52 protein-coding genes (1 of these 52 running past the window's edge) are annotated in these 57,671 nt (G+C 36.6%); 7 read left to right on the top strand and 45 right to left on the bottom strand.

The genetic code is table 11. From position 1 onward, the window contains the following. Window positions 1–804: the 3' end of a hypothetical protein gene (locus P6936_RS04420; protein WP_276880958.1), read on the top strand. The gene continues 930 nt to the left of window position 1, outside the view; 804 of the gene's 1,734 nt are visible here — the last part of the coding sequence; its start codon lies beyond the left edge, outside the window; the stop codon is at window positions 802–804. A gap of 609 nt (window positions 805–1,413) precedes the next feature. Here P6936_RS04420 and murJ read toward each other — a convergent pair. The 14 genes from murJ to P6936_RS04350 all read right to left on the bottom strand — a co-directional run bounded on the left by murJ (window position 1,414) and on the right by P6936_RS04350 (window position 16,479). Then, window positions 1,414–2,937, bottom strand: coding sequence for a murein biosynthesis integral membrane protein MurJ (gene murJ, locus P6936_RS04415; RefSeq protein WP_276880957.1), 1,524 nt, complete (start codon window positions 2,935–2,937; stop codon window positions 1,414–1,416). A 67-nt stretch (window positions 2,938–3,004) separates the two neighbouring features. Beyond that, entirely contained in the window at window positions 3,005–4,660 is a 1,656-nt protein-coding gene (locus tag P6936_RS04410; RefSeq protein WP_276880956.1) for an amino acid ABC transporter ATP-binding/permease protein, read from the bottom strand. Further along, window positions 4,650–6,386 (bottom strand): ABC transporter ATP-binding protein/permease, encoded by a 1,737-nt coding sequence (locus P6936_RS04405; RefSeq protein ID WP_276880955.1) that lies wholly within the window; start codon window positions 6,384–6,386, stop codon window positions 4,650–4,652. Before P6936_RS04405 ends, P6936_RS04410 begins: the two co-directional genes overlap by 11 nt. Before the next feature lie 289 nt (window positions 6,387–6,675). Next, complete coding sequence (locus P6936_RS04400) at window positions 6,676–8,202, bottom strand: 4Fe-4S dicluster domain-containing protein (RefSeq protein WP_004836902.1); 1,527 nt, start codon at window positions 8,200–8,202, stop codon at window positions 6,676–6,678. 17 nt (window positions 8,203–8,219) lie between these two features. Beyond that, window positions 8,220–8,501, bottom strand: a complete 282-nt coding sequence (locus P6936_RS04395; protein WP_004836901.1) for a hypothetical protein — start codon at window positions 8,499–8,501, stop codon at window positions 8,220–8,222. A gap of 72 nt (window positions 8,502–8,573) precedes the next feature. Beyond that, window positions 8,574–10,199: a sensor histidine kinase gene (locus P6936_RS04390; protein WP_276880954.1), complete on the bottom strand. Its 1,626-nt coding sequence runs from the start codon at window positions 10,197–10,199 to the stop codon at window positions 8,574–8,576. Continuing rightward, entirely contained in the window at window positions 10,196–10,855 is a 660-nt protein-coding gene (locus P6936_RS04385) for a response regulator transcription factor (protein ID WP_004836899.1), read from the bottom strand. Before P6936_RS04385 ends, P6936_RS04390 begins: the two co-directional genes overlap by 4 nt. Then, entirely contained in the window at window positions 10,856–11,473 is a 618-nt protein-coding gene (locus P6936_RS04380; protein ID WP_276880953.1) for a phosphate signaling complex PhoU family protein, read from the bottom strand. It lies immediately after the preceding gene. 1 nt (window position 11,474) lies between these two features. After that, window positions 11,475–12,266, bottom strand: coding sequence for a phosphate ABC transporter ATP-binding protein PstB (gene pstB, locus P6936_RS04375; RefSeq protein ID WP_276880952.1), 792 nt, complete (start codon window positions 12,264–12,266; stop codon window positions 11,475–11,477). Between the two features lie 20 nt (window positions 12,267–12,286). Continuing rightward, window positions 12,287–13,099, bottom strand: coding sequence for a phosphate ABC transporter permease PstA (pstA, locus tag P6936_RS04370; protein WP_276880951.1), 813 nt, complete (start codon window positions 13,097–13,099; stop codon window positions 12,287–12,289). Window positions 13,100–13,108: 9 nt separating this feature from the next. After that, the gene (gene pstC / locus P6936_RS04365; RefSeq protein WP_276880950.1) at window positions 13,109–13,972 is read right to left on the bottom strand and encodes a phosphate ABC transporter permease subunit PstC; all 864 of its coding nucleotides are present in this window, start codon (window positions 13,970–13,972) and stop codon (window positions 13,109–13,111) included. A 1-nt stretch (window position 13,973) separates the two neighbouring features. Next, on the bottom strand, window positions 13,974–14,900 hold the full coding sequence (locus P6936_RS04360; protein WP_276880949.1) for a substrate-binding domain-containing protein: 927 nt from the start codon (window positions 14,898–14,900) through the stop codon (window positions 13,974–13,976). A 186-nt stretch (window positions 14,901–15,086) separates the two neighbouring features. Beyond that, the gene (locus P6936_RS04355; protein ID WP_276880948.1) at window positions 15,087–15,329 is read right to left on the bottom strand and encodes a DUF3343 domain-containing protein; all 243 of its coding nucleotides are present in this window, start codon (window positions 15,327–15,329) and stop codon (window positions 15,087–15,089) included. 1 nt (window position 15,330) lies between these two features. After that, on the bottom strand, window positions 15,331–16,479 hold the full coding sequence (locus P6936_RS04350) for an aminotransferase class V-fold PLP-dependent enzyme (RefSeq protein ID WP_060929446.1): 1,149 nt from the start codon (window positions 16,477–16,479) through the stop codon (window positions 15,331–15,333). Between the two features lie 184 nt (window positions 16,480–16,663). Here P6936_RS04350 and selD point away from each other — a divergent pair, with 184 nt between their 5' ends. Genes selD through P6936_RS04330 form a run of 4 tightly spaced genes read left to right on the top strand, consistent with a single transcriptional unit; the run spans window position 16,664 to window position 19,673 of the window. Beyond that, window positions 16,664–17,677: a selenide, water dikinase SelD gene (gene selD / locus P6936_RS04345; RefSeq protein WP_004836886.1), complete on the top strand. Its 1,014-nt coding sequence runs from the start codon at window positions 16,664–16,666 to the stop codon at window positions 17,675–17,677. A 10-nt stretch (window positions 17,678–17,687) separates the two neighbouring features. Next, entirely contained in the window at window positions 17,688–18,287 is a 600-nt protein-coding gene (yedF, locus tag P6936_RS04340; RefSeq protein ID WP_276880947.1) for a sulfurtransferase-like selenium metabolism protein YedF, read from the top strand. After that, window positions 18,281–18,544, top strand: a complete 264-nt coding sequence (locus P6936_RS04335; protein ID WP_060929443.1) for a putative Se/S carrier-like protein — start codon at window positions 18,281–18,283, stop codon at window positions 18,542–18,544. Before yedF ends, P6936_RS04335 begins: the two co-directional genes overlap by 7 nt. Next, window positions 18,534–19,673: an aminotransferase class V-fold PLP-dependent enzyme gene (locus P6936_RS04330; protein WP_276880946.1), complete on the top strand. Its 1,140-nt coding sequence runs from the start codon at window positions 18,534–18,536 to the stop codon at window positions 19,671–19,673. Before P6936_RS04335 ends, P6936_RS04330 begins: the two co-directional genes overlap by 11 nt. A 116-nt stretch (window positions 19,674–19,789) precedes the next feature. Here the strand turns inward: P6936_RS04330 and P6936_RS04325 are convergent, their stop codons facing one another. The 23 genes from P6936_RS04325 to dpaL form a co-directional block, all read right to left on the bottom strand. Next, window positions 19,790–20,596 (bottom strand): XdhC family protein, encoded by an 807-nt coding sequence (locus tag P6936_RS04325; protein ID WP_004836882.1) that lies wholly within the window; start codon window positions 20,594–20,596, stop codon window positions 19,790–19,792. Next, on the bottom strand, window positions 20,593–21,396 hold the full coding sequence (gene yqeB / locus P6936_RS04320) for a selenium-dependent molybdenum cofactor biosynthesis protein YqeB (protein WP_004836881.1): 804 nt from the start codon (window positions 21,394–21,396) through the stop codon (window positions 20,593–20,595). The genes P6936_RS04325 and yqeB overlap by 4 nt, the downstream gene beginning before the upstream one ends. After that, entirely contained in the window at window positions 21,389–21,961 is a 573-nt protein-coding gene (locus P6936_RS04315; RefSeq protein ID WP_276880945.1) for a nucleotidyltransferase family protein, read from the bottom strand. Before P6936_RS04315 ends, yqeB begins: the two co-directional genes overlap by 8 nt. Beyond that, window positions 21,951–22,652: a selenium cofactor biosynthesis protein YqeC gene (yqeC, locus tag P6936_RS04310; RefSeq protein ID WP_276880944.1), complete on the bottom strand. Its 702-nt coding sequence runs from the start codon at window positions 22,650–22,652 to the stop codon at window positions 21,951–21,953. The genes P6936_RS04315 and yqeC overlap by 11 nt, the downstream gene beginning before the upstream one ends. Beyond that, on the bottom strand, window positions 22,639–25,278 hold the full coding sequence (gene xdh / locus P6936_RS04305; protein WP_276880943.1) for a selenium-dependent xanthine dehydrogenase: 2,640 nt from the start codon (window positions 25,276–25,278) through the stop codon (window positions 22,639–22,641). The genes yqeC and xdh overlap by 14 nt, the downstream gene beginning before the upstream one ends. Window positions 25,279–25,286: 8 nt before the next feature. After that, window positions 25,287–26,660 carry a dihydropyrimidinase gene (gene hydA / locus P6936_RS04300; protein WP_276864128.1) on the bottom strand — a complete coding sequence of 458 codons (1,374 nt, stop codon included), beginning with the start codon at window positions 26,658–26,660 and terminating at the stop codon, window positions 25,287–25,289. Between the two features lie 360 nt (window positions 26,661–27,020). Beyond that, window positions 27,021–27,575 carry a xanthine dehydrogenase subunit XdhC gene (gene xdhC, locus P6936_RS04295; protein ID WP_004836876.1) on the bottom strand — a complete coding sequence of 185 codons (555 nt, stop codon included), beginning with the start codon at window positions 27,573–27,575 and terminating at the stop codon, window positions 27,021–27,023. Then, window positions 27,565–28,452: a xanthine dehydrogenase subunit XdhB gene (gene xdhB / locus P6936_RS04290; protein WP_276880942.1), complete on the bottom strand. Its 888-nt coding sequence runs from the start codon at window positions 28,450–28,452 to the stop codon at window positions 27,565–27,567. The genes xdhC and xdhB overlap by 11 nt, the downstream gene beginning before the upstream one ends. Window positions 28,453–28,465: 13 nt before the next feature. Beyond that, complete coding sequence (gene xdhA / locus P6936_RS04285) at window positions 28,466–30,760, bottom strand: xanthine dehydrogenase subunit XdhA (RefSeq protein WP_276880941.1); 2,295 nt, start codon at window positions 30,758–30,760, stop codon at window positions 28,466–28,468. Between the two features lie 237 nt (window positions 30,761–30,997). Next, window positions 30,998–32,368: a uracil-xanthine permease family protein gene (locus P6936_RS04280; protein ID WP_276880940.1), complete on the bottom strand. Its 1,371-nt coding sequence runs from the start codon at window positions 32,366–32,368 to the stop codon at window positions 30,998–31,000. Between the two features lie 316 nt (window positions 32,369–32,684). Next, entirely contained in the window at window positions 32,685–34,058 is a 1,374-nt protein-coding gene (locus tag P6936_RS04275; protein ID WP_276880939.1) for a uracil-xanthine permease family protein, read from the bottom strand. A 77-nt stretch (window positions 34,059–34,135) separates the two neighbouring features. Continuing rightward, window positions 34,136–35,512 carry a uracil-xanthine permease family protein gene (locus P6936_RS04270; protein WP_276880938.1) on the bottom strand — a complete coding sequence of 459 codons (1,377 nt, stop codon included), beginning with the start codon at window positions 35,510–35,512 and terminating at the stop codon, window positions 34,136–34,138. A gap of 13 nt (window positions 35,513–35,525) precedes the next feature. Continuing rightward, window positions 35,526–36,005, bottom strand: coding sequence for a nucleoside deaminase (locus P6936_RS04265; protein WP_276880937.1), 480 nt, complete (start codon window positions 36,003–36,005; stop codon window positions 35,526–35,528). After that, a complete protein-coding gene (locus tag P6936_RS04260; protein ID WP_276880936.1) occupies window positions 36,005–36,181 on the bottom strand; it encodes a hypothetical protein in 177 nt (58 codons plus the stop codon). Before P6936_RS04260 ends, P6936_RS04265 begins: the two co-directional genes overlap by 1 nt. A gap of 9 nt (window positions 36,182–36,190) precedes the next feature. Next, window positions 36,191–37,498 (bottom strand): cytosine permease, encoded by a 1,308-nt coding sequence (locus tag P6936_RS04255; RefSeq protein ID WP_276880935.1) that lies wholly within the window; start codon window positions 37,496–37,498, stop codon window positions 36,191–36,193. A gap of 29 nt (window positions 37,499–37,527) precedes the next feature. Further along, window positions 37,528–38,847 carry a putative aminohydrolase SsnA gene (ssnA, locus tag P6936_RS04250; protein WP_276880934.1) on the bottom strand — a complete coding sequence of 440 codons (1,320 nt, stop codon included), beginning with the start codon at window positions 38,845–38,847 and terminating at the stop codon, window positions 37,528–37,530. 14 nt (window positions 38,848–38,861) lie between these two features. Next, complete coding sequence (gene ygfK, locus P6936_RS04245; RefSeq protein WP_276880933.1) at window positions 38,862–41,900, bottom strand: putative selenate reductase subunit YgfK; 3,039 nt, start codon at window positions 41,898–41,900, stop codon at window positions 38,862–38,864. Between the two features lie 121 nt (window positions 41,901–42,021). Then, complete coding sequence (arcC, locus tag P6936_RS04240; protein WP_276880932.1) at window positions 42,022–42,960, bottom strand: carbamate kinase; 939 nt, start codon at window positions 42,958–42,960, stop codon at window positions 42,022–42,024. Continuing rightward, window positions 42,953–44,323: a dihydropyrimidinase gene (gene hydA, locus P6936_RS04235; protein ID WP_276861959.1), complete on the bottom strand. Its 1,371-nt coding sequence runs from the start codon at window positions 44,321–44,323 to the stop codon at window positions 42,953–42,955. Before hydA (P6936_RS04235) ends, arcC begins: the two co-directional genes overlap by 8 nt. A gap of 18 nt (window positions 44,324–44,341) precedes the next feature. Beyond that, window positions 44,342–45,802, bottom strand: a complete 1,461-nt coding sequence (locus tag P6936_RS04230) for an NCS1 family nucleobase:cation symporter-1 (RefSeq protein WP_276861958.1) — start codon at window positions 45,800–45,802, stop codon at window positions 44,342–44,344. Window positions 45,803–45,824: 22 nt separating this feature from the next. Next, the gene (locus P6936_RS04225) at window positions 45,825–47,162 is read right to left on the bottom strand and encodes a YgeY family selenium metabolism-linked hydrolase (RefSeq protein ID WP_276880931.1); all 1,338 of its coding nucleotides are present in this window, start codon (window positions 47,160–47,162) and stop codon (window positions 45,825–45,827) included. A gap of 10 nt (window positions 47,163–47,172) precedes the next feature. Then, complete coding sequence (gene ygeW, locus P6936_RS04220) at window positions 47,173–48,369, bottom strand: knotted carbamoyltransferase YgeW (RefSeq protein ID WP_004836866.1); 1,197 nt, start codon at window positions 48,367–48,369, stop codon at window positions 47,173–47,175. Between the two features lie 18 nt (window positions 48,370–48,387). Further along, window positions 48,388–49,629 carry a diaminopropionate ammonia-lyase gene (gene dpaL / locus P6936_RS04215; protein WP_276880930.1) on the bottom strand — a complete coding sequence of 414 codons (1,242 nt, stop codon included), beginning with the start codon at window positions 49,627–49,629 and terminating at the stop codon, window positions 48,388–48,390. 216 nt (window positions 49,630–49,845) lie between these two features. Between dpaL and P6936_RS04210 the strand changes: the two genes are divergently transcribed. Continuing rightward, entirely contained in the window at window positions 49,846–50,538 is a 693-nt protein-coding gene (locus P6936_RS04210) for a GntR family transcriptional regulator (protein WP_276861955.1), read from the top strand. 59 nt (window positions 50,539–50,597) lie between these two features. Here P6936_RS04210 and P6936_RS04205 read toward each other — a convergent pair whose 3' ends face one another. From P6936_RS04205 to modA, 8 genes are read right to left on the bottom strand one after another with little or no spacing between them, the layout of a single operon-like run. Further along, window positions 50,598–51,083 carry a MogA/MoaB family molybdenum cofactor biosynthesis protein gene (locus P6936_RS04205; protein WP_276880929.1) on the bottom strand — a complete coding sequence of 162 codons (486 nt, stop codon included), beginning with the start codon at window positions 51,081–51,083 and terminating at the stop codon, window positions 50,598–50,600. Continuing rightward, window positions 51,080–52,054, bottom strand: a complete 975-nt coding sequence (locus P6936_RS04200; protein WP_276864122.1) for a molybdopterin-binding protein — start codon at window positions 52,052–52,054, stop codon at window positions 51,080–51,082. The genes P6936_RS04205 and P6936_RS04200 overlap by 4 nt, the downstream gene beginning before the upstream one ends. Further along, window positions 52,047–52,481 (bottom strand): MOSC domain-containing protein, encoded by a 435-nt coding sequence (locus tag P6936_RS04195; protein WP_276864121.1) that lies wholly within the window; start codon window positions 52,479–52,481, stop codon window positions 52,047–52,049. The genes P6936_RS04200 and P6936_RS04195 overlap by 8 nt, the downstream gene beginning before the upstream one ends. Then, window positions 52,462–52,950, bottom strand: coding sequence for a cyclic pyranopterin monophosphate synthase MoaC (gene moaC, locus P6936_RS04190; protein ID WP_004836860.1), 489 nt, complete (start codon window positions 52,948–52,950; stop codon window positions 52,462–52,464). The genes P6936_RS04195 and moaC overlap by 20 nt, the downstream gene beginning before the upstream one ends. Continuing rightward, window positions 52,951–53,889, bottom strand: a complete 939-nt coding sequence (gene moaA, locus P6936_RS04185; protein WP_276880928.1) for a GTP 3',8-cyclase MoaA — start codon at window positions 53,887–53,889, stop codon at window positions 52,951–52,953. It lies immediately after the preceding gene. A gap of 1 nt (window position 53,890) precedes the next feature. After that, window positions 53,891–54,904 (bottom strand): sulfate/molybdate ABC transporter ATP-binding protein, encoded by a 1,014-nt coding sequence (locus P6936_RS04180; RefSeq protein WP_276880927.1) that lies wholly within the window; start codon window positions 54,902–54,904, stop codon window positions 53,891–53,893. After that, the gene (modB, locus tag P6936_RS04175; protein WP_004836857.1) at window positions 54,891–55,559 is read right to left on the bottom strand and encodes a molybdate ABC transporter permease subunit; all 669 of its coding nucleotides are present in this window, start codon (window positions 55,557–55,559) and stop codon (window positions 54,891–54,893) included. The genes P6936_RS04180 and modB overlap by 14 nt, the downstream gene beginning before the upstream one ends. A 7-nt stretch (window positions 55,560–55,566) precedes the next feature. Continuing rightward, window positions 55,567–56,454, bottom strand: coding sequence for a molybdate ABC transporter substrate-binding protein (gene modA, locus P6936_RS04170; protein WP_276864118.1), 888 nt, complete (start codon window positions 56,452–56,454; stop codon window positions 55,567–55,569). A gap of 152 nt (window positions 56,455–56,606) precedes the next feature. On the opposite strand from modA, the gene asnA reads away from it, so the two are divergent. After that, the gene (asnA, locus tag P6936_RS04165; protein ID WP_060928853.1) at window positions 56,607–57,617 is read left to right on the top strand and encodes an aspartate--ammonia ligase; all 1,011 of its coding nucleotides are present in this window, start codon (window positions 56,607–56,609) and stop codon (window positions 57,615–57,617) included. Window positions 57,618–57,671 lie beyond the last annotated feature (54 nt).

Below are 57,671 nucleotides of genomic sequence, written 5' to 3'. Positions count from 1 at the left end.
AAAAACGAAAAATATATCAAAGAAAATATGGCTATCAACAACCGCTCCATCAACGAGCTAACCCTTTCTATCAAAAACTCCATAGCGAATTTTCTAGACTATAACGAGGTCTACAAGAACTTTGGGGCTATTGATTCGACCAAGGCTTGGAGGGCAAGTGTACTTCACGATTATGACGTTTTTATAAATGAAGAAAGTGACGATGTAAGTAAATTTAAGGTAGACCTCCTCCTTGATGGCTCTGCCAGTCAGATAAGCCGCCAAGCCATGGTCGCCAATGAAGCCTATATCATAGAAAAGGCAATGGATGCCCTAAATATCCCAATAAGGGTGATGAGTTTTTCGACCCTCAAAGATTTTACGGTCTTTAATATCTTTAGGGACTATGACGAAAGGGAAAATAACGAGAAAATCTTTAACTATTTTGCTTCCGGCTCTAACAGGGATGGCCTTGCCTTTAAGACCCTCCACGACTTGTTAGAAAAAGATAAGGATACTTGCAAAAACATTATAATAATCCTATCCGATGGCAAACCCCACGATGAAAAAAGTAATATCAACACAGTAAAATTACTAGACAAGGACCAATATGTCGATGACAATGCTGTCAAAGATACTGCTAAGGAAGTTAGAAATATAAAGGAAAATGACGTTTCGATTTTAGGAGTCTTTACTGGAGAAGAAGAAGACGTAGAAAACGCCAAGCTAATCTACAACACAGACTTTTGTAGGATAACAAACCTAGAAAACTTCTCCAAGATAGTATCAATATTTATGAAAAATCAAATACTACAAGCAAATTAAAATATGAGATTTTCACTAAATTTCTAAGAACCCAGAAAAAGATCCTCACGTCAGAAGCAAAGCTTCTTCCTCGACGGTAGTTTTCGGATTCGCCTTATAAGCAGAATGCTCATCTCGAAAAGCCTCGATTAAGGAATTTCATCAGCACGCTTTGCTTACTGTGACAATTCCATTAAGGATGACAGGGTTGTAGATTCTCACGTCGCTTTTTTGCTATAACAATTCCATTAAGGATGTCAAAAAATGGACATAGAATGAAGACCCACTGTCATTCCTACGAACGCAACCCACTGTCATTCCGACAAAGAAATCGCAGATTTCGCCGAGGAATCTCACTAGTAAGTCCAAGAGTCGTCTAACACTAGGACGACAAAGAAAGAGATCCTCACGTCGCTATCGCTCCTCGACGGTAGTTTGCGGGCTTAGCACTGCTTCGCCTCGCAAAGCCTCGATTAAGGAATTTCATCAGTTCGCTATGCTTACTGTGACAATTCCATTAAGGATGACAGGGGTGGTCGTGGGAGTTTTTTATTATTTTAGTAAAAAAAACGAGCCGGTAGGCTTAAAGCTTCCTTTATTGGATTGCTTTATGCCACTTGGCTCGGTTTTTTATTTTCTTTTTATCTTGTGATATATTTTGTTGCTTGCTATCATTACTTCTGGGATTCTTGCAATTAAGATTAGGATAGCATAGATTAGCATAGCTAGTATTATTGCTCCAAACAAGGCTAGTAGCCTAGATGTATGAGCCGCTAGGAAGTTGTTTGATTTTACAGCTACAAGGGACATTATGGCTGTGATTATGCATATCTTGATTATGGATATGATGGAAGTTTTGAAGTTAAAGCTTCCAAATTTTTTCCTAAATTGATATGCCATAAGGATAGTTCCTACTGCTGTTGATAGGACAGTAGCATAAGCAAGACCCCTGATGCCGAAGAATTTAATTAGGATTAGGTTAAAGATTACATTTAGCCCTTGTTGGATCAGTACGACTATTACTGGTGTTTTGGAATCTCCAACTGCATAAAAGCCCCTATCTATTACATCTATCATGGATTGGAAGATGTTGTTTGGTGCATAGGCTGCTACAAGGATTGCTACGGCTATGGTATCTTCCCTGGTGAAGGCATTTCTTTCGAATATTACTCCTATTACTGGCTCTGCCAAGACAGCCATGCCTATACTTGCAGGTATTACCAAAAGCATGGTGGATACGACAGATGAGCTGATGGATTTTTTCATCTTTTCTATCTGACCACTTGCTCCAAGCTCGGCTATGGTTGGAAATAGGGCTGTAGTTATTGAGATTGTTATAATTCCTGTTATCATTGTTAGCATGGTCTTTGAGTAAAAGAGCTTTGATATGGAAGCCTTACCAAAGAAAGCTGATGCCATGGAATTATCTATTATTATAGAAATTTCTCCGGCAGCTGATGATAGGATGATAGGAACTGCAACAAGCATAAGACTTCTTACATATTTGTTGTGGATGTCTAAGATTTTCTTGTGCTTATAGCCTTTCTTTCTTGCTGCTCGTGGGAATAGGATATACTGGAGAGTGTTTCCCAAAAGGGCTCCTATAATTAGCATGTAAGGATTTTTGGTAAGTCCTGTAAGGATTGTGAAGGCAATTATTATTATATTCATGATGATGCCTGTTATGGCAGGATCAAAGAAATTGCCCTTTAAGTTTAGATATCCTCTAAATACTGCTGAGTATAGGTAGGCAAAGACTGCAAACATCATTATTCTTGTGTAGTTAGTCGCAAGATCTAGGGACTGGCCCGATAGGTCTGGCGAAAGGATTTTAGAAAATGGTCTTGCAAGTATTATGCCGAATACGACTGCGAATACTCCAAAGACCATCAAGATGTTTAGGATATTTGATGTAAAGTCCTCTGCTGCTTTTTCTCCTTCTTCCTTCTTGGCCTTATTATAAATTGGTATAAAGCCTGAAATAATCCCAACTGCCACAAAGTTTGCTATTACAACTGGAAGGGTGTTGGCAGTGGTGTATATACTTTTTAAATCACTTGCTCCAATGTAGGAAGCCATTACAGCTTCTCTCAGAAAACCGAATATCTTAGATACAACGGTTACAATCATGAGCATGATAGTAGTTTGACCCATAGTTACCTCTCTTTTTTTCTTATCTCCTTAATTATATCATTAAGATTGATAAAGACAAATAAGGCTTCTAGGATTTCCTTCTATCTCCTACTTTTATTTTTTGATCAGCTATGGATAAGCTTGATAGGCTGTGGGATACTAGTAGGATGGTCTTGTCCTTGGAGGATTCTTTGATTGATTTTAGAATTATTATCTCATTTAGGATATCAAGATTGCTGGTTGGTTCATCAAAGAGCATAAGCTCTGAATCGTGGAGGAAGGCACGAGCGACTCCAATCCTTTGTCTTTCTCCAGCAGAAAGTCCACTGCCCACTTCTCCTGCAAGGCTTTTGTAAGAGTTTGGTAGGGAAACTATAAAGTCGTGGATGGATGCTTTCTTTGAAGCTTCGATTATTTCTTCTTTTGTTGCATCAAGCTTGGCAAGTCTTATGTTATCTTCTATACTTATATTGAAAATATATGTGTCTTGGGCCAAAAGACTTTGCATTTTTCTTAGATTTTTGCTAGGGATATTTTTTATGTTCTCATCATTTATGCTTATTTCTCCCTTATCGACATCCCAAAATCTCATCAAAAGCCTTAGGATAGTCGATTTACCGCAACCGCTTTTCCCATAAAGTCCTAGAATCTTGCCTTTTTCTATAGGAAGAGAAAAGTCTTTTATGATTTCTTCATTCTTGTAGGCAAAGGAAATGTTTTTTATATTAGCCTTAATGAAATCTTCCCCTTGTCTATCTTCTAGATTTTCTTCTACTATTGGGCTTTCTTCAAGGAGGTCTAGAAGTCTATCGGCACTAGCAAGGCTAAAGGCTAAGAAGTTCCCAAGATTGGCTAGGGCTATGAAGGGGCCAAAACTTGATAGGATAGAAAGACTTGCAAGGATTATTGCATAAAGTCCTATGATTTGTTTCTTGTATAGGTAGATGGATAGGATAAGCATGGCAAGGCTTGATAAAAGGACAAGTCCAGTCGTTAGGGCTTCTTGGAGGGATTTTATTTTATTTATTTTATAATCTACCTCCTTCAAAGCTCTAGATTTTTCTATTAATTTTTCCTTAGTTTCTTCTTTTAACTTAAATTGCTTTACTTCATAAAGATTTCTAATTCTTTCTAGAACAAAGGAGTTAAGCTCTCCAGTCTTATTTCTACTAAGAAGGCCTAGGTCTTTGTTTAATTTTCCTATATAGAGAGGAATTATACATCCTATGGATAGATAGGCTAGGAAGGCTAGACCTGCTTGGTAGATACTAAGGCGACTGATAAAGATTAGCATAAAAATCATGTAGCAGATGGCTATGGCTATAGGCGAAATCGTGTGGGCATAAAAGACTTCTAGTAGCTCGACATCTGATGTGATAAGGCTTATTAGTTTGCCCCTTTCCTTTGTACATAGCTTGGCTGGTGCAAGCTTTCTCATTTTTTTAAAAACTAGATGTCTAATCTTTGCCAAGATTTTGAAGGCTAGGTAGTGGTTTAGGTATTGCTCTATATAGTGAAAGATTCCCCTAAAGACAGCAATACTTAGAATCACTTTTATAAAAAAGTAAAAATTTGCTCCTTTAATTATGGCAAGAAGACCAAAGCCTGCAAATATTGTAACGAAGCTTGCACACAAGTGGCCAAGACTTCCTATAAAAACTGCTAGAATCATAAGGGGATACAAATCACCCACAAGACTTAGCATATTTTTCATTATCAGAAAACCGCTCCTTCTATTTTTCATAGTCTACCCCCTTTATATAATTAACAAGTTCTTCTTGCTTATCAAAAATTTCCCTATAAGACTTAGAATTTCTATAAAGTTCTTCGTGGCTTCCGAAGGATTTTATTTGACCCTTCTCCATAAAGTAAATCCTCTTGGAAGCTGTAAGATTTATTAGCTTATGCGAAATCATTAAGACCGCCTTATCCTCGCTTAGTTTTTTGATGATTTTCATAATTTTTTCTTCGTTTACACAGTCGATATTGCTTGTAGCTTCGTCAAAGATATAGAGGAGTCCATCAGCCAAAAATGCCCTAGCAAGGACTAGCCTCTGCCTTTGACCTCCCGATAGATTAGAAGAATTTTCCAAAATTTGAGTATCAAGGCCTGCTTCTTGGTCAAAAAATTCGTAAAGATTGACCTCCTTTAGGACCTTGATTAGATCTTGGTCTTTTAGTTTTGGATTAGCGATAAGGAGATTTTCCCTGAGGCTTCCCTTAAAGAGTTTTTGGTCAAAGTCAACTCTTATGATTTTCTCATGCAAATCTTTTGGGTCAAGCTTACTTTTCTCCTTACCATTTACGAGGATTGCCCCCTCATATTTTAAGGTCATGTCTGTAAGAAGTCTTGCTATGGTTGATTTGCCAGACCCACTTAGACCGACTAGACTTATAAATTCTCCACTTTTAAGGTCGATATTTATGGCATCCAAGATTTTTCTATCATTATTATAAGAAAAACTTACATTTTTTAGGCTAATAGCTATATTATCATCCTTTATTTTTTCGCCACCCTCTTTAGGACTTTCACAATCGATAAGGGCCATAAGTTTATTTGAAGCTGCGATTCCATTCATTGCTATATGGAAAAATGAACCCAAAAGCCTTAGAGGAAGGAAGAACTCGCTTGCCAAAAGACTAATAAAAATTAGAGCAAAAATCGTAATATTTCCCTGGGCAAATTCTATTAAGGCTATCGAAATACCAAGGCCTGCTCCACCATAGGCTATTATGTCCATGATTGAAGTTGAGTTTAATTGCATTACAAGAACCCTCATGGTCGCCTTCCTAAACTTTTCTGCAAAATCATCCATCAAATCTTGCCTATAAGCATCTGACCCATAGACTTTAAGCTCTGTTAGGCCTTCGAGATTTTCTAAGAAGATATCAGAAAGGGTCGTATAGGAAGTCCAGTAGTTACCCAAAAGTTTCTTGGCGATTTTTTGGACAAGAACTATGGATATCGGTATTAGAGGAACGCAAATCAAAAGGATAAGTGATGCCTTTAGGCTTATAAAAGAAATTAGTGCAAAAACTACAAGAGCTGATGACAAGCTGTAATAAAGCTGAGGTAAGTAGGAAGTAAAATATATTTCCAATTGATCGACACCCTCGACAGCTAATTGCAAGAGTGAGGATGTGGAAAGGGATCTTTTGTAATCAAGACCATCGTCCATTAGCTTATCAAAAATCATAAGCCTCATCTTCTCCTTTAGCTTCATTGTAGAGATAAAAGAAATATCTGACACCTTGTACTGACTATAAACCCTTAGACCTATAAAAACTAGGCCTAGGGCTAGGTATTTGGGATAATCAATTGGCCTATCTTCAAAAATCCTCCCTATACAATCACTAATAAGATAAAAAATTCCTATCTGCATTAAGAGAGACAGATATCTAAAAAACAAATTTGCAAAAAGATATTTTTTGTCAGTAGCTAAAAGTTTAGCAAGCTTTTTGTTAATCATAAGAACTCCTTTAAAATATTGAACTTTGTTCATGTATAGCAGACTTGGCCTTAGTAAAATATTCAAATGGTTAATTATACTTACTGACCTTAAATACTGAACATTGTTCGTTTACTTAATTCTATCATATTAACTAAAGGATTGCAATTGATTTTCACTCTCGAGTTTAAACTAGACCCTCCACCGAATCAGGGCTAGGATAAGTTATTTTTCTGTAATGGCCCTTTTAGCAAAGAAAAACTCAACCCAAAAGTAAGTCTTCCTAGCTTCTTTCGAGTTGAGTTATTAATTATTTTTGTAATTTGCTATCGTCTGGTCTATCTTCTTGAGGTATGTGTTCGTTTTCTGCTGGTGATTTGTAGATTGACTTACTAGCGAAAGCCTTGACAGCCTTGCCTGTTTTATTTTCTGCAACTACAGTACCAGGACCACCAACGCAACCACCCAAGCATGCCATTCCTTCGATTAGCTTGCCATTCATCTTGCCAAGCTTAGCCATTCTTGCAAGCTTAACGCAATTGTCAAGCCCTTCTGCTGCTTCTACATTTACTGCTATGTCTGGATTGATTTCGTTTATTCTTCTTTTTACAGCTTCAGCAACTCCACCGCTTACGGCGTAAAATCTTCCTGTTTCTGATGCATCCATCATTGGTTCATCAACTTCTATTTCTGATGGCTCGATACCCTTAGCAAGGAACATTCCTAAAAGTTCTTCGTAGGTTATAACGAAGTCAATTACTTCTGCTACTTCTTCTTCTAGGGCTTCAAGCTTCTTTGATATACATGGTCCTATGAAAACTACTTCGCAGTTTGGGTCACGTTTTTTCATTTGCTTGCCAGAATAAATCATTGGTGTTGATGATTCTGAAATCTTGTCATTTATGTCAGGGAATTGCTTTCTAACCATGGACTTCCATGAGAAACAACAACTTGTACCCATAAAAGGAATCTCTCCTGTTGGAACTTGTTCTAGGAATTCGTGAGCTTCGTTCATGGTTGTAAGGTCAGCCCCAAGGCCTACTTCTATTACATCATCAAAGCCTAGTTGTTTAATGGCTTCTCTGATTTGTTCAGGACTTACATGGGCACCAAATTGACCTACAAAGGAAGGAGCTACTATGGCATAGACTTTCCTTTCAGATTGTAGGGATTTGATAAGTTGGTAGATCTCGCTCTTATCAGAAATTGCTCCAAATGGGCAGGATATTATACATCTACCACAGGCTACACACTTATCTTCGTTAATATCAGCTCTGCCTAGATCATCTGAGCTTATAGCTTTAACTCCACAAGACTCTGCGCATGGTCTTTTTTGGTGGTTTATGGCATGATATGGACAAGCATCAACACACTTGCCACATTTTATACATTTGTCTTGATCTATATAAGCACCCTTAGCTGAGTAGCTAACAGCATTTTTTGGGCAGACATTAACACAAGGATGGCCTATACAAGCGTGACATTGGTCAGTTACAGTTACCTTGTTTTCTGGGCAGGCTTCGCAGGCAATCTTGATAACAGAAACTAGAGGTGGATTGTAGATTCTCCTATCATAATCCATTGAGTCTAGACCATCTGTTACAGCGTCTGTATTTGCAGCAGTTCTAGCATCAAGACCTATACACATTCTAAGTCTTTCTCCCATTACTGCTCTTTCTCTAAAAATATTTTCTCTGTACTTTGCCTCTTCACCAGGAAGAATATCGTATATTTCAAGAGCTATGTCAGTGATTGGTCTATCTTCATAGGCAATCTTTGCTACTGCTTCGAAGGCCATTCTTCTGATGTTGAGTATATCTATGTATGATTCTTTCATTATTTATCCTCTTTTTGCTACTTATGTGGTTTTAATTTATCAAACATCATCTCCATCATTACTTCAGGCTTAGCCTTCTTAATATATGTATCGTCAATTTTTACTAATGGAGCATTTTTTGATGGGTTGTCAATTTCATTCATTATATTTTCATAAACTATCTCTATTTCAGGAACATCGCTAAGACCTTCCAGCTTGTAAGCATAGGCTATATCAGTCTTAACTATATTTGCTGAATCATAAAGAAAATCATTTCCATGGGCAGTGCATCTTGCACAAGAACATATAGTTACTTTCATAATTTCCCTCCAATATTATCGTTAGTTAGATTGTATCAAATTTAACAGGATAAAGCAATTAATTTTCATATCTTATAAATTTATGATGATTTTAAAAGTTGTACCCAGACCTAGCTTGCTTGTAAGTGCAAGCTTTATACCTAGATGATCTGCTATGTGCTTAGCAATTGAAAGGCCAAGTCCTGTCGATTCTTGATCCCTCTTTCTTGCCTTATCAACTACATAGAACCTCTCAAAAATTCTAGGTATATCTTTTTGACTTATTCCTACCCCAGTGTCTTTGATAAATATAGTTAGTTTTTTATCTAATAAGATAGATGAAATTTCTATTTTTCCTCCCTCCAAAGTATATTTTATAGCATTTTCGTAAATATTTGAGATTAGGTCGGTAAAAAGAGATAGTGATGTCTTTATCTTAAAGGATGTAAGCTTGTTTGTAACTTCCAAATTTTTATCATCAGACTTTTTTCTATAATTTTCTATTATGGAGTCTACTATATCTTTTATATCAAGCTTGACATAGTCATTTTCTTTGTCATCTTCATCAAGTCTAGATAATTTTAGGATATCATCGATTATATGTAGGAGTCTGTTACCTTCTTTGTAGATGATTTTGCCAAAGCTTCTTATATCTTCCTTTTTGGCTATGCCAGTTGCTATCAATTCTGCATAGCCATTTATGCTTGTTAGTGGACTTTTTAGTTCGTGGCTTACATTGGCAGAAAATTCCCTTCTCATTAGCTCAGCCTTCCTTGTTTCTGAGTTATCAAGAATTATTAGGACAAAACCCCTAGGCTTGGTGTCAATAATTGGGTCGATGAAAATTTTTAGGTTGAAGTTATTTACATCAAGGACTAGGGATCTGCTTTTTTGACTTTTGAGGGTTTCATCTATGGCCTTTTTGTATTGTTCATCATCTATAAGGTCCATAAAGGAAAGGTAACTTTCCTTATCAAGGTATTTTTTGGCAGCTGTATTCATGATTTCAATTTTGCCATCTTCATCACAGATAACTAGGCCCTCTTGCATATTTTCTGTTATATTAATAATTTCCTTGAAGTTTCTGGCATAGAGGTCTACTTCTTTCCTTAATTCTTTTTTGGATGAGATTAGATTTTTAAAATATGGCCTAAGTTCCTCATAAGCTGGATCAAGGCTTGAAAAATCATAATTTTCATCAAGGCGACTAAGGCCTTTGATGTAAGTGTCAACCATAGTTGAAGAGATGAATTTTATAAGGCCAAAAATTAAGATGTAAAGCAAGAGATAAAGAGAAATAATTCTACCGTCAAAGAAATCGAGGATAGTATTGTTTGACTTAATCATAAGGTTATTATTCCCTCCGATATAGTAGGCAGTGTTTAGGGAATCGTCTAGCTTGTAGTCGATTTTTTGAGTTTTTTCCCTATTGTTTATCTTGACCTTATCAATTTTTAGTTCGTTTTTTGACCTAAAGATGATATTTTTATCATCGTCAAAATAAATCAATTTATAGGAAGGATAGGCTTTCTCAAAATCACTCAAGATTCCTATATCCCTTGTTTTTAACTCATAGAAAAGAAAGCCCAAAGAATTCCTCATGAATTCATTTTGAGCTTTTATCTTTTCCCTAAAGGATATGCTGATATTTATAAAGAATGTCAAAAGCAAGATTAAGCTAAATATTTTAACCATGCTTTTCTCTAGTAAATTTTTCATATTTCTCCAAACCTATAGCCTAAGTTTCTAACTGTTTCTATGTACTTGCCACTTTCTTTAAGCTTAGCCCTAAGGCTTGCTATATGAACATCGACAGTCCTTGTTTCTCCTTCATAATCATAGCCCCAAATCTTTAGGAGGAAGTCATCTCGGCTTATGACATTTCCTATATTTGATAAAAATAAAAGTAACATCTCAAATTCCTTGTAGGTGAGATCGACCTTTTCTCCCTTGACCTTAACTGAGCGTTTTTTGGTATTTAATCTTACTTCCTTGTAGCTTATATGGTCAGTATCTTTTTTATTGCTACGCCTTAATACTGCCTTGACCCTGCTTAAAAATTCAAGGATAGAAAAAGGCTTGGTTATATAATCATCAGCTCCAAGGTCTAGACCCATGACTTTGTCAAATTCATCGCTTTTTGCTGTTAGCATTATTATTGGCAGATTGGAAAACTGTCTAATCTCTTTGAGGATACTAATTCCGTCTTTTTCAGGAAGCATAATATCAAGAATCAAAAGATCGCAAGGCTTATCTTTTACTTCCCTAACAATTTCACTTCCATCTTCGAAAGATTTCATTTCATAGCCCTTTTCCCTTAGGGCATATTCTAGCAAGTTTCTAATAGACTTATCATCTTCTACTACATAAATCATCTACAACCTCGTTGCCAAATCACCAACTCTAGCGAGCCTATCTCCTAACCTTTCAAAATATTTGTAAAGAAGAACTTTTTCTGCAAGTTCTACAGGACTTATCAAGTCATTCTTATTTTCCCTAGCAATAAATTCTACTGCATCTTTGAACAAATCATTGTTAATCTTATCAGCTTCTATGGTTTTTCTAGCAAGCTTTTTATCAATTTCTATGAAAGAATCAATAGAGTCAATAGCCATCTTTTTTTCATTTTCTATTAGCTTATTGACATAGTCTTTTTCACTCTCATTTAGTGAGTAGTCCATCAAAATCAAAGAAATTTGCTCGAAGTGGCCCCCTATCCTCTTGTAGGAAGAAGCAAGCTTCATTGCCATCTGCAAAAGCTTTAAGTCCTTGGCAACTGGCTGTTGGAGGGCCATAAGCTCATAGCTTAATCTTTCCAAACTAGTAGCCTTCCTTCTGATATCTTCTTTGATATCAAGTATATCTTTTAGGATAGCTTCATCGGATTTTTCTATATATTGGCTAAGCTTATCATAGGAGGAACTTACATAAGCCATGATTTCTTTTGAGATGGACTTTACTTGCTCTAAGTCTTCCTTAAATCTTTCTCTCATATCAACCAAACCTTCCTGTTATATAATCTTCTGTTCTCTTATCTTTTGGATTTTCAAAAATGTCTATAGTATCCGCCATCTCAACGACCTCTCCAGTTAAGAAAAAGGCCGTTTGATCTGAGATTCTAGCTGCTTGTTGCATATTATGGGTTACTATAACTATAGTGTATTCGTTCTTTAATCCATCCATCAAATCTTCGATAGCTGATGTTGATATAGGATCTAGGGCACTTGTTGGCTCATCCATCAAAATTATCTTAGGATTTACCGAAAGGGTCCTAGCTATGCAGATTCTTTGTTGTTGACCACCAGAAAATGCTAGGGCATTTTGATTTAGCTTATCTTTAACTTCATCCCAAATTGCCGCAGCTTTCAGTGATTTTTCAACTATATAATCTAGCTCATCCTTATTTTTGATTCCAGAAATCTTTGGTCCATAGCTTATATTATCATAAATAGACTTAGAAAAAGGGTTTGGTGCTTGAAAAACCATTCCCACCTTTCTTCTTAATTGTACTACATCCACATCTTTTTTGTAGATATCTTCACCATCTATAGTAATAAGTCCGTCAATTTTGCAAGCATCTACCAAATCATTCATCCTATTAAAACAACGAAGCATAGTAGACTTTCCACAACCAGATGGGCCTATGAAGGCAGTAACCCTTCCCTTTTTTATATCCATATTTATATTTTTTAGAGCCTTAAAATCTCCATAGTAAAGGTCTAAATCTTTAACCCCTATGGATGTATCTCCTATATTTTTTGTGATTGTATCTTTCTTATTTTCCATTAATTCTATCCTTTCATCTCCTAGCCTAGGAGTTTTTTGCTGATTTTTACAGATAGGAAGTTAATCCCCATAACAAATACCAAAAGAATAACTGCTGTTGCATAAGCTTCCTTTACATGAAAGCCCTCTGATGCTAGGACATACATGTGAACAGCCATTGTTCTTGCAGAATTAAATAGGCTTTTTGGAATTTGTGCGTCAGTTCCCATGGTATAGATTAAAGCAGCCGATTCTCCTACTATTCTTCCTGTTGATAAAAATATTCCACCCAAGATTCCATCCATGGCTTCAGGCAAAACTACCTTAAAGATAGTTTGAATCTTAGTAGCTCCAAGGGCAAGGGAGGCGTGGGCTTGGAATGGGTTTACAGTTAAAATAGCTTCTTCTGTAGTTCTAATAATAGTTGGTAGAACCATGATAGCTACAGTAAAGCAACCTGCAATAAGGGAAAAACCCATACCAAGCCCTAGACCTGTACTAGTTACAAAGAACAAATATCCAAACAAAGCATAAACTATGGAAGGAATAGAAGAAAGAATTTCTGTGGAAAATCTCACCGCCCTTATAAAAACTTTGTTTTTTGCGTATTGGGATAGGTAGATAGCTGTAAATATTCCTATGGGAAGAGCTATCAATAGGCTAAGAACAATAGTAAAAAAGGTCGAAATCAAGGCTGGTATTATCGAAACATTTTCACTTGTATATTTTAACTTAAAAAGATCTGAACTAATATTAGCTACGCCCTTAAAAAGTATATAGGCAATAATTATTCCGCTCATAGCAAGGGCTAGGGAGGTAAAAATCATTATTAAGGCCTTGTAAGTTTTACTCATAAATAACTCCTAAAATTTCTTCTCATTTTTGTATCTGATTATATTAAATATAATATTGATAAGGAGGATGAAGAAGAAAAGAACCATAGCTGTAGCAATCAAGGCTTGTCTATGTAAGCCAGAAGCATAGCCCATCTCCAAAACTATATTTGTTGTAAGAGTCCTTGCCCCAGTTAGGATGGATCCTGGAAGTCTTGGTTGATTTCCTACTACAAGGTAGACTGCCATAGTCTCTCCTATAGCCCTACCTATGGCAAGAATTATGGAAGAGAAAATCCCACTTTTTGCATAAGGGAGCATTACTTTTTGGATAGTTTCTTCCTTACTTGCACCCAGGGCAAGGGATCCTTGGTAAAAAGTAATCGGTACTTTTCTTAAAGAATTTTCTGAAATATTGACCATAGTTGGAAGAATCATAATAGCAAGAAGGATTGATGCAGTAAGCATGGTCATACCACTTCTTAGACCAAAAAGACTCTTTATTATTGGAACTAAAACCATCATAGCGAAAAAACCATATACAACTGAGGGTATAGCCGCCATGAGATTGATTAATGCTTTAAGTGACGAATAGCTTTTTTTAGCATAATAGGCCATAAATATTGATGTGCCTAAACCAAAAGGAAGAGCTATTAGGGTCGATAAAAAAGTAACAATGATCGATGCTATTATCATTGGGAAAATGCCAAAGTAAGGATTGCTTGCAGTTGGCTTCCACTTAGTACCCGTCAAAAACGGAAGAAGTCCGTAGTCCCTAACAAACTTAATTCCCTCACTGAAAATGAAGAATATAATAAGAAAGATAAGCAATACGGACAAGACTGCTGATAATAGGAAAATTATCTCTCCGATTCTTTCCCTTGTTTTATTCATATTACTTTCCTAACTCACTGGTATTTTTGATAGTACCCTTGAAAATATCTTTTAATTGATCAACACTAACATCATCAAGTTTACTTTCCTTATTGACAACTATGGCTATACCATCTGTTGCAATAACAGAAACTTTAAGCTTGGCCTTTTCTTCATCCTTTAGTTCACGAGAAGCCATAGCTATTTGAGCTGCTCCATCAATACAAGCCTCAATACCTGATGATGAGCCATTGGATTGGATTTCGATTTTAGCATCTGGATTTAGCTTTTGATAAGCCTCTGCCATTTTTTCCATTAGGGGAGTAACTGAAGTAGAACCTGCCACAGTAATAGTTCCCTTAACTCCACTTGCCTCATACTTTTCAGTTTCTTTGATTGGAACGTAGCCTTTTTCCTTAACTATTTTTTGCCCTTGGTCTGATTTAACATATTTTAGGAAGTCCTTAGACAAATCATCAAGTCCAGCTTCCTTGTAAGCTAGGTTAAAGGGCCTAGAAATCTTGTAAGACTTATCTGCTACACTTTCTTCTGTAGCTTCAACACCATCAACCTTTAGGGCCTTAACAGTATCATTCAAAGAACCTAGAGATATATAGCCTATTGCATTAGCATCTTGGCTTACAGTTTGCATAACGCCATTAGTAGAGTTTTGGACCACAGCATCATCAGTAGTCATATCTTCTTTTTTGCCATCTTTTTCTTCCTCAAGACCTACAATTTCAACAAAGGCTCCACGAGTACCAGACCCATCCTCCCTAGAAACTACAGTAAAATCATAATCTGCCTTATCCTTACTAGCTTCATTATTAGCTACTTCCTCTTTAGTATCTTTAGGAGTATCAACTGCCTTATTATCATTTGAGCAAGCAGTAAATAACAAACCAAAAGAAAGAACTCCCACAAGAATCTTTGCATTATTAATTTTCATAAAATCTCCTTATTAAAATCATTTATTTTGTAAGTATATAATACAAGACAATTGTTTAACTTATCTAAAACTCATGTAAAGTTTATGTAAAATATCTTTGCAAAGAAAAGTCTGCCATTAAAAATAAGCATTAAAAAACAAGTAATTTCTTACTTGTCTATTTTTCTAAGAACTAGCTAATTTCCTTTATTTTTTTGCCTTTGGAATCTTTTTTTCTTCTTCAATTTTATATATTTTGGCGTAGTTTATTTGTTTATCAGATAGCCTTGTTTTTGCTTGGTCTTCTTCTAGAGTGGATTTAAAGGCGAGACCGCAGGAGGCTGATAGAAAGTTGGGGATGGGTATTAATTGGCCGGGAAAGTCATTAGCCTTTGCGAAAAGTTCCATCATCATGGCATCTGTTGTTGTGTCGAAGGTTATTACTATCATCTTAATCTCCTAGTATTTCTTTTAGGGCGGCTATTGTTTGATCTATTTCTTCTTTTTCATTGAAGTAGGAGAAGGAAAATCTCACTATGCCGTCTTTTTCTGTACCCAAGGCCTTGTGGGCTAGGGGTGCACAGTGGGCCCCTGCTCTTGTTGATATGTCGTATTTTTCAGCTAGTATTTTAGAGATTTCATCAGATGAAAGTTTCTTTGAGCTGATTGATACTATGCCAGCCCTATTTTCTAAATTGTCATCTCCATAGATTATTATTTGAGGCACTTCTTTTAGTCTTTTTGTAAAGTAGCTTAGGAGATCTTTTTCCTTATCTCTTATTTTGTTAAGGCCTATATCATTTATAAAGTCAAGGCCTGCATTAAGGGAGAGTATGCCATAAGCATTGATTGTTCCTGCTTCAAGGGCTTCGGGCATCTTGGTAGGATGGCTTTTGTCGAAGGAATTTATGCCTGAGCCACCAACTTTGATAGGTCTTGGATTTAGACCCTCCCTAACATATATGCCCCCTATGCCTTGGATGGCGAAAAGGGATTTATGACCTGTAAAGCACAAGACGTCGATTCCATATTTTTCTACATCTATGTCCAAAAGTCCTGCACTTTGGGCAGAATCTACAATTAGGATGAGGCCATGGGCTTTGGCAAAGGTAGAAATTCTTCTAAGGTCGGTGATGTTGCCACTTAGGTTTGAGACATGACTTATTACTATGGCCCTGGTATTTTCTTTTAGCAAGTCTTCTAGGCTATCAAGGTCTAATATAGCCCTAATCCTTTTGTCTTTTTTTATATCTATGTAAGAGATGGTAGTTCCCTTAGCCTCCTTTAGATAGAGGGGTCTTAGGACTGAGTTATGTTCCATCACGCTTGTTATGACATGACTTTCCCCATCTATGAAAGAAGAAATTGCAATGTTTAAGGCTTCTGTTGCGTTGTTGGTGAAGGAAATTCTTCTCGGGTCTTTGATATTAAAAAACTTGGCAAGCTTAATCCTTGTTTCAAGAACCATCCTTGAAGTTTCTAGGCTGATTTTATTGAAACCCCTAGAAGGATTGCCAATTTTGTTAAAATTTTCCATAAGCCTATCCCTAACTAGGTCTGGCTTAATAAGACTTGTCGCTGCATTATCTAAGTAAATCATGATAACTCCCTTCTAATAAAGCTTTTCCAAGACTATTATCTAATATATACTAGGCTTTGTCAATCGTTATCTTTAAGCCATCTAGCTGTATTTCCCTCTACTTAGAAAAGTTTATAAGTTTTTGTGAAAACATTTTTCTGTTTGTTTTTAAAAAATATTCGGTAAAATATTAATAGGAGGTTTTATGAAAAACTTAGAAGTGTGCGGTGGATGTAATGCAAAAATCTCCGCCGGCAATTTGGATAAATTGCTTTTTGATATTAAACCCTACAAGAGAGCTGACATCCTTGTCGGCTTTGACAAGAAGGATGATGCAGCAGTTATTGATATTGATGGAGAAACTTGCGTGATTCAGACCTTGGATTTTTTTCCAACTATGGTAGAAGACCCCTATCTTTTTGGTCAGATTGCAGCAGCCAACGCCCTAAGCGATGTCTATGCTATGGGTGGCGAAGTCCTTTGTGCCCTTAATATTGTTACTTTTCCTCTAGAAGAGGATTTTTCCATCCTAAAGGAAATCCTTCGTGGTGGTAATGATAAGGTTTGCGAAGCTAAGGCTAGCCTTACTGGTGGTCATTCCATCCACGATAAGACTATTAAATATGGTCTTTCTGTTACAGGCAAGGTCAATAAAAAGGATATTTGGCAAAACAACACTCCCCAAGATAAGGATGTAATTTTGCTTACAAAAAAATTAGGTACAGGTCTTCTTACAGCGAATTTCGCCCAGGGTCTTGTTAAAGAAGCGGACTTTTTGGCTTGCACAGAGCAAATGGCAAGGCTAAATAAGTACGCAAGAGATATTTTTGTAAAGTATGATATCCATGCAGCAACGGATATTACAGGCTTCGGCCTTTTAGGGCACTTATCTGAGATGGCAGGAGATGATTTTTCTATAGTTATTGATAGCAAGAAAGTCCCTATCCTTAGACCAAGTCTTGACCTTGCGAGAGATTTCCTTTACACCTCAGGAGGACAGAATAATAGGAATTTCCTAGCTGATAAGCTAGAATTTATGATTGATGATTTTGCCATGGAGGAAGTTCTCTTCGACCCTCAAACTTCTGGTGGTCTTTGTGTAGCAGTTGGTGAAAAAGAAGCAGAAAAAATTATAGAAGAATTTAGGGAAAATGATATGGATATTTGGCAAATCGGCCGAGTAATGAAGAAAAGATCCTACGCCCTAATTGTAAAATAAAGGAGATTTTATGAAAAAAATAGATTGTTTAGGAAAAGTTTGTCCCATTCCAGTAATCGAAACTAAGAAAATGATTAAGGAAAATCCAGAAGAAAAAGATTTTGAAATCCTAGTTGATAATGAAGTTGCAACTGAAAATCTAAAAAAGATGGCAAAGGAGCTTAAAATCGAATCAACTTGCGAAAAAATCGAAGCTGGCCTTTATAGGGTTAGCCTAAAGAAAAATGAGGCAAGCCAATGTGAGCTTATAGAAGATACTAGTTCAATAGATACTTTTTCTTATGTAGTTGCTATTTCTGATGATAGGATGGGTAAGGGCGATGAAGAATTTTCAAAAAGCCTACTCGAAGGCTTTATCTATGCCCTAACCGAGCAAGATGTAATTCCAGAGAAGGTAATTTTCTATAACAGGGGAGTAATGCTTACAAGTGTAAATGAAAAAACTGTCGAAGACCTCCAAAACTTGGCTTCCAAGGGTGTAGAAATCCTATCTTGTGGCCTTTGTCTTGGAAATTATAAGCTAAAGGAAAAACTTAAAGTCGGAGAAATTACAAATATGTATAAAATCGTAGAAATCCTAAGAAGTCATCATGTAGTTAGCCCATGCTAGATAAGACTTTTATCCTTTTTTCCTTCGAAAAGTTTGAAGAACCTGCGGCAGCCCTAGATAAGCTAAAAGATTTAGAAAAGGCAAGGCTTATTCCCCTACCCAGTCAAATTGATGCAGGATGTGGCTTTGCCCTTAGGATTTTGGAAAGAGATTTGCCCCTTGCCCTAAATAGACTTACTAAAAGAGATTATGATGGGATATTTTTGATGAAAAGAGATAAAAATGGAAGGATGTTAATAGAAAAATATGTATTTTGATAATTCTGCAACTAGCCTTCACAAGCCCCAAGCCCTAAAAGAAAAGTTCATAGAGCTTATAGAATCAGAAAAATATGGCAACCCCGCAAGGTCAGGTCATCTTCTTTCACAAAATACCATGCTTGCTATCTACGAGACTAAAAAGTCCCTAGCAAGACTTGCCCACATAGCTAATCCTTCTGACATAGTCCTTACAGAAAATGCGACCTATGCCCTAAATTTTGCTATCAAAAGCCTAGTTGAGAAGAAAGACCATGTGATAAGTTCGACAAGCGAGCACAATTCTGTCCTCCGTCCCCTCTATCAAAGTGGCTGTGAGCTTTCCTTGGTCGATTTTGATGAAAATTTCGACCTTGACTACGGAGCCCTTGAGAAAGAATTGAGGAAAAATAGCAAATTTCTAATTATAAATTCAGCTTCAAATCTTCTTGGAGAAGCCAAGGACCTAGACCGTCTTTACGACTTTGCCAAGGCCAATAAGCTAATAATGATAGTTGACCTCGCCCAATCCTTTGGCCTACTTGATATGAACCTTAGTAAATACGATAATTCTATCTTTGCCTTCACAGGTCATAAGTCCCTCTATGGGCCGAGCGGAACAGGAGGGCTGATAAAAAATGGTGAGTTTCCCTTTAAAGAAGTTTTTTCTGGAGGAAGTGGGATAAATTCCTTTGCTAAGACCATGCCCTGTGCCTTTCCTCAGATTTTTGAAGTTGGAACGGCCAATTTCTTAAATCAAATCGCCCTAAAGACTAGTGTTGATTTTATTCTTGATAAGGGAATAGAAAAAATTAAAGCTAAGTCCCTAAGTCTTGCGAGAAGTTTTTACAAGAAAGCTTCAGCAATTGATGGAATAAAATTCTACTCAAAAGATGATAAAAATCTTAAAACTCCCATAGTTTCTTTAAATATCAAAGACCTTCCATCAGGCGAAGTCGCCATGATTTTGGATGAAGACTACAACATCCAAACAAGGCCTGGAGCCCACTGCTCTCCCCTAATTCATAAGCACTTGGGCACAGAAGTCCAAGGCCTTGTGAGATTTTCTTTTTCATATTTTAATAGCTTTGAGGAAGTCGATAAGGCTGTAGAGGCTCTTTTTCATATAGCAAGAAGCCTTAGCGACTAATGATATAAGCAAAAAAAGCTGGTGCTTAGACCAAATGTCCTTACACCAGCTTTTGTAATTTTCTTATTTTTTCTCTATAATTTAATCTTCTATTATAGGCATCAAATATCATGGCTTTAGTTAAACTTCTGACTTGCGGCATTTTTATTGTTTTTTACCATCAATATTTCTGCCATTATTGATATGGCTATCTCTTCTACAGAGCCATTGTCTAGATCAAGGCCTATAGGAGTGTAGATTTTTTGAAGGTCTTTTTTATCAAAGCCTTCTTTTTCTAGTTGATCAAATACTCTAATTACCTTATTTTTTGAGCCAATCATCCCTAGATAGTGGTAGGAATCTTTCTTGTTTTTAAGAATTTCCCTTAGGGCCTGTGTATCATTGGCGTGACCCCTAGTTGCAAGGACTAGGTAGGTCTTATCCTTATCGAAGTCGATTTTTCTAACAGCTTCCTCGATTTCCATAGATAAATATTCTTTAATTCCTTCAAAGTCGTTTGCAGCTTTAAATTCTTCCCTATCGTCAACAATGGTTACTTCAAAGTTAGTCCTTGTTGCAATTCTAGCTAACTTTTGGGAAACATGGCCAGCTCCAAAGATTACTAGCTTATTTTTCGCCCTAAAATATTTTACGAAGCCTCGGGAATTTCCTCCACAGCTCATCTTTAACTCACCACTTGTAGAAAGATTGTAATCAAACTCGAAGGACTTAGCTTTTTCCATGCCTTCCATCGCCCTTCTAATTACATCTGCCTCGATTTTTCCTCCGCCAATTGTGCCAAGTGATGACCCATCTTCAAAAACTGCCATCAAGGAATTATCTTCGCCTGGAGTTGAGCCCTTGTTTTCTATAAGAAAGACTAGGGCACAATCCCTGCCTTTTTGGTTTTCCTCATAAATTTTTTCTAATATTTCAGCTTTCATAGACCCTTCCTTCTTTTTAGGATGAGAAGACCTTCGAGACTTCCTCCTCCTATTAGCCTTGCCTTATCTGATATGGTCTTGGCATTTCTTGGGATGACTCTTGGATCGACATCTCCAATCTTCATTCCCTCACTAACTTCTAAGCCTTCGTTAATCATGCCACGAACCATCCCGCAAAGACCTGAGTAGATCTTTTTGCCAGAAACTTCTGCTACAGCTTCACCTTTTTTTACGACAGAGCCTAGGTCTTTTATGATATGAAGCTTGCCACAAGCACTTGCCCTTAGGATTCTTTCTGTTGTAAAGCCGTTGATGTTTCCAGGATTACCTGTATTTGCTGCGGCAGGTCCCTCAAAGATTAATCGACCAAGGTCATGGCCCCTATTTGTTTCTATTACTAAATCAACGTCAACTCCTGCCTCAAAGCCAGGGCCTAGTCCTATGGTAATTGGAGCCATATCCCTATTAGTGCCTAGGTTTTTCTTAGCGAGTATTCCATCAATTACCGCTATAGGTTTAAGCTCATCAATAAATTTACCCTCAGGGTCAACTGTTACGGCAATTAAACCCTCATCAAAGGCCTTCTTTATCTCTTCTAGATTCTCACATTTTACTGCCCTTATATCTTCAATTTGGATTTCTCCCTCAAAAAGAGCTTGGGCTACAGCTACATTTCTTCTAATACAAGTTGGCTTTTCGATTTCAAGGACGAGGACATCAAAGCCTACCCTATTTAGCTTTTGGATAGTCCCTGTGGCTACATCGCCACCGCCCCTTACTATTACAAGCTTTTTATTCATGATCTTTTTTTAGCCTTTCATAAGCTTCTAGGGTGTCAATATCCAAAAGCTCATCTTCATTTCCTATCTCAACCTTGTTTGTCTTATCGTCTTTTGCAAAAATCATTCCCCCTTGGTCAGCTTCAAGGCTTAGGAGTTTTTTTCTATAGGAAGCTGGAAATATTACTGGAGCTCCCCTTCTCATACCAACTCTAGGGTAGGTCATTAAAGGATTTTCCTTAAAGGAAGCTATCAAATTCTTACAAGTTTCCTTACTAAGGAGGGGTTGGTCTGCTACAAAAAACATCATAGCCGCATCCTCATCACAAGCCCTAACTCCAAGCTTGATAGATGATGACTTACCTACTTCATTATCCTTATTTTCCAAGGCTAAAAAGCCCCTAACCTCTGCATCTTTTAGGATTTTTTCATAAGAAGAAGCAACAACAACCTTGTCAAAACCTATTTCTTCTAAGAGATCTAGGGCATATTCGTAGATTTTCTTTCCCCTAAATTCGAGCATGAGCTTATTTTCGCCCATCCTTTTTGAAAGTCCTGAAGCCATTAGTATTGCATTAATTTTCATAAAATTTGCCCTCCTTTATAGAGCCATAAGTAAATTTGATATCCTTGAAGGCGAAGTCTTTCTTAAATTCTTCAATCCTTTCGTAATCTTTCCTGCTTTCTACTTGGTTAAAGAAAAAATATTTATCTTTATCAAAAGCCTTGTAGAAACCCTTCTCGTAGGCTATCAATTTATTAATCATCTTATTATCTATGATACCAGAGCCAATATTTTTTGAAAAGCCCTGGAAATTGTAGATAAATTCTTCACTGGTCTTTCTTCCAAGTATTTTTATAGGAAGGACTCCTATAAGCTTACTTGTAAAATCATAGATTACAGGTTCGTGGTCATACCAAAACTTTAGGGGAAGATTCCTACAGCCATCGGCTTCGATTAAGACATAATCAAAATCTCCTAGTGTAGCTTTTAGTTTATCATAGCCTAGGCTTTGTAGCTTATCCTTTCCTTCTACTTTCTCTCCAAGACAGACTAATCTTTCCAACTTGTCATACTTATAAGAATCAAAAGAAGGGTAAATCCTATCAAATCCATCTTTAGGAAGGGCTATCTTAGTAGAAGTCGTAACCAAGACCCTCCCCTTTTTTCTTAAACTTAGGGCAAGACTTGTCATAAGACTTGTCTTGCCCCCACATCCAGTAATAGAAATTATATCATTTTTTCTTATATCAAATATCTCTTCAATTTTTTTCATTAAAATTCTTCTTTGGTTTACTATAAGCAGTTTCCTTCATAGGGAAATCTCTTCTTAGAACATGATCAAGCCTATAATAAGCTCCCTGAACAGCTGGGGCTACTGGAATTGTAGCAATCTCTCCAACTCCCTTAGCTCCGAAGGCCCTATCTAGTAAATCTTCATCCTTTTTTTGTACAAAGACTGTTTCAATTTCTGGAATCATTGGTGCTCTCCACAAGCCCAAAGTTCCATATTTGGCCTTGACCTTAGATTTATCTAGCTTGAAGTCCTCAGTTAGAGCATAACCAAGTCCCATGATTATTCCACCTTCTAGCTGACCTTCTATGGCCTTAGGATTTATTACCTTACCAGCATCAGTAGCTGCAAATACTTTTCTAACAGTTCCATCGTCATTTAAGATTACAACATTTGTAGAAAAACCATAGGCTATGTGGCTTACAGGGTTTTCCTTATCAGAATTTAGAGGATCTGTCGGATCAAAATATTCATGTATGAATTCTTTGCCATTAAGTTCTTTGATGTCACCAACCTTATCTAACTCTGCCTTAAATTTCTCAGAAACCTTCTTAACCGCTTCACCAGATATTAGGGTTTGACGAGAACCTGATGATGTTCCTGAATCTGGTGAGTTTGCTGAATTAGGATGGATAATCTTAACTTGATTAGATTTTAAGCCTGTTACATCAAGAACCATTTGCTTAAAGACTGTTTGCGCTCCTTGACCAAGATCGCTTGCTGCACAACATAAAACTGCTATGCCATCTTCTACAACTAACTTAGCCCTTCCCTTATCAGGAAGTCCAACTCCGACACCAGCGTTTTTCATGGCACAGGCTATACCTGCCCTGTCTATATTTTCTTCATAGATAGCTTTTGCAGCTTCAAGGGTCTCGACAAGGGATGTAGATGTATCAGCAATTTGACCATTTGGCAAGACTTCGCCAGGTCTAATAGCGTTTTTGTATCTTATCTCCCAAGGAGAAATCCCTACTTTTTCGGCAAGTAAGTTTATATTACTTTCGAAGGCAAAGTTTGATTGGCAAACTCCAAAACCTCTGAAAGCTCCTGCTGGTGGATTGTTGGTGTAGTAGCCATAACCATCTATTTGAGTGTTCTCATAATGGTAAGGGCCTACTGAGTGGGTACAGGCTCTTTCTAGAACTGGTCCACAAAGGGATGCGTAAGCACCTGTATCCATCTTGATAGTTGCCTGCATGGCTAGGAAGTTTCCTTCTTCATCACAACCGAGCTTGAAGGTTCCTATCATAGGGTGTCTTTTTGGATGGAATCTTAGGGATTCATCTCGGCTAAATTTAACTTTTACCCTAATTTGGTACTTATAGGCAGCAAGGGCTGCTAAGTGTTGGCAAGATACGTCTTCCTTGCCGCCAAAGCCTCCTCCTATCAATTTATTCTCAACTACAACTCTTTCTGGTTCATCTTGCCAGCCAAACATTATTAGAGTTTCTTTCCTTGTATCATAGACTGATTGGTCAGTTGTATAAAGCTTAACTCCATCTCCCATAGGCTCAGCTATCGCACATTCTGGCTCTAGGAAGGCGTGCTCTGTAAAGGGGGTTGTATAAGTTTCTTCAACTATGTACTTACATTTCTTGAAGGCTTCCTCGGCATTACCACGGCTTACGTGACGCTCTTGGCAGAGATTTCCTGTAGGATGAACTAAAGGAGCATTTGGATCTTCTGCTTCGGCTATTGATGAAACAGGAGTAAGCTCCTCATATTCTATTTCTACTAGCTTTTTAGCTTCTTCAAGAATTTTTGTATTTTCTGCGACTACAAGGCAGATAGCGTCTCCCATGCTCCTTGTTATATCGCCTTCAGCTATGAAAACATCCCAATCTTGGAAGATATGGCCTACCTTGTTGTTTGGAACATCTTTAGCTGTAAGAACCCCATAAACCCCATCGAGGGCTTCGGCCTTGGACTTATCAATTTTAAGGATTCTTGCCCTTGGATATTTGCTTCTTATGGCTGATGCGACTTTTGTATCTGGAAGAATCATATCATCGACATATTCACCAACTCCAAGAACCTTATCATGAGCATCTATTCTAAAGAACTCATCTCCAACCTTAATCCCGTCTTTTTCGTCATTTGTTATTTCTATATTGCCATTAATTATCTCTGAGGCAAGCTTAATGCCTTTGATGATTTTAACATAGCCTGTGCACCTACAAATATTTTGCTTAATACCATCCTTGATATCATCTTCGCTAGGGTTTGGATTTTGACGAATGATCGCCGCTCCACTCATAACCATGCCTGGAATACAGAAACCACATTGAACTGCCCCAGCCTTAGAGAAGGCGTGGACAAAGGCATTTTTTTCTAAGTCTGTTAGGCCTTCTATGGTAAGGATTTCTTTGCCAGCAAGTTTTGATAACTTCCTAGTACAAGCTAGGGTCTTGGCATCATCGACCATTACAGTACAAGTACCACAAGCTCCTTGGGAACAACCGTCTTTAACTGAAACAATTTTTAAATCATCACGCAAAAACCTCAGTAGAGTTTTATCTTCGTAGGTCTCATACGATTTGTTATTTATATTAACGATAAAAGGTTCTTGACCTTCTATCCTTTCTCCTATCAAAATATTAGTCATGTTTTCTCCTAATCAAATTTTCTTTTAATAAATCTACCCTGGCCCTTCTTAGCATGGTAGCCATCATCATCTAAAATAACCTTTCCACGGGCTATAAGTAGCTTTAATTTATAAGAGGACTTAAATCCTTCATAAGTCGTATAATCACATACCGAATGTCTATTGGCCTGGCTAATTGTATAGCTTTTCTCATCAAATATGGCAATGTCAGCATCTTTTCCTACTTCAATACTTCCCTTCTTGTGGGAAAGACCGAAAATCTTAGCAGGATTTTTGCTAAGAAGCTCTGTCAAAGTTTTTAGGGAAATTCCCCTCCTTACTCCTTCAGTAAGAATAACTTCCATCCTCTCTTCTATTCCTGGTATGCCTCCTGGAGCATTGAGGAAATCATCCTTGTAAGGAAGTTTTTCTTTTTCGTAGAAAAATGGGCAATGATCAGTAGCAATAACATTAACTGTGCCATCAGCTACCCCTTCCCAGAGAGCCTCTAGGTCAGATTTTTTCCTTAGAGGTGGAGCACAAATATATTTAACTCCTTGGCTTGGGCCACCCTCTTCATATTTTTCTTCTGTTAAGGTCAAATATTGGGTGCAGGTTTCGCAATATAGGTTCTTTACCCCACGTTTTCTAGCATTTCTAATCTCATTTAGACCCAAGGCTGATGAAGTATGAACTATATAAAGCTTAGGAAAACCTGCAAGCTCGCTTAAATAAATTAGCCTATTAATTGCTTCTGCCTCAGCTTCTGCTGGTCTAGTTTTGGCATGGAAAATTGGTGAAAGCTTGCCTGCCTTTTGGGCTTCGTCTCTTAATTCTTTAATCATACCATCGTTTTCACAATGAACGCAGACTACTGTGCCAGTTTCTTTTGCCTTCTTTAAAATCTTTAGCATAGAATCATCTTCAAGCTTTCCGCCATAGGTTGTATAAATCTTTGTAGAAACAATCCCTTCTTTGTAAAGCTTTTCAAGCTCATCCAAAATTTGATCAGATGCTTTTTGGATAGCCCCATGGAAAGAATAATCAATTACACAAACTCCATCTGCCATCTTGTGGTACTTAGCTATCATATCTGAAACCAAAGAATCTTTTGGACCAAAGGCTATATGATCGACAATAGAAGTTGTTCCTCCAAAGCTTGCCGCCCTTGTTCCTGTATAGAAGTCATCAATGGATACAAATTTTCCCAAGTCAAGGGATAGGTGGGTGTGAACATCTACTCCTCCTGCAAGGACGAGTTTTCCTTCACAGTTAATTTCCCTATCTGCTCTCTTATCTATACAATCTGCTATTTCAGCTATTGTTTCATCTTCAATATATAAATCCTTTTTCAAAAATTTATCTTCGCAAAGTATTTGCGCATTTTTTAATAAAATAGACATCTTATCTCCTAAATTTATAGTATGTAACATGTTACAATAAAAATTAAAATGAATTTCAGTTAACGTTTACACTCACTTATATTTTAACACAAAAGAACTAAAAGTTAAATTTTTCCTTAAAGAAATTCATTAGATTTTTAGACTTAATTAAGGATTTAGATAATTAAAATTTCTTAACTAAGCTTATTATTAAGCAAGTAAATTCTAAAGCTTTTTTCTAGGCTAGTGCTTGTACTTTTCTTGTAAAGCTAGATAGATGTAAATTTGATAAAACTCAAAAAGAAGCAAAAGCCCTTTTTGAGTTTTTTATCTTTTTTTGATTGAATCTTTGTTGCCTTATCTGGATTTATGGCTTGGCTTTTATTTATTTTCACCGTCTTTAGCTATTTCTATCTCTATTGCATCTTCAACAGCTCTTAGGATATTTTCATATCCTGTGCATCTACACATATTTCCTGCAAGTTCAACCCTTAGTTCATCTCTTGTATATCTAATCTTTCTATGAACTACTTCTGTCGCCCTTATTATAAAGCCTGGAGTACAGAATCCACATTGAACTGCTGCATGATCAATGAAGGCTTGTTGGACTAAGCTTATTGAGCCATCAGAGGCTTTAAGTCCTTCTGTTGTCCATATGTCTTTTCCTTCAGCCCAAATGGCAAGAGATAGGCAAGAGTCAACACTTTCTCCATCTATTAAGACGGAACATGCTCCACATTCTCCAACTTCACAACCCTTCTTAACAGATGTTAGGCCAAAATCTCCCCTCAAAAAGTCTGTTAGGGATGCTCTCTTATCTACCATCTTTTCGACAGGCACTCCATTTACCCTACATTTTACGAGCTTGTAATTTGGTTTGTAATATGATATTTTTTCAGCTTTTGGTGCGTATGGTCCATATTCTTTAGTGTGCATTTTTCTCTCCTCTAAAATCTTCTAGGCAGGCTCTTAGGTTTCTACAGCAAATTTCGTATAAGATTTGTGTTCTTAACTCTTTGCTAGCTCTCCAAGAGTTTCTTGGTGAGAGTTCTTCAAGGGCAAGTTTTGCAAAGGCCCTTATATTTTCTTCGTTTAGTTCTTTTCCTATGAAGGCTTCTTCAGCCTTGTAGACTCTTACTGGAATAACTGAAGCAACTCCATAGCAGGCCTTGATTTTTTCTATTATTCCCTTATCGTCTAGCTTTACATTAACTGCACAAGAGCTTGTTGCTATATCCATGGCATTTCTCATAGCATATTTGAAGTAATGACCATAAAAGCCCTTGTAGTTTTCTTCTTTTATCTTAAATCCTACGCATAGTTCATCATCTTCTAGATAAACCTTGCCAAGTCCCTTGTAAAAGTCTGTAATTGGAACTTCTCTTCTGCCTTTTGCGCTAGCTATTTCTACAATAGCATCTAGAACAAACATACTAGGTGCAGAGTCTGCTGATGGAGCAGCATTGCAGATATTTCCTCCAATTGTTGCAGCATTTCTTAGTTGAGGGCCCCCTGCTGTTAGGACAGCCTTGCCAAGGAAATCTATATTTTCTTTGATTATTGGATTTCCTGCTAGGTGGGCGAAAGTTTGTATGCTTCCGATTTTTATTGTTTTATCTTCTAGCATTTCAATTTTGTCTAGTTCATCAATAAGGTGGATAGATAGAAGTTCTTTATCTTCCATGCTACCTTCTCTTAGCTTAACGAGGACATCTGTTCCACCTGCGATTATTCTCAAGTTTGGTTTTTCCTTTAGAATTTCGCATGCTTCATCTACAGTATAAGCTTCATAAATATTTTCTACATCAAACATTTCAAATCCTTTCTTATAAGTCGTTATCTATTAGTCCAGCTTCCTTAAATAATGGGAAGAGAACGTGTGGTGTCATTGGAGCCTTTCTAACTGGTACTCCTGTTGCCTGATAGATAGCATTTCTAATGGCAGGAGCTGGTGCACATGTTGGTGGCTCTCCAAGGGATTTGGTGTTGAATGGACTTGTTGGTTCAGGATTTTCTATAAAATATACTTCAAATTCTGGAGTATCAGCTACAGTTCCTAGCTTATAGTCTAGTAGATTGTTATTTAGAATTTTTCCCTTATCGTTATATTTCATCTCTTCTGATAGAGCGAAACCTACTGCCATGCTCATACCACCATGGGCTTGGGCTTCTGCTAGGGCTGGATTTATAAGTCTACCTACATCATGAACATTGATTAATTTTAGAACTTTTACCTTTCCTAAATTGATATCAACTTCAACTTCAGCAAAGCTTGCTCCGAAGGAGTAGGCATTAGACCTTATGGTGTGGGTTTCCTCTGCTGTTATGTGTAGGTTTGGATCTTTTAGGGTGTACATTGCTTCTGTCGCAAGATCTTCCATACTTAGTAAAATCTTTCCGTCAGGAACTCTAACTATGTTACTTTCAACAATATCGAGATTATCTTCTGTTATACCTGTTTGTAGATAAGCCCTGTGAAGGATTTTTTTCTTTAGAGATTTTGCAGTTTTTGTTATTGAGAAGGAAGCCATATAGGTTTGTCTTGAAGCATAAGCTCCAAAACCGAATGGAGCTACATCTGTATCTTGGTTTGATACTATGTGGATATCTTCAAACTTCATTCCTATTGCATCGGCTGCCATTTGTGAAAATGCAGTATCTGCACCTTGACCAATCTCTGTTTCAGGAAGTTGGACTTGGACTGAACCATCTTCATTAACTATCATCCTACAAGAAGATGATTCTAGGGAAATTGGATAAACACCTGTGTTATACCAGTAAACTGCACATCCTACCCCTCTTCTATAATTACCTGTTTGATTTTGATATTTTTCTTTCTTCTTGTAATAATCCATCTCCTTAGCTCCCTTTTCTAGGCAAGCTCTGAAAGAATCAAAATAGTTTTGATTGTGGGAGAATGGATCATAATAGTCTTTAGGCATTACATTTCTTAATTTTAATTCCAAAGGATCCATGCCTAAGGCCTTGGCAACTTCATCGTGGTGGCTCTCATTTACAAACATAGCTTGAGGAATACCATAACCTCTCATAGCTCCACCTGTTGGAAGATTTGTATAGATTGAGTAAGCTTCAGCTTTAACATTCTCACAAGGATATAATTGGTGGAAACAGTTTAAAGCCTTGGATGCAATTGAGTGGCCGTGAGAAGCATAAGCACCATTATTTGAGAAAATTCTTAGCTCTCTTGCTACATAATCGCCATTTTTTCTAACATATGAAGCTATATATACCTTCATAGCGTGTCTTGTTCTAGTAGATACAAAAGTTTCTTCCCTACTTGGTAGAAGCTTAACAGGATGGCCTGCCACTAGGGTTGTTAGGTAGGAACATAGGGGTTCATAGAGGGTATCTTGTTTATTACCAAAACCTCCACCTATATATGGCTTAATAACTCTAACCTTACCCCAACCAATACCTAGGGCTTGACCGATACATCTTCTTACTATGTGAGGGATTTGTGTTGAAGCAACACAGACGATTTTACCTGCCTCCATATAGGCATAAACATCTGGATTTTCCAAATGGCAATGTTGAATCATTGGTGTTTCATACCAACCTTCAACCTTAATTAGTCCTTCTTCCTTAATAGCTTCTTCGAAATTTCCTCTGATATTAGTAGTATGCTTTAGAATATTGTCTGGGTTTTCTTCATGAATTGGATGGCTTACATCCTTCATAGCATCGAAAACATCAGTTTTTACCTCATATTCTTCATACTCTACCTTGATTTTCTTTAAGGCTTGTTTGGCAGAAACTTCATCTAGGGCTATTACTGCTGCAATATCATCACCAAAATATCTAACATGCTCATTTAACAATCTCCTATCAGCTATATCTTGGTGAACTTTTTCTGTTGACCAAGGGTGGCCTGCAGTTGGGAAGCAATGCTTTGGTACATCAAAACAAGTTACTATTTTGATAACCCCAGGCACTTTCTTTGCTTCGTCAAGATCAAATTTTACTACTCGACCATGTCCTATAGTAGAATGCAATATTTTTGCAGTGTAGCAATCTTTAGGCATCAAGTCTTCAGCAAACTTTGCTCTTCCAGTTACCTTATCGAAAGCATCTACTCTTTTCACATCTTTTCCTACGTACATACTTAACCTCCTATCGACAATAAGTTAATTTGTAAGAATTTCGACTCGCTTGGATAATAATCTGCGAAAAAATAAAGCAAGCCTTAAAGCTTTTTCCGCTTGTATAAAGACATCTAAAATATACTATTAGATGCAAGAATATATTTTAGAAATATTTATATATTCATTTATATTTGTAATCCCTTTTATATGTATACCCCGAGCGGGGCAAAAATCGGGGAAAATCCCCAATTTTTGTTATTTTTCTTCAATATCTATTGCTATTTCCATTTCTTCTTCCTTTTTAACTTTTGGAAGTAGGAAGGTTAGCACTAGGGCGATTACAAATACATTTGCTACTGGGTTTCCTGAAAATACATCTCTTAAAAGAGGTGGGAATTCCTTAAATATTTCAGGCATTTGTGTAAAACCAATACCGATACTTAAAGAAAGAGCAGCGATTGTTGTATTTCTTGATGTGAAACCACATCTAGCAATCATATTCATACCACTTACAACGATTGAACCGAACATCATAATTGTACAACCACCAAGAACTGGCTCTGGTAGGGTTGAGAAGAATGCTCCTATTTTTGGGAACAAAGCTGCAAGAATTAGAGTCAAAGCACCAAACATTATGGTAAATCTATTTACTACCTTTGTCATTGCAACAAGACCAACATTTTGGCTAAATGATGTGATTGGTGAACATCCGAATAGTCCAGATACAGCACTTAGGAAACCATCACAAGCAAGAGAACCTTGTACTTCTCTTTCAGTTATATCTCTTCCTAAACCACCCACACAAACTGCTGTTGTATCTCCAATAGTTTCAGCTGCTGAAACAAGGAAAACTACAACGAGGGCTATAATAGCATTTAAGTTAAACTCTGGCTTAAATGGTAAAAAATGTGGAATAGCTACAAACTTAGCATCGAGTATTGGATTAAAATCAACCCTACCCAAAAATACAGAAAGTATATAACCAACGATTAGACCAAATAATACAGAAAGTTGCTTCCAAAATCCTTTTGCAAGTGAATTAAATGATATACAAGCAACCAAAGTAACAAGACCGATAAGCAAATTTTGTGTTGAGCCGAAATCTGCTGCACCATGGCCACCACCAAAGGAAGCTGCACCTACATTAAGAAGTGAAAAACCTATAGTAGTAACAACACAGGCAGAAACTATAGGAGAAACAAACTTTCTCCAATACTTAGCACAAAGACCTAGACATCCTTCAATACAACCACCAACTATAACCGCACCAACCATTGTTGGATAGTTATAAGTAGTAGCTACATACAAAAGAGAAGCTAGGAAGGTAAAACTTACACCCATTATAACTGGTAACTTCGCACCTATCTTCCAAACTGGATATAATTGGATAAGTGATCCTAGACCTGCTACAAACATAGCGTTTTGAATTAGCATTGGTAAGTTAATTTCAAGTTCTGGGTGAGCCTTAGTTGCAGCTCCAACTACGATTATAATTGGAACTAGGTTAGAAATAAACATCGCTAGCACGTGTTGTAGGCCGAACGGAATTGCCTTAGCAACAGGTACTCTACCTTCAAGTTTGTAAATATTATCAATACTTACATCGGTATTCTTTTCGATTTTCATAGATTTCCTCCATTATTCTATGTTTTGTTCTTATCTATAGTTAAGCTAAGGCTAAGCTATTCGGTGATATCGTTTGTATAACTTTTTATGTTTATCCTCTCTTTCTTATGTATTATTACTAGCTATTACTAATAACAAAATAAAAGTTATCCAAAGATTCCCCCTCAAAGCTTTGCAAAAGCTATTAAATACTTTTGAGGTTTAAAGTATTTTAGCGAATTGTTTTTAGATGTTGTTCCGTTATTTTTTTAACAATCGCTTTCAAAATAAAAGTCACCCGCACATATGTAAAGATGACTAATTTTACTTAGTATCATTATACTTCAAAATTCTCTTCTACAAATCTATCCTCATCAGTTTCTGGGATGACTATATTCATGATTACAGATGATATTGCTGCTAGTACAACTGGACTTGCTCCTATGGCTATTTTTAATCCTTCTGGCAAGAAATAAACTCCACTTGCATCTGCACTTGCAACTACAGTTGTAAATCCAAAACCCAAGGCAACAGATATACCAACTATTGAGGTATTTCTAAGACTAAGGGGTTGGCTTGTAATCATCCTAATGCCATTCATAGAAATGGCTGCAAAGACTGATAGGGTTGCTCCTCCAATTACCGGAAAAGGTATGGTAGTAAGAAGCGAAGATAATTTTGGAAAAAGTCCAGCTATAAAGATTATGAAAGCTGCCATGGTAAAGACTTTTTTGTTAACTACCTTGTTTATAGAAACGATACCAGCATTTTGAGAAAAAGTCGCTGTTGGTAGGATTCCAAGGAAGGCTCCAAAAATATTAGCTAAACCAAATCCTGCAATTCCACCTTCAAGTTCCCTCTCTGTCGGATTTCTGTCCATACCTCCGACTGTAGTCGAGGTCATATCTCCTATAGCTTCGATAGAAGTTACTATAAAGATTATTACAACTGAAATTATCGCTGCAAAATCAAATTTTACGCCAAAATGAAGGGGTCTAATCAAAGAAAACCAAGCTGCATTCCTTACGCTAGTAAAATCTACCATACCAAAGCCTAGGGATAGGGCGTAGCCACAAAGCATGGCTATGAGAACTGAAGATAGTTTAGTTAGTCCCTTGCCGAAATGAGTTAGCCCTATATTTATGGATAGGGTTACAAGAGCTATTAGCCAATTTTGCCAAGCTCCCCAACCAGGCATACTAACATCTCCCCCTCCACCCATATAATTTATTGCAACAGGATATAGGGATAAGCCTATGCACAAAACAACTGTGCCTGCAACCAAGGGTGGGAAATATGGCATTATGTACTTTAGAAGAAAGCCAAAGGCTATGGTAAGAAGACCGCCTATTATCTGGGCTCCAAAAATTATCGCTATCGCCTCACTTCCACCTAGGCCCTTAAACTGACCAGCAAGGGCAATCATAGTTGGAACAAAAGCAAAACTTACCCCATAAATCATAGGTAGTCTTGATCCAAACTTCTTTATAGGATAAATTATCAAAAAGGTCGTAAGAGCTGAACCAATCAAGGACATTTGCACTAAAATCGTGGCATCCTCGGGGCTTAGGCCTGCTGCTGCCGCCAGGATAATAGGTGGAGATATGCATCCTGCAATCATGGCTATTACATGTTGGAGGGCTAGAGGAAAGGCTTCTTTGTTGCTAACCTCGCCTTCAAATTTAAAAAGGTCATTTCGAATAGTTTTCATAAAACACTCCGTTATTTTTTTAACATTTCCATTTAAAATAATTGTCATCTTTTAAGATTAAGATGACAATTATTTTTTTATTTATCCATTTGTTCTCTTTCTCTAGCTTCTTCTTCTATGGATTTTTTTGGTAATATAATATTTAGGAAGAAGGCAATTAAAGTTGCAAGAACGACTGGTGATGATGTGAATACCATCCTAAACCAATCAGGGAATTGTGCCAAAGCATCAGGGTGAACTTGGGTTATACCCATACCCAAGGCTATAGCAAGACCTATGATGGTTACATTTCTTGTACTCATTTCATCTGATGTGATAAGCCTCATACCACTCATGGTTATTTGAGCAAATACAGTTACTGTAGCTCCTCCTATTACGGCTTGAGGTACAGAAAGCATAAGGCCACCAAACTTAGGTATAAATCCAGCTACTAATATCATAATAGCTGTAATCTTTAGTACATGTCTTGAAACTACTTTTGTGAGTGAAACTATTCCTACGTTTTGTGAGTAAGAGGCTGTTGGTAGACCGCCAATAAATGATGATATCATATTTACTACTCCATAAGCCTTTATTCCACCTTCTAGTTCTTTTTCACTAGGTTGTCTATCCATACCACCTGCTGTTGTTGAAGAGAAGTCTCCTACAGCCTGGATGGAGTTTACTACAAACATAACTGCCATGGTAATACATGCATCCAAGTGGAAGTTTATTTTAAATGGCATAAGGCTTGGAATGGTAATCCAACTTGCTTCTTGAAGTTTTGAAAAATCTACTATTCCTAGGAAAAGAGAAGCTATATAACCAACACTTATTCCTATAAGGATAGCTGAAAGTTTTATTAGTCCCTTTCCATACATATTACAAATTATTACTACTGCAAGAGTTATCAATGATACTGCCCAATAAACTAGATGACCTTGATCAGGATTTCCCTTGCCACCAGCCATGTAATTCAAGGCTACAGAATACAAGGATAAACCTATAGTAAGTACAACAGTACCTGACACCATTGGTGGGAAGTACTTATAAAGCCATTTAATATTCATTCCTACAATAAAGGCAACAATGCCTCCGACTATCTGAGCTCCAAAAACAGCTCCTATTCCATATTTAACAGCAACAGAAACTATAACCGGTATGTAAGCAAAGGATACTCCCATAATCATAGGTAGTCTAGATCCGAGTCCTAATTTATAGATAGGATATAGTTGTAAAAATGTTGCAAGGGCTGCCACAAACATTCCTGCTTGAATCAAATATACTGATTGTTCAGGGCTAAGTGCATGGGGTGTGTTTGCCAAAGTATTTGTTAGAACGATTGCTGGTAGAGTGTTTCCAACAATCATGGCTAATAAATGCTGGAGGGCTATAGGAAAAGATTTCTTTAAATCAGGCTTACCATCTATATCAAATAAAGATTTCGATACTGGGCCAGTTGTATTTTTCTGCATAATTTCTCCTTGTCTATTTCCAAAATTCTTTATGTATTTGGATTATTTCTTCTCTTACATCATCTATTGGACCAACAACCTTTATTTCATGTTGTCCAGAACTAAGCACTTTCCTACAATCAAGAGACATTGTAGGATTTCTTAAGTCTTCTCCGGTAAGTATTTTAAGATCAACTTCGCTTATTCCATACACTACTCTACCGATTCCAGTCCAATAGATTGCTCCAGAGCACATTGCACAAGGCTCTGCAGTTGTAATAAGAGTTGTTGTTTTTAAAAACTCTTTATCATATTTTTTTGAAGCCATTTCACATAGCTTTAATTCAGCATGTGCAGTTGCAACACCTAATGTTTTCTCAAGGTTACCGGATTCTAACAGTATATTCCCAGCATCGTCAACTAAAATAGCTCCAAATGGATTATTACCATTTTCAACAGATTTTTTTGCTATTTGATTAGCTTCTTTAAGAAGTTTACTATAGTCAATATTCATTATGGTCTCCATTTGTAAAAGCCTATAATTGATAGTACTAAACCAATTAAAAGAACCAATGTTCCAAGGTTTCTGTACAAATCAACAGTTGATAGACAACTAACAAATGATCCAATTCCCATTAATATTATTCCTAATAATGCAAACATTTTAAATTTTTTTATATTTTCTACCATAATCATCTCCTATTTTCCCTTACCAAATTTATAAATGATTGGGTATAAAATCATAGCGAAAATTATTCCATTCAAGGCAGGTAATCCGAATACTCTAGTTAGGAGACTTTCATTTGTTCCAAAAAATCCTATAAGCACGTACACTGCTACAAGCGTTATTGCCCATGTAAGCCATGGTGTTATACTCCATTTTCTTAAGTCAGCATGTTCTAATTCTTCATATTTTCCTTTATTTACTATATAATAGTCTGATAAGATTATGCCTGCTAAAGGTGGTACTATTATCCCTAATGTATTAAGGAATTTAAATAAAACATCAATCTGATATGGTCTAGTTAAACATAATAATCCAGATATTATCAAAATAACCGCAATAATCTTCTTCCTATCTTTCGAAAAAGTATTTGAAAGGTTTAACGAAGATGAATACATATTCGCTGCATTAGTAGTAAATATATTGGTTGTCATCAAGATAAGACTTGGTATTACTAACCCTAGTCCTAACAAAACCTCAGTTAAATCTGAATTATTACTTCCTATAGCAGATATGGCTCCACACACAATTAACAAGCTATTACCAAATAATAATCCTACGGCTGCAGATTTCATAGCATCTTTTGGAGTTTTAGCAAATCTCATTATATCTGCTATTGCTGTAGCTGCTGAAAAAACCCATGTTCCTATTACAATTGTAACACCTTCAACTAAACTCATTTTTGTATCAGGAGCATAATCTATAATATTGTGCCAACCAACAAGACCACCAGATCTAATTGCTGTTGCTAATGATAGGAATATTATTGCAGGAATTGCTACATAACCTAACACAGTTATCGCTTCCATTCCTTTAAGTGCAAATAGTCCCATTATTATTGCACTTGCAAATAGAATAATTAACTCAGCAAATCCTGTGATGCCAAAGATTTGAGATACAAAATGACCGAATATCGCAGACTGTATTGTGTACCATCCTATACTTACAATTGGTACAAACATCGTTGCAATTTTAGACCCTTTTTCTCCAAAAGAGTATCTTGTCATTAAAGCAAAGGATAACCCTGTTCTAGCAGCCATATTTGCCACTGCCATAGCAATTACTGTCAAAAATATATTACCTAATACTATTGTTAAAATAATATCTTTGAAACTTAAACCATCCGCTAAACCTCCTCCTGTTATCATACTTGTAATAACAAAGACGAATCCAAGCCAAACAATGGTTATGCCCCAAAAATTTTTTCTACTATTAACAGGTACTGGAGAATTCTCAAAATCTTGATCAATTTCTTCTATTTGTTTAAAGTTCTTATCTTCCATAAAATCCTCTATTGTTTATTAAGTTTTGCCTAGAGCTTAGGCCATATTTCTTTTGCTCTTTGTCTTGATTCTGCGTGGATTTTCGCTTGGTCTACCTTTACTATTATCTTATCTTTCATTACAAATTCACCATTTATAATGGAATCATTTACAAGTCTTCCTGTTAGACCGAAGAGGGCATGTCCACCCCAGTTGTTAGCATTAAGTGGTGTATGTGGATCATAATCAATAGTGATTATATCAGCATAAGCACCTTCTTCTATTCTTCCAACTTTTCTTTCTAGGTATCTATCCATTATTTTTGGATTGTTTTGGAATTGAAGTTGTAGGGTTTCAGCAAAGCCCTTTGTTGGATCGCAAGCATTATGAGCTAGTAGGATGTTTGATACTTTCATTGATTCAAACATATCGTTGGTATAGGCATCTGTTCCGAGTCCAACGAGGATTCCTTTTTCTAACATTCTTAGGATTGGTGGGCAACCTACGGCGTTATTCATATTGCTTTCTGGATTAAATACTGCCATAGCATTGTGGTGTTTTAGGATATCCATTTCTCTTTCGTTTACATGGACGTTGTGAACTGATAGGGTATGGTCTGAGAATATGTCAAAGTCTTCGAGTCTTTCAACTACTCTTTTGCCATGCTTTCTGATAGTTTCCCATTGATCTTCAATTCCTTCTGCAACGTGAACATGGTAGCCATCATAGACACCTTCCATTGCCTCTCTAGCCTTATCAAGGGTCTCATCACTTACTGTAAAGGAAGCGTGGATTCCGAATAGACCGCTAAGCATATCGTCTTCTTTTTGAGCTTGCTTAATCCATGCTATATTTTCCTTTATCCCTTGATCTCTTTTTTCCATCCCATCTCTGTCTGATAATTCATAACAAAGACTTGCTCTCATTCCTACTTCTTTTGCTGCTTCTGCAAGGGTAAACAATGATCCTTCTATGGAGTTTGGGCCAGCATGGTGGTCGATTATAGTTGTTACACCATTTTGGATTGATTCCATATAGGTTACAAGACCGTTGATTTTAACGTCTTCTAGTTTTAATTGTTTATCTAGGGCCCACCATAGGTTTTCCAAAACATGGAAGAAGTTGTCGGTTGGTTTTGATGCAGCCATACCTCTTGCATATGATGAATAGATGTGTGAGTGAGCACAAATTAGACCTGGCATTACAAGTTTGTCAGATTTGTCGATAACTTCTTCATTTGGATATTTTTTGATTATATCTTCAGTTTTTCCTATATCTTTTATGAGATTGTCTTTGATGAAGATTGCTGAATTTTCGTAGAAGTTATTAGCTTCGTCGTTTGCTATTATAGCTTTTGCTGTAATTATCATGCTTGCTCCTTTTTTTATTTATTTAAAACTAGACTTGGTTTTAGATAGTAAGCATAGTCTTTTTCTATGGCTTTTATTAATCTAACAAGATTTTCACTTAAATCTTTTTCCATATCCCTTGTTTGGATGATATTTCCATTTTCTAATCTTACTTTGTAACTTCCATCGTCTAGGTTTAGGATACCTACGTTTGTAGAGTCAAGGAAATCCTCTTCGCTCCAGAATACTGTAAACTTATCTTTGTAAGGTCTTCCAGCATGAGGACAGAATACTCCACAGTTGCCACATTCGTTGCACATTCCATCTAGGTGGATGATTTGGTGGAGGTTGTTGAAGCCTTCTACTCTTATTTGTGCATTAGCTCTATTTGGGCAAACTTCTGTACATACTTCACAGATTTGATCGCATTTGAGGCATCTATTTCCTTCGTTTTTGCCTTCTTTTACATCTAAGAGTTTTCCTCTCTTATTGTAGAGTGTTTCCTTCTCTTCTTTGACTTCGAATTTCTTAAAGTCATTTCCAAGGCCTTCCTTCTTGAGGATGTCTAGGGCAACAGTTTTTGCATCTCCCATGGCCTTAACTATTGTAGAAGCTCCAGTTTTGCAATCGCCTATGATATATACGTTTTCTATATTTGATTCGCTTGTTGGTAAAAGTTTTGGTCTATTTCTATCATCAAGGTTAATATTATTGTCGATAAATTGTTGGCTATCTACCCTAGCTCCAGTTGCTCCTATAACATTGTCGAATTCCATTTCTACAAATTCTCCAGTGCCTTCAACTCTCTTTCTTCCACTTTGGTCGAAATCACCGAGTTTCATCTTTTCGCATTTTAGGATTTTGCCATCATAAGAAATTGGTGCAAGTAGCTCTAGTATCTTGTGGCCTTCTTTCTTAACATCATTTACTTCTTCTTGGGTTGCAGGCATGTAGGCTTCAGTTCTTCTATAAACTAGGCATACTTCATCAACACCAGCTTGACGAGCTGCTGTTCTTGTACAGTCCATGGCAACATCTCCTGCTCCAACTACTGCTACCTTCTTGCCGAGTTTTACTCCCTTTTCCATCCTTGCTTGCCATAAGAAATCTAAGGCATCTATGATATTTTCAGATCCTTCTTTGACAGGAGAAACCCCTTCTTTCCAAGCACCTGTTGCAACTATAACATAGTCATATTCTTTCTTTAGTTCTTGGTAAGTTTCTTTTACTTCTATATCAAAGACGAATTTTACGCCTTGTTTTAGAGCTATTTGATAATCCCTGTCAATTTCTTCATCTGCGATTCTAAAGTCAGGAATTACATGGCTAACTATACCATAAGGCTTACTTAATTTTTCAAATACTGTTACGTCAAGGCCATTTCTTCTTAAATAAGATGCTGCTGCAATACCTGCAGGACCTGCACCTATTACACAAACTTTCTTGTCTGATTTAAGTTCAACTGCCTCAAGTTTTTCGAGGAAAGCTTTTTGTGCATTATCTGCTGCAATTAACTTCATTTCTCTGATTTGTAGAGTCTTTTCATAATCAACCCTTGTACAGTGGTCTTGGCAGTAGTGGGCACATAATTCACCAAGAATTGTTGGTGCAGTGTTATCATTGGCTATAACTTCAAAGGCCTTATCGAACTTACCATCAGCTACAAGCTTTAGGTATTCTGGGATTTGTTGCGCAATTGGACAACCCCCATACTTACAAGGAGCCTTGAAACAATCTGTTAGAGGAAGGTTTGAAGATGTTTTTCTTGATTTAACCTTTTCTCTATATAATTTATTATTTTGCCAATCGCTAATAATCTTATCTCTTAGGGCAACTATCCTACTAACATCAAGTCTTCCATATTCATTATCTAGCATATCTTCAGTAAGCTCAGCTAATTGTTTAAATCTTGGATATCCACCTGGTTTTAGGATTGTTGTTGCGACTGTGATAGGTTGACGAATTGCTCCAAAGATTTCTTTAATATTTCTAGCATCAGCTCCACCTGAATAAGAAATTGGAAGATTTCCGTCAAATCTCTTTGAAAGCATGGCTGCCATAGATATAGTTAATGGTAAAAGAGACCTACCTGACATATACATCTCTTGTGATGGTAGTTCATTTCTCTTAACATCAACTGGGAAGGTGTTGGTTAACTTAACACCGAAAGCCTTATTTCTTTCCTTGCCGAGTTTGATTAGTCTTTCTAACATCAAAACTGCATCTTCATATTGGATGTCATTGTTGAAGTGGAAATCTGTAAAGGCTATATAATCAAAGCCCATATCATCAAGAGTTTTTCTTGCATATTCATAACCTAACATGGTTGGGTTACATTTGATAAAGGTATTTAGATTTTTCTCTGTCAAAAGATAAGTTGCAATGGATTCTATTTCATGGGCTGGACAGCCGTGAAGGGTTGATAGGGTGATAGAGTTGCAGACATTAGGACTGATTTTCTCCAAGTCATCCTTAGCAAATTTTTCTAAAAGGTCTGTTTCTTCCAAGAATTTCTTACATTCTTTGAATATTTCAGTGTTTGAAGCATCCTTTAGGCCTTCGATATAGTTGTCGATTTTTGTGGTTTTGATACCTTCAAGGTCATAACCTACTGACATATTGTAGGCAAAATCTTTCTTATCCGCTAGGCCAAACTCTTTGGCAAGGACTTGGATAGCAAAGTAAGCCTTGATATATTCGTTAAAGGCTTCTCCAACTGTAAGCTCTGTTGACCACTCACAGTTATAACATTCATCTTCTGCCAAAATACATGGTTTGTTAACAGCTTCTTGGATTTCTTTACCATCCATTTTTTGAACAGTCTTTAGTTCTATAAATCTTGAACCAGTTAGATATGATACAATTATGTTTTGTGCAAGTTGGCTGTGTGGGCCTGCAGCAGGACCAACAGCTGAACTTATCTCATCACCAAAAACAGTTTTCAATTTCTTGCCTGTTTTATTTATGTAAAAGTCTTCTTTTCTAACTCCAAAAACTCTTCCTTCATTCTTATATTCACTTAACGCCCATTCAATAATCTGATTAAACGGCAATGGTCTCATATATTCACTCATAATTTCTCCTAATTATCTGGGTCATGGCCCAGATTTACTATAATATTACACTAACTAAGAAAAGGGTTACTTCTTAAATGCAAAAAATATTAACAAGCAGGCGTACTTAGCCGCCTACCTATTAATTTTTAACAATCCAAGTTCCTGTCTTACCAGTTAAGGCTTCCTTAGCATTTTCCAAAGAAGTTATAACTGCACTTCTATTTTCTTTGCTATCAACGAAGCTCATAGCAGCTTCTACTTTTGGTAGCATAGATCCTTTGGCAAATTGCTCATCTGCTATATGCCTTTCAGCTTCTTCGATAGTCAATCTATCTAAGTCTTCTTGATTTTCTTTTCCAAAATTGATAGCAACTTTCTCAACTGCTGTAAGAATTACAAGCACATCACAATCAACAAGCTCTGCAAGCTTAGCTGAAGAGAAGTCCTTGTCAATAACAGCATCAACTCCTACATAGCTGTCATTTTCTCTTATAACAGGAATTCCGCCACCACCAGCAGCAATTACTACACATCCACTATCTGATAGGGTTGTGATAGCTCTTTTTTCTACTATATCAACTGGCTTAGGGCTTGCTACAACACGTCTATAACCACGACCTGCATCCTCTTTCATCACAAAGCCTTTTTCTTCTTCAAGCTTCTTAGCTTCTTCTTCTGTATAGAAGTCTCCGATTGGCTTGGTTGGATTAGAAAAAGCAGGGTCTTTATCATCTACCATAACTTGGCTTACTAGGCTTACCACTGGGTTTTCTATACCATCTTTGATAAACTCATTTTCAAGAGCATTTTGAAGATGATAGCCAATATATCCTTGGCTCATAGCTCCGCATTCAGGAAAAGGCATAAATGGAACTTTAGGATTAGCCTCTGCACCTGTCGTCATAGCTAAGTTAATCATACCAACTTGTGGGCCATTTCCATGGCAAACTATAACCTTGTAACCTTCTTTAACTAGCCCTGCAATAGCAGTAGCTGTTATTTTTACCGCTTCTTTTTGCTCAGAAGGGGTATTGCCTAAAGCATTACCCCCAAGAGCTACTAATATTTTCTTATTCATCAAACTTCCTTTTAATAAATTGTCCATAACCTTGTTTACCAAGGTATTCACCATCTTTAAGGATGAAACTACCCCTACACAAAACAGTAGCTACTTCATAATCTGACTTCATTCCTTCGTAGGTGGTGTAATCGACAATAGAGTGTCTATTTTCTTGTTTTATAATATATTCCTTTTTATCTAATACTATGATATCAGCATCAGCTCCAGGAATAATATTTCCTTTCTTTGGATACAAACCAAAAATCTTGGCTGGATTAATCATTAGTACCTCAATTAGTCTTTCTAAGCTAATTCCTCTTCTAAGACCTTCACTAATAATCAGTTCAACTCTTTCCTCTACCCCAGGTATCCCACCAGGGCAGGTTAAGAAATTATCTTTATGAGGTAATTTTTCTGTTTCGTAGAAGAATGGGCAATGATCAGTTGCGACAACATTTACATGACCATTCCTAATTCCTTCCCATAAGAAATCTTGATCCGTTTGTTTTCTTAGTGGTGGTGCCATGATGTATTTAATACCTTCTTCGTTACCGCCTTCAATATACTTATTTTCATTAAGCATTAAATATTGGGTACAAGTTTCACAGAAGAGATTTTTTACTCCTCTTTTTCTTGCTTTAATTATTTCTCTCAGACCAAGTTCTGTTGATGTATGAACTATATATAATTTTGGAAAACCAGCTATTTCAGATAAATAGATTAGTCTATTGATTGCTTCAGCTTCTGTTTCCGCCGGCCTTGTTTTTGCATGATAGATAGGATCAAGTTTACCTTCTTTTTCAGTTTCAGCTCTTAACTCTTGAATTGATCCATCATTTTCACAATGAATACAAACAACTGTTCCTGTTTCTTTAGCTTTTTTCAAGACCCTTAATATTTGATCATCATTAATCTTTCCGCCATATGTGGTATATATTTTCTCTGAAACTATTCCTTCATTTTTGTGGAGTTCTTCAATTTGTCTGAGAGTTTCATCTCTTGCATCTTGAAGTGCTCCATGAAAAGAATAATCAATTATAGCCTTACCATCTGCTAGCTCATGATAATGTTTTATCATTTCAGCAACATAACTTTCTTTTGGTCCAAACGCAATATGATCAACAATACTAGTTGTTCCTCCATGAGCTGCCGCTCTAGTTCCTGTATGAAAATCATCTACCGCTACATATTGTCCTAAATCCAATGACATATGAGTGTGAACATCTACCCCGCCAGGTAATACAAGTCGATTTTCTGCATCATATAATTCACAATCTTTATCATCAAGATTTTTTCCTATAGCTTCTATTTTTTCCTTGTTAATTTTAATATCTACTGTATTGTTTCCAAATAAATTTGCATTTTTTATAATTAAAGTCATATCATTCTCCTAAATAATCTACTTTTTTATGAACCTTACATAAATATAATATAAAATACCTGTTGCTATTACACCAAATACATATGCATTATTAAATATCCAAGATAAACTATCTACAAATCTTCCAGCAAATATCAATAATGTCATTGCTAAAAACAAAAATATGACTGGTATATTCCAACCATTATTGTAATAATATTTACCACCATCTACTTTAAAAGTATCTACTAAGTCAATATTTGTTTTATATTCAAACAAATATGCTACCAGATAGATTCCAGAAATCGGCCCAATCAAAGCGCCTAATAATTGTGTTACATTAAATATTAAGTTGTAAGCACTTGATAAGGAATCCCATGGTCTTGCTAATAAAGCTAATAGGGCAACGCATATTGTTACTGTTTTATAATTAAATTTATTTTTTGTTAAAGTAGCAGCAATATTAACTGGAGGAATAAGATTTCCTGCAACGTTAGTTGTTAAAACTGCCATTATAATAAATATTGAGAATACTATTCTTATAAACACGCTAGGAAAATGACCTACTAAAACAGCTGGTTCCCATATTTCAGCACCAAATGCAAGTAGACCTCCTGCTGTTCCGCACATTCCTACAAAGGAAATATAAAATGTCATCAATGGAGCGCTTATTATTTGTCCTACACTCTGAGATTTTTGATCTACACAATGTCTTGTAAAATCAGGCATTGATAGTGCTATACCGCCATCAAATGCAATCATTGCTGAAAGTGCTGGCCAAAACAATTTCCAAAAATCAACTTTAGGATCAGCTTGTAGTATTTTTACATTCAACAAAGTGTTCAAACTCCATCCAGCTGTTGATAGTCCCCAAACTATAACTATTAAACTTAGAACTATCAATATAGGAGCTGAAACACCTTCTAATATCTTTACAGCCTTGCTTCCAGAAGCTGCTATATATACATTCATAATCCAGAATATTATGAAGGAAACAAACTGGGAACTAAAACCCATATTTAACCAATTAGGATATATCGCTCCAATTATTGTATATACCGCTTGGCCTCCTATCCATGCCTGAACGCCGAACCAAAATACACCTAGAACCGCTCTAATAATTGATGGGAATATTGTCCCTTTCTTGCCGAAAACGATTTTACTTAGCATAGGATAGGTTAGACCATATTTTGTACCAAAGTGACCTAATGCTATTGCCACACCCATTACTATCGTATGTCCTAAAACTACAGTAAATAATGCTTGTACCCAGCTCATTCCTGAAACTAATAATCCGCTGGCTACTTGATAGACTGCTATCGATACAATCATACCAATCCAGAGATTGGCGATATCTTTAGTTCGCCAATCTCTTTTAGCTGATGGTATAGGAGCACTCATATCATTATAATCATTGTCATATTTGTTGATTTCTTCTAATCCATTACTAGTTAAATCAACAATATCACCTTTTTGCACTTGAGCATTTTCTGCACTCATTTTATACTCCTATTATTTTTTCTTATTTTGTTTCTTGTGTGTAAACAAGTGGTAGGGCTGCGTAAACTGCTGCACATGTAACTAAGTCTTGTTTGAATGTAACTTCGTTTGGTGCGTGAGCTTGGTCTTCTGCTCCTGGTCCAAATCCTATTGTTGGGATATTGTGACGACCCATTATAGCTACACCATTTGTTGAGAATGTCCATTTGTCTGTTAGTGGACGAGCTTTTCTTTTTTCTTCTTCTTTTTCAATTGGAGGAGCTATTCTCTTATCACCGTAAAGGTTCTTGTAAGCATCTTCAAGAGCTTTTGTAACTTGGTGATCTTCTGGAATTACCCATGTTGGGAAGTAAGCTTCTTGTTCATATTCAAGACCTTTCCAGCTTGCTCTCTTGTAGTCATACATAGAAACTTTTGCTCCATGTTTTTTAACTGATGGAAGATCTTCAATTTCTTTGATACAAGATTGCCATGTTTCACCAGCTGTCATTCTTCTGTCTAGTGAGATTGAGCATGAATCTGCTACTGCACATCTTGATGGAGATGTAAAGAAGATTTGGCTTGTTGTTACTGTTCCACGTCCAAGGAAGTTAGCTTCTTTGTATTCTGGGTTGTATTTTTCATCAAGCATCTTTACAAGACCTTTTATTTCAACTGAATCGTCAGCTGAGTTTTCGTTTAATGCTTCGATTTCTTTAAGGATGTCAGCCATCTTGTAGATTGCGTTATCTCCTCTTTCTGGAGCTGAACCATGGCAAGAAACTCCTTGTACGTCAACCCTGATTTCCATTCTTCCTCTTTGTCCTCTATAGATACCACCATCTGTTGGTTCTGTTGATACTACAAATTCTGGTTTGATACCTTCTTGTTCAATCATATATAACCAGCAGTTTCCATCACAGTCTTCTTCTTGAACTGTTCCTGTAACTAAAACTCTGTATTCATCGTTTAGGTAGCCAAGGTCTTTAAGGATTTTTGCTCCATATACTGCAGCAACTGGTCCACCAAGTTGGTCTGAACTTCCACGTCCACCTATAAAGTTATCATCTTCGAAGCCATCATATGGATCGAATTTCCAGTTTTCTATATTTCCTATACCTACTGTGTCGATATGGCCATCAAAAGCAATTTGTCTTTTACCTTCACCCATTTCTCCAAGTACGTTTCCTTGTCCATCAATCCAAGCCTTGTTAAAGCCAACTTTTTCCATTTCGGCTTTAATTCTTTTTGCCTTGTCGCCTTCTTCGCAAGATTCACCTTTAAGTTTGATTAAATCTCTTAAGAAAGCTACCATGTCTTCTTTATATTCGCCTGCTTTTTCTTTAATAGCGTCAAAATCAATATTTTTAAATTCTGTCATTTTTTCCTCCTTATTTATCTAATCTCTTCTTTGCTTTGTCAACTAATTCTCTTAGTTTTTCTTCTGGATTTTCTACCTTTTGTAGAAGAATCATAGCTGCTATAATGTATGGTTTGAAGCTTGCTTCTTTGTATAATGGAACTCTATATCTATCAAATACTGTATCAGCTACTTCTCCGTGTTCTGCAGATACGCCTGTGATGTCTGCTGGTAGGCAGTGCATGTATAAAGCTTTTCCGTCTTTTGTAAGCTTCATCATCTCTTCTGTACATTCCCAATCCATGTGGTTTTTGTTTTGTTCTAGAAGTCTCTTTTCAAGTTCATCAATTCCCTTTTGATCACCTTCTCCATAAAGCTTTGTTCTCTCTTCCATAGCTGCGAATGGTGCCCAAGATTTTGGATAAACTATATCAGCATCCTTGAATGCTTCTTCCATTGAGTTTGTAACCTTGAAGCTTCCACCGTATTGTTCAGCGTTCTTTCTAGCGATTTCTTCAACTTCTGGCATTATTTCATATCCTTCTGGGTGAGCTAGAACTACATCCATTCCAAGTCTTGTAAATAGACCAGAAATACCTTGTGGTACTGAAAGTGGTTTACCATATGATGGTGAGTAAGCCCATGTCATAGCTACTTTTTTGCCCTTTAGGTTTTCAATTCCACCAAATTCGTGAATTACATGGTTAAGGTCAGCCATTGATTGAGTTGGGTGGTCAATGTCGCATTGAAGGTTAACTAGGGTTGGTCTTTGTTCAAGAACGCCATCATCATATCCTTCTTGTACATATTCTGAGAATTCTTTCATATATTTGTAGCCTTTGCCTATATACATATCATCTCTGATACCAACAACATCAGCCATGAAAGAAATCATGTTTGCTGTCTCTTTTACTGTTTCACCGTGAGCGATTTGGCTTTTTCCTTCATCTAAGTCTTGAACTTCAAGACCTAGAAGGTTGCAAGCTGAAGCAAAAGAGAATCTTGTTCTTGTTGAGTTGTCTCTGAAAAGTGAAATTCCAAGACCTGAGTCAAAGATTTTTGGTGAGATATTTTCTTCTCTCATAGCTCTTAGGATGTCTGCTGTTTTCCAGATTGCTTTAAGTTCGTCTTGTGATTTATCCCATGTGTGGAAGAAGTCATTTCCGAAAAGTTTTTCGTGGTCAAGTTCTTGTAGTTCGTCGATTAATTTTTTGATATCTTGTGTCATATTTTTTTCTCCTTGTTATTATCTTTGTATAGTGTATTTATATTCTTCTTCGTTAGGATAAATTCCATCCCAAACAACTCTTCTGTAGTGTTCATAGTCTGTATCGCCTTCTGTAGAAATTAGAAGTATTACAGAATTTTCGTCTAATTTTAAGTCTTTCTTTATTTCTTCCAAGTCTTTTCTTTGAAGAATTTCTGAAAGAGGACCCATTGTTGCAGCTCCACTTTCTCCTGAGATGATTTTCCTATCATCCTTTAGTGGATTTCCTAATATTCTCATTCCCCTAGCTGCTGCCTTATCTGGAACTGAAAGGAAAGCGTCAGCATAAGAATGAAGCACTGGCCAACCAACTGTAACAGGTTCACCACAAGCAAGACCTGCCATTATTGTATCCATCTTACCTGTAACATGGTGAATCTTACCATCATCAGCCTTAGCTGTTATGAAGTTGCAATTTGCTTTTTCTGGCTCAACTATAGTTATGAATGGTTTTTCTTCTGCCTTATAAACAGATGAGAAATATCCTGTAACTCCTGTTGCAAAAGATCCTACTCCTGCTTGAGCAAAAATATGGCTTGGCTTAAAGCCTGCTTCTTTTAGTTGATCATTTGCTTCTTTTGCGAGTGTTGCATATCCTTGGATAATCCATGTAGGAATCTTTTCATATCCTTCCCAAGCTGTATCTTGAACCATTACCCAGCCTTTTTCTTCAGCATTCTTATTAGCTAGTCTAACGCAGGCGTCGTAGTTAAGCCCATCCATTATCTCACATTCTGCTCCCAAGGCTCTTATGTTATCACGTCTTTCGATAGCTGAACCGTCAGGCATTATTACTACGCATTTTTGTTTAAGTTGATTTGCAGTCCATGCTACTCCCCTGCCGTGGTTACCATCTGTAGCAGTAACAAAAGTAACATCTCCAAGCTTTTGTCCAATTTCATCTGAAATCATTTTCTCGAATGGTAAGTCTTCAATATCAAGACCTAGCTTGTCTGCTATGTACTTACCTATGGCGAAAGATCCTCCCAAAACCTTGAAGGCATTTAAGCCAAATCTATAAGACTCATCCTTAACAAATATTTCCTTAACACCAAATTGTTTGGCCAAGTTTGATAGTCTTACTAGTGGGGTTGGCTCATAGTCAGGAAAACTTTCATGAAATTTTTGTGCAGTGTTTACTACTTGCTCGTTGATAAAATCAAGAGGCACCTTTTCTCTTTTACTAATATCATTTAGTACAATATTATATCTCTCTTCCAAATTTACATCCTTTCTAACTATAATCGATACATCCTTGACTGGCTTTAAAAAGAATTTGTGAATTTTGAATCTTAAGCCATAATAAAAAGTGGTATGTGATATATCACTTTTATTATAGAATCAATTTCACATCTTGTCAAATAAAATTTAAACGTTTTCATTTTTGTGTTAAATTTTGATTATGTGTTATAATAATACAGAATTGGGAGGCAAATTATGACAAAAAAAGACACGAATAAAATAAAAAGGACCTTCGTAAAAGACGAAGCATACAACATCATCCACGATCAAATAATTGAAGGTAAGCTTGCCCCTTATACCCAGCTAAAGATTTCCGAACTATCAAAAGAACTTGGTATATCAAGAACGCCAGTTAGGGAAGCTATTCTTAAATTAGAAAATGAAGACTTGGTAATAAGTAAGGCTAACCAATGGACCATGGTCGCTCCTATTAGGGTTGAAAGACTGAAGGATATTTATCCTCTTATTTATGATCTAGAAGCTTATATACTCAGGGAGAATTTCTCTAAAATCGACGATTCTTTCACTGCTAAGCTTACAGCAATTAATGAGAAGATAAAAGAAGAACATATGAAAAACAATATCATGAAAGTTATGGAGCTTGATAATGACTTCCACGATTTAATCATCTCCCTTACCGAAAACAAGGAGATTAAGCCAATACTAGACAGATTGAAAAAGAGGTTAAAGCGATTCGAAATTTGTTTTTACAAGGCTAAAGACGTCCACAAGGCCCCATCTACATACAATGAACATAAGATTATCATAGAAAACTTCAAGGCCAAGAATCTTGAGGGAAGTCTAGCTGCCCTAAAGAAAAATTGGTCGACAACGATTACGGATGAATCTATCGAAAAAATTAGCAAAATTTTAAATGTTGAAAAGTAAAAAGCAGGCTTTCCCTTCGGAGTCTGCTTTTTGTCGTAAATTTTAAAAATTAAAATCCATCACTTATTATGTTTATCAATTCCTGCTATGGTTTCTAGACCATGTATTAGGAAGGCTTTTATTATTTCGAAGTTTTCCTTGCAGGCTTTAGGGCTTCCAGGGAAATTTATTATCAAAGTATCTTTTCTAATTCCAGCTTCTGCCCTTGATAGGTAGGCCCTAGGAGTTATTTTCGCCGATTCTTTTCTCATAGCTTCTCCTATACCAGGAACCCTTTTGTCAAAAACCGCAAGGCTTGCCTCAGGTGTATTGTCTCTTTTGGATAAACCTGTCCCGCCACTTGTTATTACTAGGGAGATTGACTCGTTAGAGTATTCTATGAGTTTTTCTTTGATTTTCTCAAAGTCATCAGCTATTATTTCGTATTTTACAGGCTCTATACCAAAATCTCTTAGCTCTTTTTCTAAAAGCTTGCCACTTTTATCTTCATAAATACCAGCACTTGCCCTATCAGATATAGTTAAGACTGCTGCCGTAAAAATCACAAGAGTCCTCCTTCAGCCATTTCTAGGAAGTCTTCTTTTTTTAGATCAAGGCCTGCAAAGACTCTTGGTAGGAAATAATCGAAGCTTGTAATTTTACAATGGATACTAGCCCCAGGCACTCCCATTAGGTATGTTTTGCCATCTCTGGCAAGAGTAAGCATATTTCCTGGTTGCATTGGTATGCCTTGGATGATAAATTCTGATCCAGCCCTTCTTATGGCAGATGGGGTTATATCATCTGGATCTACACTCATGCCACCTGTAAATATTACCAAATCCGCACCCATTTCTTTGTAGGTCTTATAAGTTTCTACAAGCTTTTCTTCATCATCTGGCAAGAAAGTGTAGGCCAAAAGCTCGCTTGGAAAGTTACTTAATTTTTCTTCTAGTACAGGCTTAAAGGCATCCTTTATCCTTCCATAATAGACTTCATCGCCGGTAATGATACATCCTACTTTAAGTTTTTTAAATTCCTTAACTTCAAATACTGGACCTTCTTTTAAAATTTCCTTAGCTTTTTCGACTTGCCATCTTTCTGTCCATAGGGGAACAATTCGTCCACTTGCTAATTTATCATCAGGATTGACACTTATATAAGACCTCTTGGATGAGATTGTGTAATCGCCGATTTCATTAATAGCCCTTAAAAGTTTCCTATTAATTACAAAAACTCCTCTGACCTTACTTGTTAGAGTTATTTTTCCTTCGCTTATGTCTGAGATATTGATATTTTCCCCTACAAGCAATGATGAAATTTCGTCAATCGCATCTACTTCATGGACCTGACCCTTTTCAAGTTCACCCACATAGATATGATCTTTTCCTATATTTTTTAACTCGTCTATATCTTCTTCTCTTACTATATGGCCCCTCTTAAATTTCACTCCCTTAAAGCCATCTGTCATGATAGCTGTAAAGTCGTGAAGAAGAGGTAGACCAATAGCATCTTCTACCCTAATTTTCTTAATCATTTTCTACCACCTTAATCTCATCTCCAGGATAAATTGTCCCAATCTTTTTTACAATAGCAAATATTCCCTCTGTTGGCATAATACATTCGCCTGTAATATTTCTAATCTCGCATCCCTTATGGCACTGTTTACCTATTTGAGTTACTTCTAGCTCGCAAGAACCAATCCTTAGCTTAGTTCCAATAGGAAGGGTATGGAGGATGATGCCTTCTGTCATAATATTTTCTGCAAAATCTCCAGGCTTTAGCCTTGGAAGTTTCTTTTGCATTTTCCTTAGAGATTCTATTGCGAGAAGGGAAACTTGCCTATGCCAATTTCCAGCATGGGCATCACCAACTATGCCATGATTTTCTCTAAGCTCGATTTTTTCTACTGGAACTTTGATTGTACCCTTCCTCTCGCTTATATTAACCGATACTACTTTCATTGACATAATCTCCGCTCTTTCCTCCCTCTTTTCTGAGTAACTTCACACCACTTATTTCTATATCCTTTTGGACGGCCTTACACATATCATAAATTGTAAGAGCAGCTAGGCTTGCCCCCGTAAGAGCTTCCATCTCCACACCAGTTTTGGCATTTAGCTTAGCTTCTACAAAAATATCAATCCTATGCTCGTTATCGTCCATCTTAAAGTCGATTTCTATAGAAGTAAGATTTATAGGATGACACATAGGAATGAGATTTGAGGTATTCTTTGCTGCCATAATCCCTGCAACCTTGGCTACAGTTAGGACATCACCCTTTTTTATCTCTTGATTTTTGACCATCTTGTAGCACTTCTCATTCAAATGGACGCAAGCTTTCGCTACAGCTCGCCTATCTGTTGCTTTTTTATCTGATACATCGACCATTCTCGCATTTCCATTTTCATCTAAATGACTAAATTTTTCCATCTATCCTCCTATAGAGCTCATGCTCCTAAGGCTTTCACTGCCCTTATTATTCAAATAATGTCTTTTTGGCTTACTAAAAATCGCCCTTTTAATAGTTTCTATCTTTTCTTCTCTGCTAAGTCCCTTTAGCCTTATCTCCTCCTTGGAATGAAGACAAGCCTTGATTTTACCATCAGAAGTAAGTCTTATCTTATCACAAGAAGTACAGAATTTATGGCTTAGGGGAGAAATCAGTCCAACCCTTCCCTTGCAGCTGTCGATCTTATAAATTCTCGCCACCCCATCATAGGAAAGGTCCTCATAGGAATAATTTTTAAGCAAGGAGCTTACTTCCATGAAATTTTCCCTATCAAAGTCCAAATCCTTACCTATAGGCATAAGTTCTATAAATCTTACTTCGAGGTCCCTATCTTTTGTTAGGGAAATAAAATCATCCACCTCTTTATCATTGAAGCCCTTGATAAGGACTGTATTTATTTTAACCCTAAAGCCAAGCTCTAGGGCCTTATTTATAGATTTTTTCACTTCATTAAGGCAATCCACCTTGGTAATTTGCCTAAACTTATCCCTATCCAGGGTATCTAGGCTAAAATTAATTCTCTTAATACCAAGCTCCCTTAGCCTTTCTAACTTATCGTAGATTTTTGATCCGTTGGTGGTTACACCAATATCTTCAATTCCATCTATTTTTGTAAGCATCTCAAAGAGATTGAGAAGGCCCCTTCTTACAAAGGGTTCGCCTCCCGTTACCCTTATCTTCTTTATACCAAAGTCAGCACAAATTTCTGCGATTTCCTTGATTTCTTCATACGATAGAATATCCTCATGCTTTAGAAGATCCACCCCATCATCTCCTATGCAATACTTACACCTAAAATTGCACCTGTCTGTGACAGAAATCCTAAGATATGAAATTTCTCTTCCAAATTGATCTTTCATCTCATCCTTCTTTCAATTTAATTAGCTTATCAGGGTCTATTTTGAAATATAAATCATCTTGATAGACTTCCTTGTCAAGGCTAATACTTATATTATCGTACTTTTCTTGATCCCTATTGTATATTATTGTATAGGAATCAATATTTTCTACAAGCCTAAACTTATCGAGCTTGTAGGAATTATTAAATTCTTTATTTTTTGAAACTGTAATATCCTTAGACCTTATAGCATAAAGAGATGAAGTATCAAGCTTATCAGCAGATATTTCAATTCCCCAATTATTGGCAAAATACTTGCCAGGAGAAGTTTCCCTAAAGCTTGTGAAGTTATTAATGCCAATAAGCTTTGCCTCAGTAAGGCTATCTGGTCTGGCGAAAAAGTCCTTAGTTGTCTTTTTCTTGGCACTATGGCCCTTAGTAATACTAATAATATTATCACAAATCCTGTAGGCTTCATCCTTACTATGACTTACTAGTATCGTTTTAAGGTCATATCTATTAATAATATTTAAAACTTCCGCCTCGATAGAATTTTTAAGAAACTCATCAAGGGCAGAAAAAGGCTCATCCAATAAGAGTATATCAGGCTTATTGACGAGAATCCTACAAAGGGCTGTCCTTTGTTTTTCTCCTCCTGAAATATATTTAGGAAGTTTGTCCTTGATATGGTAGATGTGCATCTCCTTGAGTTTATCACTTATATCCCTATCCTCTCTTAGACCCGTCCTAACATTTTCTTCGACTGTAAAATTTGGGAAAAGTGCATAGTCCTGGAAAAGATAGCCTACTCTTCTATCTTGGGGTTTCAAATTAATTTTCTTTTCTGAATCGAAAAGTGTCCTTCCATTCAAGATAATTTTTCCTGAATCAGGTCTAATAAGACCTGCTATACATTTTAAGGTCAAACTCTTGCCCGATCCGCTTGCTCCAAGAAATCCAAGAGTTTCATTTTCCATCTTGAAATCTACATCAAGGCTAAATTTCTTAAAATCTTTTCTTATCTTACAAATTAGCATACTTCTCCTCCTTATTTTCAAGAAGGTTTAGGAAAATCAAAACAACAAAAGAAATTGCTACATTTATAAATACCCACTTGTAAGCGAGTCCATCCTGACCTATCCTCCAAAGCTGATAAACAGTTGTAGATATGGTCGCAGTTTTGTTTGGTATGTAACCTGACACCATGCTGGTCGCTCCATATTCTCCAAGGGCCCTTGCAAATGCAAGTATAAGACCTGCGAGTATTTCCTTCTTACAATTTGGAAGAATTATCCTCCAAAAAATCCAAGTATTTGTTTTACCCAAAGTCTGTCCGGCATATTTTAAGTTCATATCAAAGGCCTCAAAGGCTCCCCTACTAGTCCTATACATCAAAGGAAAAGTTACGATGATTGTCGCAAATATAGCTGAATACCATCTCATAACAAGACTTACATTTATTGAGCCAAAAAATTGACCTATAGAATTATTAGGACCAAGAGTCTTTAAGAGAAAAAATCCAACAACTGTTGGAGGTAAAACTAGAGGTAGAGTCAATACTACATCCAAAATCCCCTTAATTGTTGGATTTAATTTCTTGATTTGATATGCTAAAAATATCCCTATAAAGAATGTAAAGAAAGTTGAAATCAACGCTATTCTTAACGAATTATATAAGGGAAATAGATTCATAATTCACCTATTTAGCAGCTTTAAAACCATATTTAGTAAATATTTCACTTGCCTTCTCACTCTTTAGGAAGTCAAGGAATTTTTGACCAGCTTCTTTGTTAGCTGATTTATCAACTAGGGCTGCTGGATAAATAACCTTCTTGTCAAGCTTAGCAGGATCTGCAGTAGCTACAATTTTAAGTCCTGCTGCCTTAGCATCTGTTGAGTAAATAATACCACAATCAACAGCACCTTCCTTTACCCAAGAAGTTACTTCTTTTACATTTGAACCAAAGCTAACCTTGCTTTGAATAGCATCCCAAATTCCCATGTTTTTAAGTAGAGATTCTGAATATTGACCAACTGGAACATCTGCGTTACCAAGGGCAATTGTAGAAACCTTATCTGTGTTGATATCTTCAAATGATTTGATATCCTTATCAGAGTCTTCTTTTACTGCAAGAGTAACTTCATTTTCTAATAGGTCAAATCTTGTGTTAGAGTCGATTGTAACATCGCTATCCTTCTTGTCGCTCTTAGGATCAAGGGCATCCATTTGTTTTTTAGCAGCTGAGATAAATACATCGCAATTAGCTCCCTCAGAAATTTGAGTCTTTAAAGTTCCTGAAGAATCGAAATTGTAAACAAGATTAATATCTGGATTTTCTTTTTCGAAAATAGCCTTTAATTCATTTAAAGACTCTGTCATAGATGCAGCAGCAAAAACTGTCAAATCACTCTTTGCCTTCTTCTCATCGTCCTTCTTTTCGTCTTTTGCTTCTTCTTTTTTATCTTTGGCTTCTTCTGTTTTAGTTTCTTCCTTAGCCTCTTCTTTAGCAGGAGCCTTAGCACCACATGCTGAAAGCGTTACCGCGAAAAGCAAAGATAAAAGCATAACACTAATTTTTCTTTTCATAGTCTCTCCTTATATATTATGAAAAAATTTCCGAATAGTCCACGTTGACTACTCGTAAGTATTATATCACATTTTACAAATTAGTAAAAACTTTTCTATTTATTTTTTCCAAGAACTGGGGTATATTATTACTTATTAAAAAAGGAGTTAATATGAATAAGTTAGTTATACCAGAAAATTACAAAAGTAATGAAGATCTTTACAAGACACAACTGTTGATTAAAGAAATAAAAGATTATTTCCAAATCAACCTTGCCAATAACCTAAACTTAAAGCGTGTTACAGCACCACTTTTTGTATCAGGTTCTTCAGGTCTTAACGACAACTTAAATGGCGTCGAGACTCCAGTAAAATTCGACCTTCCAGAAGCAGATCATGCTGAGATGGAAATTGTCCATTCTCTTGCTAAGTGGAAAAGATATGCCCTTGGTGAATACAAGTTCAAAATGCATGAAGGTCTATACACAGACATGAACGCCATAAGACGTTGTGAAGTTCCTGATAACACCCACTCCTTTTATGTCGACCAATGGGACTGGGAGCTAATCATGGATGATGATGAGAGAAAAGTCGACTATCTAAAACAAATCGTTGAAACAATCTACAGGACTATGAAGTCCCTCGACGAATATCTTTGCACTCTTATCCCAAGCAGGAAAAAACTTCTCAAAGATCAAATAACTTTTATGACAAGTGAGGAGCTTTTACAAAAATATCCTGATAAAACTGCCAAGGAAAGAGAAAGAGAAGCAGTCCTAGAATATGGATCAGTCTTTCTAATGCAAATAGGAAAGACCCTATCAAACGGCGAAAAACACGACCTTCGTGCTCCTGACTATGACGATTGGCAACTTAACGGAGATATCTTAGTCTACAACCCAGTCTTAGATGATTGCCTAGAGATTTCTTCAATGGGTATTAGGGTAAATCCAGAAAGACTAAATGAGCAATTGAAGCTAACAGGTAATCTTGACAGACTAAACTTGGATTACCACAAACTCTTGATAGATGGCAAACTCCCACAAACTATCGGTGGTGGTATCGGCCAATCAAGACTATGTATGTTCTTCCTCCAAAAAGCCCACATTGGAGAAGTTCAAGTATCCTACTGGCCAGATGAACAAAGAAAGGCCCTAGCTAGCAAGGGAATAAACTTACTATAAATCGAGTAGGAGGTTAATGATTAATTCATCTACCGACCTCTCACACCACCGTAC

Origin of the sequence: Anaerococcus tetradius (assembly GCF_947087635.1) — a bacterium.
Classification (GTDB): domain Bacteria; phylum Bacillota; class Clostridia; order Tissierellales; family Peptoniphilaceae; genus Anaerococcus; species Anaerococcus tetradius.
Note: the sequence above shows the minus strand (reverse complement) of the source record. Positions and strands in the feature narration are given on the sequence as shown.

Bases quoted from the DNA above. Each gene is read 5' to 3' on its own strand.
- yqeB (WP_004836881.1), bottom strand. From the start codon at position 21,396: ATGAATAAAAAGCTTGTAATAGTAAGGGGCGGTGGCGATGTAGCCACA.
- arcC (WP_276880932.1), bottom strand. From the start codon at position 42,960: ATGAATAAGAAAATATTAGTAGCTCTTGGGGGTAATGCTTTAGGCAAT.
- xdh (WP_276880943.1), bottom strand. From the start codon at position 25,278: ATGACTAATATTTTGATAGGAGAAAGGATAGAAGGTCAAGAACCTTTT.
- P6936_RS04390 (WP_276880954.1), bottom strand. From the start codon at position 10,199: ATGAAAAATTTACTAGAGAAAAGCATGGTTAAAATATTTAGCTTAATC.
- P6936_RS04335 (WP_060929443.1), top strand. From the start codon at position 18,281: ATGCTAGATAAGACTTTTATCCTTTTTTCCTTCGAAAAGTTTGAAGAA.
- P6936_RS04280 (WP_276880940.1), bottom strand. From the start codon at position 32,368: ATGAAAATCGAAAAGAATACCGATGTAAGTATTGATAATATTTACAAA.
- P6936_RS04180 (WP_276880927.1), bottom strand. From the start codon at position 54,904: ATGCTAATTTGTAAGATAAGAAAAGATTTTAAGAAATTTAGCCTTGAT.
- pstB (WP_276880952.1), bottom strand. From the start codon at position 12,266: ATGGAAAATAAGAAAGATACAATCACAAAAAATATAGGAGATACATCC.
- selD (WP_004836886.1), top strand. From the start codon at position 16,664: ATGAAAAACTTAGAAGTGTGCGGTGGATGTAATGCAAAAATCTCCGCC.
- xdhB (WP_276880942.1), bottom strand. From the start codon at position 28,452: ATGTTTGATGTAGAAAATATTTATGAAGCTTATACTGTAGATGAAGCA.
- P6936_RS04315 (WP_276880945.1), bottom strand. From the start codon at position 21,961: ATGAAAATTAATGCAATACTAATGGCTTCAGGACTTTCAAAAAGGATG.
- moaC (WP_004836860.1), bottom strand. From the start codon at position 52,950: ATGGAAAAATTTAGTCATTTAGATGAAAATGGAAATGCGAGAATGGTC.
- hydA (WP_276861959.1), bottom strand. From the start codon at position 44,323: ATGACTTTAATTATAAAAAATGCAAATTTATTTGGAAACAATACAGTA.
- P6936_RS04330 (WP_276880946.1), top strand. From the start codon at position 18,534: ATGTATTTTGATAATTCTGCAACTAGCCTTCACAAGCCCCAAGCCCTA.
- P6936_RS04200 (WP_276864122.1), bottom strand. From the start codon at position 52,054: ATGATTAAGAAAATTAGGGTAGAAGATGCTATTGGTCTACCTCTTCTT.
- ssnA (WP_276880934.1), bottom strand. From the start codon at position 38,847: ATGATAATTACAGCAAAAGCTATAATAGCAAACGACGAAGCTAATAAC.
- P6936_RS04230 (WP_276861958.1), bottom strand. From the start codon at position 45,802: ATGAGTGCAGAAAATGCTCAAGTGCAAAAAGGTGATATTGTTGATTTA.
- P6936_RS04210 (WP_276861955.1), top strand. From the start codon at position 49,846: ATGACAAAAAAAGACACGAATAAAATAAAAAGGACCTTCGTAAAAGAC.
- moaA (WP_276880928.1), bottom strand. From the start codon at position 53,889: ATGAAAGATCAATTTGGAAGAGAAATTTCATATCTTAGGATTTCTGTC.
- yqeC (WP_276880944.1), bottom strand. From the start codon at position 22,652: ATGAAAAAAATTGAAGAGATATTTGATATAAGAAAAAATGATATAATT.
- P6936_RS04225 (WP_276880931.1), bottom strand. From the start codon at position 47,162: ATGACAGAATTTAAAAATATTGATTTTGACGCTATTAAAGAAAAAGCA.
- asnA (WP_060928853.1), top strand. From the start codon at position 56,607: ATGAATAAGTTAGTTATACCAGAAAATTACAAAAGTAATGAAGATCTT.
- P6936_RS04395 (WP_004836901.1), bottom strand. From the start codon at position 8,501: ATGAAAGTAACTATATGTTCTTGTGCAAGATGCACTGCCCATGGAAAT.
- yedF (WP_276880947.1), top strand. From the start codon at position 17,688: ATGAAAAAAATAGATTGTTTAGGAAAAGTTTGTCCCATTCCAGTAATC.
- ygeW (WP_004836866.1), bottom strand. From the start codon at position 48,369: ATGACACAAGATATCAAAAAATTAATCGACGAACTACAAGAACTTGAC.
- murJ (WP_276880957.1), bottom strand. From the start codon at position 2,937: ATGGGTCAAACTACTATCATGCTCATGATTGTAACCGTTGTATCTAAG.
- P6936_RS04270 (WP_276880938.1), bottom strand. From the start codon at position 35,512: ATGCAGAAAAATACAACTGGCCCAGTATCGAAATCTTTATTTGATATA.
- ygfK (WP_276880933.1), bottom strand. From the start codon at position 41,900: ATGAGTGAATATATGAGACCATTGCCGTTTAATCAGATTATTGAATGG.
- xdhA (WP_276880941.1), bottom strand. From the start codon at position 30,760: ATGTACGTAGGAAAAGATGTGAAAAGAGTAGATGCTTTCGATAAGGTA.
- P6936_RS04350 (WP_060929446.1), bottom strand. From the start codon at position 16,479: ATGATTTACTTAGATAATGCAGCGACAAGTCTTATTAAGCCAGACCTA.
- P6936_RS04400 (WP_004836902.1), bottom strand. From the start codon at position 8,202: ATGAAAGAATCATACATAGATATACTCAACATCAGAAGAATGGCCTTC.
- P6936_RS04255 (WP_276880935.1), bottom strand. From the start codon at position 37,498: ATGGAAGATAAGAACTTTAAACAAATAGAAGAAATTGATCAAGATTTT.
- hydA (WP_276864128.1), bottom strand. From the start codon at position 26,660: ATGTCTATTTTATTAAAAAATGCGCAAATACTTTGCGAAGATAAATTT.
- P6936_RS04380 (WP_276880953.1), bottom strand. From the start codon at position 11,473: ATGAGAGAAAGATTTAAGGAAGACTTAGAGCAAGTAAAGTCCATCTCA.
- P6936_RS04325 (WP_004836882.1), bottom strand. From the start codon at position 20,596: ATGAAAGCTGAAATATTAGAAAAAATTTATGAGGAAAACCAAAAAGGC.
- P6936_RS04360 (WP_276880949.1), bottom strand. From the start codon at position 14,900: ATGAAAATTAATAATGCAAAGATTCTTGTGGGAGTTCTTTCTTTTGGT.
- P6936_RS04195 (WP_276864121.1), bottom strand. From the start codon at position 52,481: ATGAAAGTAGTATCGGTTAATATAAGCGAGAGGAAGGGTACAATCAAA.
- P6936_RS04405 (WP_276880955.1), bottom strand. From the start codon at position 6,386: ATGATTAACAAAAAGCTTGCTAAACTTTTAGCTACTGACAAAAAATAT.
- pstA (WP_276880951.1), bottom strand. From the start codon at position 13,099: ATGAGTAAAACTTACAAGGCCTTAATAATGATTTTTACCTCCCTAGCC.
- pstC (WP_276880950.1), bottom strand. From the start codon at position 13,972: ATGAATAAAACAAGGGAAAGAATCGGAGAGATAATTTTCCTATTATCA.
- P6936_RS04385 (WP_004836899.1), bottom strand. From the start codon at position 10,855: ATGATTTATGTAGTAGAAGATGATAAGTCTATTAGAAACTTGCTAGAA.
- P6936_RS04265 (WP_276880937.1), bottom strand. From the start codon at position 36,005: ATGAATATTGACTATAGTAAACTTCTTAAAGAAGCTAATCAAATAGCA.
- modB (WP_004836857.1), bottom strand. From the start codon at position 55,559: ATGAATCTATTTCCCTTATATAATTCGTTAAGAATAGCGTTGATTTCA.
- P6936_RS04410 (WP_276880956.1), bottom strand. From the start codon at position 4,660: ATGAAAAATAGAAGGAGCGGTTTTCTGATAATGAAAAATATGCTAAGT.
- P6936_RS04275 (WP_276880939.1), bottom strand. From the start codon at position 34,058: ATGAAAACTATTCGAAATGACCTTTTTAAATTTGAAGGCGAGGTTAGC.
- modA (WP_276864118.1), bottom strand. From the start codon at position 56,454: ATGAAAAGAAAAATTAGTGTTATGCTTTTATCTTTGCTTTTCGCGGTA.
- xdhC (WP_004836876.1), bottom strand. From the start codon at position 27,575: ATGCACACTAAAGAATATGGACCATACGCACCAAAAGCTGAAAAAATA.
- P6936_RS04355 (WP_276880948.1), bottom strand. From the start codon at position 15,329: ATGATAGTAATAACCTTCGACACAACAACAGATGCCATGATGATGGAA.
- P6936_RS04260 (WP_276880936.1), bottom strand. From the start codon at position 36,181: ATGGTAGAAAATATAAAAAAATTTAAAATGTTTGCATTATTAGGAATA.